Below are 57,671 nucleotides of genomic sequence, written 5' to 3' on the forward strand. Positions count from 1 at the left end.
GGCCAGATACGAAACCGCCTCGTCGGGAGCCTCAGCCGCCGCGGTGGCGAATTATCCTTACGCAGCGAAGAACTTCAGTTGAACCGCCAGTCCAAGCCTCGACCCGGCCGGCTTGTCGTTCGCAAAGTCGATGTCGGCAAAAGAGAGGCTCCACTCCCTGGTCAACGCCTCGAGCGAAACACGCAAACCCATAGATCCACTCCCTATTCCAAGAGTGAATTCTCAGGCGACGACCCCATGCCGGTCAATGTGTTCCGACAACGTTCCACAACTTGGCCAAGATCGCAGCTTCGGGCCGATTAGGCCAACTACGCAGAGCGGCACCGCTATGGAGCGGTGGTTTCGACCGCCTTCGTCGAGTCAACTGTCAATCAGGTGGTCGCCAAGCGTTTCGCCAAGAAACAACAGATGCAATGGACACCGCGCGGCGTTCATCTCCTCATCCAGCGAACGCGCGTACTCGACGGCACTCTCGACAACGACTTCAAGCGCTGGCGCGAGGAACGGCAGAGACCAGAAAATGCACCCAGGATGGCCGCCTGACGACCCCCAACTTTTTCATGCTCCCGTCTCCGACATGCCCTGGGGAAACAAAAGCAACTGACACCCACGTCCGACTTGTCGAGTATACGACGTTGTGGCTCTTACTGGCCTTCCTCTGCTCCTACTCTAAGCCATTGAAGATTATCATCTTGGCCCCTTCCTCAGCTCTATGCCCGTAGTTGGCACGACCTTTGCGATCCCACGGTCATAAACAGCAAATAATCGCGACCAGTAATTTTTGGTCGCGATATTTACCCTGGACCAGAAGCTTGAACGACTCGCTGTTAGGAAGACCGATCATGCGTATTGTGGAAGGACACGGTGAGGCTATCGGACACCATGGCGAGCTCATCCAGGGCATTTTTGAGGATTGGGAAGGAAAGCTGCACCGAGGTCTCATTTCGTTGCCATGCCGCCACCTCAACTCTCAGGCAGATTTCAGGCCGCGGGATGAAGCCGGAGTGTCGGTCACGCCCGTACACCGCACAAAGTCAAAGCGGGCCGCAGAGCTCGCGCTCGAAACGCTTGGCAGAGGCAGGACCGGTGGACATCTGGCCATTGCCAGCAACATTCCCATTGGACGCGGCATGGGTTCATCCACCGCTGATGTACTGGCCAGCATCTTGGCAGTCTTTGATTCCCTGCACAGCCAGCCAGCGTCCGACATTGTGATGCAAATCGCCGTGAGTGCCGAAACGGCATGCGATTCCACATTGTTTTCACAGGTGGCTGTGCTCTTCGCGCAACGCGAGGGCAAGGTGATCGAGGCATTCAGGAACCCGCTTCCTCCCGTAGACCTGATCAGCGTCGATACGACAGCCGGCCAAAACATTGATACGTTGGCATTCAAGCCTGCGCGATATAGCTCCTCCGAACTTGAACTCTTCCGCCCGCTGCGGAGTGCCCTGCGGAAAGCGCTCGAAGCTTCCGATCTTGATCTGCTTGGCCGAGTTGCCACGGTGAGCGCCCGGATTAATGAGAGATTCCTGGGAAAACCGCGGCTGCACGAGATCGAAGCGATTGGCGCTCGTCATGGCGCAGTTGGTATACAGGTCGCACACAGTGGAACAGTTGTTGGCTTGATGTTCGACCCGGCGAAAGAGAAGAGCGCCGAAAACGTAGAGCTTGCAACGCGTGACCTGAGAATCTCGGGTTTTGAGCCCTCAATCATCCCTCACTGAATCCAACCTTTGGAGAACAGATGTGTCCAACCGCGCTTTAATGCGGAATCTTGAGGATTTCGAGAACCCCCGAATCGTGAAGTTAAGCGATGGCCTGTATGGCGCCAGCTTCTTTCTTATGAAGCTGCTCCCTGCGCGGTTCATGCTTGAGCAAGCGGTGGAACGAGGATTACTGAAACCAGGCGCCACAATCTGCGAGTCCTCTTCCGGCACTTTCGGTCTCGCCTTGGCTATGCTTGCGGTACAGCATGGTTACAAATGTATACTAGTTAGCGACTGGGGGCTCGACCGACACCTTCATAGTCGGCTTCTGAGGCTTGGCGCACACGTAGAAATTGTCAAGGAGCCCGCGCTCAGCGGTGGAATTCAACAGGCGCGGTTGGACCGGCTCGCGGAATTCCTAAAAAAGACACCCAACAGCTACTGGCCTTCCCAATACTCCAACCCGAATAACCCGCTCTCATACTCCAAATTCGCCGAACAGCTTATCCACCGACTGGGAAAGATCGACTGCTTGGTTGGTCCCGTAGGTTCAGGGGGCTCCATGTGCGGCACGTCCAGGTTTCTGAGGGTTCCCTTCCCCGATTTGCATGTCATTGGGGTTGATACTCCAAATTCCGTTCTGTTTGGGCAACCAATCGGTACGCAAGAAGATCTTGGCGGGCTAGGGGGTGAGATCATTCCGGCTAATGTTGACCACACGCACTTCAATGAAGTTCATTGGCTAATGCCCGCCGAGGTTTTTCATGCAACTCAAGAGCTTCTTCGGGATGACTCGCTATACATGGGCCCGACCAGCGGTGCGGCGTATAAGGTGGCCGATTGGTGGTCTCGCAAGAATCCAGACAAGAAAGTTGTTGCCATCTTTCCTGATGAGGGGCACAGGTACGTCGAAACTGTATATGATGATGAGTGGCTCTCAACTGTTCCTAACTGGTCTAGGACCCTGCGGCAAGAACCCGTTGAAGTCGCGGCCCCTACGGAAGAAATGACGGGTTGGTCCTCCTATCTCTGGGGTAGACGAACACTCCGCGGTGTACTCTCGCGCAGCATCGAACGTTCATCTAGCCAGTCAATGAGCCCACACCGACAACAGGTAAACCGACTCACTCTCGAATCCGGCAGGCTGCCACTTGCCGCCGAAGCGGGTGACGCCGGTTCGGAAACGACGTTGCAGGAGCTATCTCACTTTGACCATTCGAAAGTTGCCCATTTACAGCTTGAGCCCGAGCAAGAACAATTTCTCGATCCTCTGGAAGCATCCTTTTCAGAGCTTCGAAATGCCTCGATACCTGAGCTGCATCACGCTTTCGCTGTAGTGACCTGCAATGAAACCGTTGGCTTTTTTATCCTCCGCGAGGGAGCGGCCGTTCCGGAATGGGCACCGCCGCAGGTGTTCACTCTGCACAGTCTCCGGGTGGGCCGGGCATACCAAGGCAATGGGTATGGCAGGGCGGCCGTTCAACTTGCCGCACAATGGATTTTGGCGAATCGACCGTCCATCAAACGACTCATGCTGGGCGTCAATGTCCGCAACGTGACGGCCAGGCTCGTATATCTCAATGCGGGCTTTCGAAATACAGGCGCTACTTATGAGGGCCCGGCAGGCACTCAAAACACCTTCGAACTAGAATTGGTTTAGGGAAATGAACGTGGGCTCTTTCTAAACGAGCGCATCGTGTTTCCCCTCCGTGTGTCTTGCTGGCAGTGGTGGGTACTAGCCTTGCGGGAGGCGAGCTTTACGTCGCAGGCGCTTTATCTGTCGCAAACATGGTGCTGCTCAGAAAACCCGACCATGTTCAGATTCACGTAACTTTTGGGAGTTTCCTGGATGCCGCGGAGTGTCGCAAGGCCGCTACACGAGAAGATCCGAGAAGAGATCATGCAGCGCGTCTTCGCAAACTGCTATAAGGCAGGGGAGAAATTGCCATCCACCGCTGAGTTGGCAAAGGATTTCAAAGTAAGTGCCATAACTATCAAGCGAGCGCTCCAAGACCTTCAGCGCGCTGGAATCTTGCGAACGAGCCCAGGGCTCGGAACCTTTGTGCGAGAGAGCTGCAGATTTCTTTGTAACCTCGACCTCTTCCTCAGTGAACTCAGTGACTCTCAGCGCGTGAGGCTAAAACCTAGGGTTCAGTTGATTTCGGTAACAAGAGAGAGAATTGGAATTCCGGCCTTGAGTGTGTTCAAACCGCCAAGTGTAGCAATGCTTTGCTCACGAACAATCATATCGGCCGGCGAAACGCCGATCATGCTTGATACTTCATTTATGCCGCTTTCCTTGACTGACAAGGGTGTTGACGAGTTCGGCCACAAGTTTGTTAGCGAGATATTGCGAGCGCAAGGAACACTGTTTCACGGGCCGAGACTGCTTATAGATGCCGCGCCAGCCTCAATCGAAGCACGGGAGGCATTCGGGATTAGCGTTGGATATCCAACACTCCGACGCTTGTATCACTTGCCAACCAGCAACACTTGCTTCTCAGTCTTTGGAGTTTCGGTATCCCCATTCGACCGGCTGGCGTTGCACCACTGAGCTGGCGATACTCAATGTATCCCTACGGGTAGAGCCGCGTTGAGGAATTGAAGTTGTTTTCGTGAGGCTGGCGTTTCGCCACGTTGCTAACTACGAGGCTAACGACAGTGTCTATTCATGATTTGAGATTTTGGCGGGGAGTGCGCGTCGCCGGAATTTCACCCGCGCCGACAAAGAGGCAATTGTTTCGGACACTTTGAACGGCAGCCTCTGTGGCGGACGTTACTCGTCGCCACAAGATTGATCGGTCATTGGTCTACAGTAAGCGGTCAGCCGATAGCGTCAGATTTGAAGTTCCAGGGCATGAGCGCCTCGATTTCCGATACGTCCGGCCTCGAGCGATGCGGGTCAACGTCTGGGAGAGCCAGAAGACCGGATCAATGTTTTTCATTTTGCAGGTTTATGCCGACCGGCGAACTATGCCGATTAATCAAGCTTTTGCCAATGGTTTCGGTGGCATAGCAGTAGCCTCATCGACATAGCTTAGGGTCTTCTCCGTCCCAATTAATTCATCCACGCGAATGTGGACATCAAGCGCGCCGTAGTTGAGCCCCCCGGCCGGCAGCGATTGACGCTCTTGAGCGGTATCCGAGCATGCTAGGGTCCGAATGCAAGTTCTAGCATCAGGCACGGTGGCTCGCTAAATTTGGGAGGACCGCAACTCCCCAAGGATTTTGGGTGCAGATATTCTACAAGCGCATCTGTGTGCTTGGCACGATTATTGCTGCTCCCCTCTCGAGCCGGAATGGCCGTGTCGAAAGGTCGAGCCTGAGCGAAAACAGCTAGTGTTTCAGTTTGAATGAGGTGTTGTGGGGGCTTTGTAGCTCACACGCCGATCTGGCCGTTCACGATCGCGGTTCACGATGAGAGTGTTACACCTTCTGGGAGTACCGAAATGAACGAAATCAAATCACCCGTTGGCGCATATTCGAAAGTTCCTAGGTGGCATTTCAAAATGATGCGGGACCCCGCACGAAATACAGCAATAGAGGCAGCCATCGCGTCTTGTAATGTCACAGGGAAGACTGTTGTTGAAATCGGAACTGGGGCCGGCCTTCCGGCGATGCTCTTCGCCAGATATGGGGCTCGAAGGGTATTCACATGCGAGATGGATGAGCGAATTGCCGATACGGCGCCACAGATTATCCACGCCAATGATTTGCAGGATTGCATCACGGTGATTGCAAAGTCCTCAAGCCAAGCAATCCTAGACGGCGACCTTCCTTCGGCACCTGACGTCATCTTCACAGAAACATTAGACGCAGGAGTCGTTGGTGAGGGATATGAGGCGATCGCGGAGGACATCCGCCAAATCGCCAGTCCTACTACAGTTATTATGCCAGATCGAGTCCAGCAATTCGGAGTTCTATGCACTGACGTACAGGCTTTTGAGGAGAATTCCGTGTTTAATCAATGCGGGTTTGATCTTTCCGGTTTTAACCTGTTTGCCGAACGTGCATACTTCACGGTCACTCAGATGCAGCACAATTTGGTGTGTCTCTCGCCAGCTATTTATTTCAGGAACTATGACTATCTAAATCCAAACGCCCTGAATCCCGTTGAACACCATGTCATCGCCCACAGCTCCGGCCTCTGCCACGGAATGACCTCATATTTCGACGCATATTTTGGGAGGTTCCTTGTCACCTCTAGAGATCTGAAGAGCCATTGGCCAATGGCTTTCCACCCTTTATGCGAACCTCTGCCGATCGAATCTGGACGGCATTATCGCTTGAAGGGGGACAAGACTGGGTTGATCGATTTGGTTTCGATATGATGGATATCCTGTTCGTTAGCGTTTGGAGTAATACACCAGCGCCGATCCTCGCAGCAAAGCCCGGCTTCCGTTAGCAATTTGCGCCGCGCATTCGCATTTCGACTTGTAGGAGCCTGTGACGAGGCGTCCGGTCTTGCCGGCGCCGGCTGGCATTGGCGCGCTCGGAAAGGCGCTGGACCGCGTCGAGGATGCGCTGGGCTCCGACGACGAACTCTTCGCCGGTGGGCGTCAGCCACGCTCCAGAACTGGCGCGGTCGAAGAGTAAGACGCCCAGGTCGTCCTCGAGTTCGCGGATGCGCTTGCTTATGATCGGCTGCCAACTCTTGGCCAGCGGCGCTGAAACTTCCGTTCCGGGCCGCCGCAACGACATATCGGAGATGACGAAAGTGCATTATTCTCCCTCGCAAAACGACCATAGGAACGACAGCGTCGCCGTTTCGGTGACTGCGTTCGAGGCCGCAGACATCTTTGAAAAGGTGGCTGCCAGTCGGGACCTGTTCGACGGCAGGCAGGTTGCCTCGGGAAGAGGTTGGGAACTTCGGAGCGCCCATTAAGTCCATGGATGCCGCTTCTTTGCATTCGCGGCACCGCATTCAGAGAACCGGAACAAAGATCCGGGTCCACGATAGCCGGCCTATCTGCCGTTGTGGTACCAGCGCAGCGACATGCAGGAGAGGCCTGCATCGATCTTTTCGATTTCAGCCGTCTTCAACGGCACGACCTGGTAGCCAGCCTTGTCGAGCAGCTCGAGCGTACGCGGGTAGTTGGCGCTGGCGAAGACCACATCGTTGACCCGCAAGACGTTGGCCGCCGGCTCTTCGCCTTCCGGCACGACGATCTTGCAGAATCCCTCGAACACGGGAGCATCGGCAAGTGCCGCCGTCGCAATTACCGTCTCGTCGTCAAGCAGCGACGACGCCGTCTTAAAATGCAACACGCCTTTCGGGGTCTCGGCAATCCGGGCATTTCCGCCAAGCCTTTCGATGCAGCCGATAATCGCCTCTGCACCAGCCTTGTCGGTACGGTCGGACAGGCCGATCAGCAACCCCTTCGGCGTATACATTATGTCGCCGCCGTCTGCCTGGCCCGGGACGGGCAGTTCGAGAACCGTCTCGAACATCTCGCGCAGGATCGGCGCAAGTTCGGCAGTCTCCTTGACGCGCGTGGGCGTACCGGGACGAAGCAAGATGGCGCCGCCGGTAAAGACGAGTGCCGGATCCTCGACGAAAATGGAGTCAGGGAACGCCTCCAGCGGCTGGAGGACGGTGACCTCGACTCCGGCATTACGCAACGCCGCGATATAGCCGTCGTGCTCGGCCTTGACGCCTTCATAAGTCGGGCCGCCGCGATCGTCGGCGCGCAGGCCGTTGACAACGGAGGTGGAGGGCTCGCGAACGATGGCTGCATTGAACTCATAGACTGATCTGGTCTGCGACATGTTTCGTTATCCCGTAATTTTAGCGTGACTGCTTGACGCTTATGCGGCCGCGAACAATAGGTGTTCCGTCGGCGCCGTGCGCCGTGACAGATGGATGCCGGCCAGCATGCACCGAACCGAGCCGCCGGCGAGTTCGATCGTCGAAACATCGAACGGCAGGAGCTTCGCGGATTGTTCGATCGCCGCGATTTGCCCTTCATCCAGGGCTGCATGCGCTCGCGCCGAAAGGACGACGACGCGCCCTTCCCTGCCCTCCAGTTCGATGGCGTTGCCCGCGAAGTTCTCGATCTGACCAACTGAAAGCTCTATGACCTTGCGGCCGGTCTCTTCGAGCCTGGCGACGATCTCCTGCCGGCGCTGAACATCCGGGACCATCTGCATTCCGAGCAGCGCAAAATCCGTTCCGATGCACATCAGCACATTGGTGTGGTAGATTGACTTGCCGCTGCGATCGACGGCATCGAAGACCATCGGTTCGAAGTTGAAGTGGGTGCAGAACCGTTCAAGCGCAACTTCATTGGTGCGATTGGAGCGCACGGCATAGGCGACCCGGCCGATGTGATCGAGTACCATCGCCCCGGTGCCTTCGAGATAGACATGGTCCTTCTCAAGGCCCGAGTAATCGATCACGTCCTGTACCCGGTACTCGTTCTTCAGCATCTCGATCACGTCACCGCGACGCTCTTTCTTTCGATTGGGCGAGTACATCGGGTAGATCGCGACATGGCCGCCCGAATGGGTTGAGAACCAGTTGTTGGGAAAGACGGAGTCCGGTGTCGAGATCGTATCGTCTTCGAAGACATGAACAGTAACGCCGGCAGCAGCAAGGCCTTCTGCCATCTGCGTCACCTCGTCGAAGGCCCGGCTGGCAATAGCCGATTGGGAACGCTTCTCGTCGTTCGACTGGAACGCATTGTCGACGGCGGTCATTGGGTTCGGGATAAAGTGATGCGGTCGGATCATGACCACGGACTTCGGCGCTTGTACGGACTGTCTCGTCATCAAAGTGCTCCAGCCTTGAGTGCCACAGGAGCAGCGTTTGCCGCCCGCAAGATCATGCCGAAGAGGTCGCGTGGCTCGTCAGGATCGGCCAGCAGATCGAGTTCCTCGTAAAGCCCGGTCTCCCTTAGCCGGTCGCGGACGTAGCGAAGGGCGGAGAAGTCCTCAATGGCAAAACCGACGGAATCGAACAGCGTGATCTGCCGTTCGCCGGCGCGGCCGGCCACCTTACCCGCGATTACCTGCCAGAGTTCGGTCACCGGGTGATCCGGATCGAGTTGCTGGATCTCGCCTTCGATGCGCGTCTGGGGCGGATACTCGACGAAGATGTCCGAGCGCAGCAGGATGTCGCGGTGGAGCTCCGTCTTGCCGGGGCAGTCGCCGCCCACCGCGTTGATGTGAATGCCGGGACCGACCATGTTGTCGGTCAGGATTGTCGCACACTGCTTGTCGGCGGTGACGGTGGTGACGATCTCGGCGCCTTCGACAGCCTCCTGCGCCGACGCGCAAGGGGTGATCTCGAAGCCCATGCCGACAAGGTTCTTCTGGCAGCGCGCCGTGGCAGACGGATCGATGTCATAAAGGCGAAGCTTGTTGATGCCGAGGATCGCCTTGAAGGCGATGGCCTGGAATTCCGACTGCGCGCCGTTGCCGATCATCGCCATCGTGCGCGCGCCCTTGGGTGCTAGATATTTGGCAGCGACCGCCGACATGGCCGCAGTTCTGAGCGCCGTCAGGATTGTCATCTCGGTCAGCAACATCGGATAACCATTGCCGACGTCAGCGAGCACGCCGAAGGCGGTCACGGTCTGGCGACCCGAGCGTGTGTTATTCGGGTGACCATTGACATATTTGAAGCCGTAGGTTTCACCGTCGCTGGTCGGCATCAGCTCGATGACGCCGTCCGCGCTATGGGAGGCAACGCGCGGCGTCTTGTCGAAGCACCCCCAACGCCGGAAGTCCTCTTCGATGTAGGCGGCAAGCTCGATCAGGAAGCGCTCGACGCCGGTAGCCAGCACAAGCTTCATCATGTGATCGACGCTGACGAACGGGACGACATTCAGTTTCTGTTGCATGGCATGAACCTCCTTGCCGGTGCTCCCGAGGCTCGCGACTGGGTGACCCATCAACGGGCAGAATGAGTGCGCGACCTTGAGGACGCTCGCACTCGATCATCGATCGCATATTCGAGCTGCAGTCACCACAACAATGTGTAGACCTGGTATATCTAGTATGTCAATATGCGGCCCGCTGAGCTCTCGCGTAGCAGAGGGTTCCGGTTCATCGCCGGGACTCAACTTTTTCTGGAAGGAAAACTATGTCGGCAGATGCGTGCACCTCAGTTGAACACATCCTTTTCCCCCGCAGCATCGCTCACGACGATGCTGGTCGCTTGGCACGATTCCTAGCCGAACTCAGGTACGAAAGCATTCCGGCGGACGTGCTGCACATGGCTAAGCTCATCACCCTTGATACGATCGGATGTATCGTCGCTGGAACGGACACGCCTCTCGGTGAGAAGATATTGGCTGCATACCAAACTGGAGAGGACAAGCGTGGCTGCTGCGTTCCGGGCACTGACCTGCTACTTTCCCCGTCCATGGCTTCCAAAGTGAATGCTTGGCTGTCTGATGTGCTCGACTATGAAGACGTCGCCGCCGGGCATCCGAGTGCAACGGTGATACCTGCGGCACTCGCTATGGCGGAACACCTGAAATCGACGCCCAAATGGTTCCTCACCGGGGTTGTAGCCGGGTATGAGGCAGGATTGCGGGTGCACGACGCAACTCAGGCGACACCGGAAGCTTACCGGCGTTTCGCTGTGTATCACGCGTGGCATGGTGTAGCGGCCGGAGCTGCAGCTATGGCGGTGTCGGGTGGGTCGGAAGAACAGTTCCGATCCGCTCTCGGACATGCTGCCGCTAATACGTCCCTCCCGCTTTGGTACGTCCAATATGGTCGGCCTGCCCATGCGCTCAAGGCAAACTACGGTCAGATGGCGCTTGGCGGTATTGACGCAGCACTTTGCGCACGTCGCGACATTGTTGGTCCATTCGCGATGCTGAGTGACCCCGAAAGGGGGTTCGCAAAGATCATCGGGTCGGACCAATTCGATCCCGCTCAGCTTTCGAACGGCTTAGGACAGGTTTGGCGTACGAAAGAATCGTCACTGAAACCATTTCCGAGCTGCGCGTTCCTTCACACGACAATTGATGGGGTTTCGAGCCTTGTGAAAGCTCACAGGATCGACCCCGAAAACGTTGAGAAACTCCACATCAAGTGCTTTTCGAGAATAACCGAATGGTTTTCGGATAAGGCCCCCCGCAGCGACATCGATGCTCAGCTATCTATCGAATATGTATCGGCAATGGCGGTTCTCTCGATCGAAGTCGGGAGACAGTGGTATTCCCCGTCGCTTATGGCGAGCGCCCGCGTATCTGAACTGATGCAAAGGATTGAAATTGAGCTTGACCCGATTGCCGAAGCAGCATTCTGGAAGCATGACCAATATATCTCGAGCATAATCCTCCATACCAAGGACGGACGGAGTTATACAACGACCGTCGACTGGCCGCCGGGCCATTGGCGGAGGCCCTTTAGTATGAATGATGTCGCGGAGAAGTTCGCACGAAATCTCCAGGGCACGCCGATTGAGAAGAATGCTGCGAAAATCATTGAAACAACAATGACCATGGATCAGCTGAATTCCTTGGAGGAGTTGTACGGCCTCTTAAAGGCGGGCTAACGCTACGGGGCTGGGGCGATCGCCCTCCCTTCGTGGTGGCCCTGCGAACTCTCCCTGTTTTGGACGTGATCACTGCGTCCACCAAGGAGCTGCGGAACTGCCGATGCGTCCTCGTGTGCCGCATTGAGGGACCTCACATCATCTGCGACCCCAATGGACGCTATCGCCTTGGTCGCCAAGGCCGTTTTCTGCTATTGCTGCCAACCATACTCCAAGAGCTAGAAATCTTGATACGACTGTTGCGTGGCGGCGATCGTTCTCGCCACCGATGGTTCAGATAGACCTTTTGAAGCAATGAGCTTGACCGACTAAGCTTCAACGTACCTTAGACTGGTATGGCTCAGGCCATGGGAGATCGGATGGTGGCGCCTATATCATTTCGCCGTGGGCGCTATAACCGGCACACGGTCAGGCGAGAGGTCACTAAGAAACTCAATTCCGCCATCGCGAACAAACACAACCTCTTCAAACTGGAAAACCGCGCCGTTCTTCTCGAGTTTCGGTTCGAGGTGGAAAATCATGCCCGATTCTATGATAGTTTGGTCGCCCTCCGAAATCGATGGCGGCTCCGTGACATCGAGCCCGCCGCCGTGGCCTATGCGCGAGACGTGCCCGTATAGCTGGCCAAGTTCGGCCTCCTTCCACAGGCGCTGAAAATAACTGAAAACGTCACAGCACCGCTGCCCGGGCCTCACGCTGTTGGCGAGCTCGATTGTCAGCGAGCGGAGGCTCTCGTACGTCGCAATTTCCCAATCCGATGGCTCGCCACATCGGGCGATTCGATTTCGATCCGCAGGGTAGCCTCCGTACGTGGCGCGAAAATCCGTCCAGATATAGTGACCATCCCTCAACTTCCGATCAGACGGGGGGCGGCCGTAGAAGAAGTCACCATCGCTGAAGAGCATCGCGATCGGATCCGCGCTTTCAGCCCCGTTAAGATAGATCTGGGCTTGCATCAATTGGCAAAGCTCGAACTCCGAGATACCGGCGTAGGCATTTGCGATCACCTGATCGAAGGCGTCATTCACAATAGCGAAGGCGACCTTCTTCATTTCTGCTTCGAACGGCGTCTTCACCAGTCGAATCCGCCACAAGATATCGGTCCCGCCTTGGACCGCCCCGTCGGATGCGATGTGCTTCAACCGATCAATGAGGTGCAGCGATCCGCGACCTAACATATCGGGCCCATAGTCAACTGCTATCCGCCGGCGCGTCGAGGCCGGCATCGCAGCTATCTGATCCGCAATGGCATCGATCGCCTCGGTTAGGTAGCCATCATAGGCGATTGCCGAGAACAGACGTGGCATGCTCTCCATCAGCCGCACCTCGCCGAGACTGCCGAAGACCAGCAACCGATCGAGTGTAAGCACGGCCAATAAGGGCCGGGCATGATATGTCCATGAGAGGGTTCGGTAGTCGGTGAAGTACTGGACGTTCTTTTCGTCTGTCAGGACCAACACATCGGTCTCGCAACGACCCATCTCTGTTCGCGCACGGCTGAGCCGTGCTTCCAGTTCAGCGCTTGGCACAGCTGGAGCGGGCGGCAACGGTCTCGCGTTCAGTGTGACAGGATGGGACGTCGAACGCAGGTTAGGCGGCATTGGATTCTCCTTCAGGCGCAATAGTTGTCCGATGGGCTCAAAAAGAGCACCCGATCGATTATCCATGCAGGTTTTGATCGTGCGCTAAGTTGCATAATATCGCTATGCGAGAGCCCGGTTATCCATTCCGAACTGTTGAGGCTGCGTTGTTCTGGTCACGACTTTCTCGCACCTCATTGCTAGCCTGGCTGAAAAGCTCCCGCCGCTGAGAAGTATCGGGAATGGTGCTCCGGCCGGCGGCGGGCTTCGCAGAGGGAGGCAATTTCTGATATTTACGCCGCCCTGACAATTCGGCGCCCCGGAGTAAGGTTTGAAGCGACTTCGGCGATGTTGGCGGCATCGAGGCCATAATGGCGATAGAGGTCAGTGACCGTGCCAGTCTGGCCAAAATGCTCAACGCCGAGACTATGCGTACGGTGACCGATGACCCCACCCAGCCACGAGAGCGTTGCTGGGTGACCATCGATGGCGGTCACGATTGCAGCGTGGCGCGGTAAGGGCGCAAGCAGCCGCTCAATATGTCCAACCGCATCCAGATGCCCACGAGCGCGCGCACGCATCGCCGCCTGCCAGCCCGCATTGAGCCGATCAGCCGAGGTGACTGCGAGAACGCCTATGTCGCGGCGTATGTCGGCAACCATGCCTGCGGCCGCAATCGCTTCGCTTGCCACCGTTCCCTGGTAGGCAATGACGAGGTCGCAGTTGGGGCCGGGCTCACGCAACCAGTAGGCGCCATCTATGACGCCTTGCGCGAAGGCAGAATCGTGGGCGCGGTTCGGCTGTTCTAGTTGACGCGTCGACAGGCGCAGATAGACCGCCCCGCCGGTTTCATCGCGCAGCCAGGTGCGCTCATCGGGATCGCCCTCGCCGTCCCGCTGCATGTAGTCGAAGGCCCACGCCATAATGATTGACAATTCGTCGGCAAATGCGGGCTCAAAGCTGGCGAGCCCGTCTTGGCTCATGCCTATCAGGGGGGCCGCGATCGACTGGTGCGCGCCGCCTTCCGGCGCCAACGTCACACCCGAGGGCGTGCCGACGATCATAAACCGAGCATCTTGGTAACAAGCATAGTTGAGTGCGTCGAGGCCGCGTGAGACGAACGGATCGTAGACCGTTCCGATCGGGATCAGCCGTTCGCCAAAAAGTGAGTGAGAGAGCCCCATTGCACCGAGCAACAGGAACAGGTTCATCTCGGCAATGCCTAGTTCGACGTGCTGGCCCTGTGGTGTAAATGTCCACTTCTGGGCGCTTGGCACCCGCTCGGCCCGAAACGTATCGCTCATTTCTGTGCGGGCGAACAATTGCCGTCGATTTACCCAAGGGCCGAGATTCGTGGAAACAGTGACGTCCGGCGAAGTCGTTACTATGCGGTTTGCTAAATCGCTGTCGGATTTGGCGATTGCATCTAGTATCTTGCCGAATGCCGCCTGAGTGGAAGCGATCTCTCCCGCTGCTGCAGCTATCGGAATCGCATCGCTTGCGACGGCAACACGCGACCCAGTGTGACGCCGACACCCGGCGGCAAAAAATGGTACCGCGGTGATGAACTGTCCCAGTGCTCTTTCGTCAATCCCGAGGCCCTCGGCCAAATCCCACTCATGGCCATCGCGGATGTTCATCGCTTTCTTGAACACGTCCATCTGGGCCCCGGTCATCAGGCCGGCATGGTTGTCCTTGTGGCCGGCAAGCGGCGTGCCCCAGCCTTTGACCGTATAGGCAATAAAGGCGGTCGGGCGGTCATGGTCGATAGCGTTGAACGTGTCGATCAGAGTGGAAAGGCAGTGCCCGCCGAGATTTTCCATCAGTTCAGCAAGCTCTTGGTCACTGCGCTTCTCCAGCAGCGCAGTTACGCCGCCCTGATCCGCGATCTCGTCCAGCAATCGCTTGCGCCAGGCCGCTCCGCCCTGGAACGTTAGCGCGGAGTAGAGCTGGTTGGGGCACCGGTCGATCCACGTTTTAAGGGCGTCGCCCCCCGGTTCCTGAAACGCGGCGCGTTGCAATGCGCCGTATTTTAGCGTCACGACATCCCAGCCGAAGGCACGGAAAACCGTTTCGATTCGCTCATGGAGACCCTCGCGCACCACGCCATCCAGGCTCTGCCTGTTGTAGTCGATGATCCACCAGGTATTGCGGAGATCGTGCTTCCAACTCTCCTGCAGGCACTCATAGACGTTGCCCTCATCGAGTTCTGCGTCACCGACCAGCGCCACCATCCTACCCTTCGGCCGGCCCGCCGCTTCCCAGCCACGCGCGTGTACATAATCCTGCACGATGGAGGCGAATGCCGTGATTCCGACACCGAGGCCCACCGAGCCGGTGGAGAAGTCTACGTCGTCAACGTCCTTGGTGCGGCTCGGATAGGATTGTGCTCCGCCATATCCTCGAAAATTCTCGAGCTTTTCTCGGGCCTGGTTGCCGGCAAGATACTGCAGCGCGTGAAACACAGGCGAGGCGTGTGGCTTGACCGCCACGCGGTCCTCGGGCCGCAGGATAGCGCAGTAAAGCGCCGTCATGATCGACACCATTGAAGCCGATGAGGCCTGGTGCCCACCGACCTTTATTCCGTCCACCTTCTCACGACGGTTGGCCTGGTCAATGATCCAGCACGAGAGCCACAGGAGCTTACGTTCGATCGCACGATAGAGAGCGAGGCGATCCATTTCATTACCGGCAGCATTTGAGACAGTATCCCGCACCTCAATCTCCTGTATCTGCTATCGCCCGATCAACTCACAGCGGCGCTAGTGAAGTAGTTGCCCGAGGAACCTCTGGGTTCGCTCATGCTCCGGGTGATCAAAGAATCGCGCAGGTGTTCCCTGCTCGATGATTTCGCCGCCGTCCATGAACACAACGCGGTCTGCGACTTCGCGCGCAAATCCCATCTCGTGCGTCACACATATCATCGTCATGCCCTCGGTCGCGAGCCTGGTCATCACCTCGAGCACCTCCTTGACCATCTCGGGGTCAAGCGCCGATGTCGGTTCATCGAACAGCATGATCTTCGGCTTCATGCAGAGCGCGCGCGCGATTGCCACACGCTGTTGCTGACCGCCCGACAGTTGGCTCGGATACTTCCGTGCCTGCTCGGGTATGCGCACTCGTTCGAGATTTTCCATCGCGATTTTTTCGGCTGTATCTCGCGACATTTTCCGCGCCCGCATCAAGGCCAAGGTACAGTTGTCGATCACGGTCAGGTGCGGAAAGAGGTTGAATTGCTGGAAAACCATACCGGCCTCACGGCGCACTTCTGCCAATCCTCTCATCCCAGGACGCAACTCGGTCCCGTTAACGACGATCCTACCCTGCTGGTGTTTTTCAAGCTGGTTGATGCAACGGATCAATGTCGATTTTCCTGAGCCTGACGGGCCACAGACGACAATTCGCTCGCCGACTGCCACCTCCAGGCCAACGTCCTTCAGCACTTGGAAGCTCCCGTACCACTTCGATACCTTCTCCATCAGCACTGCAGGGAGATGCCCGACCGCCAGCGCTTGGCTGTTACTCATGTTTCGTTCTGCCAGCTGGAACGCCATGCTTTTCCTCCAATCGCTTCCTAAGCGATCTTCAATTTAAATGTAGACCCTAGTCCCAGCCGTCGCTCCAATTGCCCGACAAAGACGACCGCGACGAGCGACAAAATGAGAAAAAGGACCCCGGCGACGAACATCGGTTCAGCGTAACGGTACGTTTCCGATGCTACGTCGAGCGCGCTCCCGAGCATTTCCGGAACGGCAATGACTGAGAGCAGTGGTGTGGTCTTCAGTATGGCAATGGAGTAGGCGCCCATGGGGGCTGCGATGTTGCGGAGCATCTGGGGTGCAACGACGAACATCACCGTATCCGCCCAACTAATTCCCAGGCTCAGGGCGGCTTCGCTCTGGCCCGAGGGGACAGCGTCGATACCGGCCTTGAAAACTTCGGACAGATAGCCCGAGAAATAGAAGCTCAGACCGAAAATCCCAACAAACATCGCCGGCAGCACGATGCCGTAATACGGGAGAACGAAAAAGAGAAAGTAGATCTGAACCAGGACCGGCGTAGACCGGATCGCGTCGATAATGAACTGTGCGATCGGCCGTATCAACCAATGAGAGCGCCGCAGCATTTCCCACGAGAACCCCAGCGCGGCAGCACCAATGAAGCTGAGAATCGCAACTAGAATTGTGTTGCCGATACCCTCCAGGACACGGGGGACGATTTCAATCGCGAAGTTGATGTCGAAGCCCATTAGCGCGCCCTCTTTTGCTGTTGTGATTTCTCGAGGTAGCGACCGAAAATAGTCACGGGGTAGCAAATAATTAGATATGCGAGCAAAAGTCCTGTATAAATGCCTGCTGGATCGTAACTTAGCTGAGCTATTTCTTTTGCCCGGTAGGTCATATCTGTTAGCGTGATGAGAGAAACCAGGGATGTTCCTTTGATCAACTGTATTGCATCGTTGATGAATGTCGGGATCATGGCGGAGATCGCCTGAGGAAGCTCAATCAGTCGAAGAACCTTGAAACGACTGAGCCCAAGTGCCAAGCCAGCTTCACACTGACCGCGATTGATCGCCTGCAACGCGGCGCGCACAGCCTGGCTGCTGTACGCGCCCGCGTTCAGCCCGAGCACCATTGAGCCGACGGCGGTCGCAGAAAGATAAACATCGAAGGCCGGAAGCGAGTAATAGAAAGCATAGAGAAGGACGATAGCCGGGGAGCTACGCCAGAACTCGATGACGGCAGTGATGCACCAACGGGTTGTACCCGTCGAAAAGTGCTGTAGAACGCCGGCGAGCAGGGCGAAAGGTATCGCATAAAGAAGGCCAAGAATGGTGACGCTCGCCGTAGCGCCAAATCCCTCATATATGCTCGAAAGAATTTCGACGAGACTCATTCGCCCTGCTTCCTTTTCCTGAGATAACTCCCCAAATTATTTGCAGGTGGGGAAAAGCACCTTGGGAGTGATCCCCGCGGGCGCCACCGCGTTTTCGGCAAATCCGGCCTTCACAAGGATCTCTGCCACCGCGTTCTTGGCCTTCAACTTTTCCAGGCTCTCGTTGTAGAGATCACGCAACTTCGAGTCTTCCGGCCTGAACGCGATGGCCGCGTAGTTTACGGCCTCCTTGCCATTTTCCAGCACCAATCCGGTAAAAGGCTTCGCGAGCTCGATTTTACCCTTCAGTTTCGGATCGTTGACGGTGTTTATCGCCGTCCCCATGGATTCCGTGTCCGCGTGGATGCGCCCAGCCAGCAGCGCCGACACGGACGACTGTGTATCTTGGAGCAATACCATGCGATCCTCTGGAATGCCGGCCTTCATGGCGTTTTCAGTGTTGGAACTGCCTCGACCGCCGCCCATGATCAGCTCCGGATTCTTGGCGACATCCGCGTAGCTGTGAATGTTGTGCGGATTGCCAGCAAGGACCATCACCCCGTCACCGATGGCAAGGTCGGGGTTGCTGAAAATGACCTGCTTGCAGCGCTCCTCGGTGATTGCCATACCCGAAGCCACCACATCGATCCTTTTGGACATCAGACTCGGGATCAAAGCGCCCCAATCCATGGCGACGAAATCGACCTCCTTGACACCAAGCGGCCCCAGCACGGCTCTGATCATGTCCGGGCCGACGCCGGCAACCTTGCCGTCTTTTCCGACATAACCCCACGGTGCTTGGTTGTGGATCCCGATGGTGATTTTGCCCTCGCTAAGGACGCGGTCAGCCAGTTGCTCGGCGCGCGCCGGCGAGAAAGCCGCACTAGCCATCGCAAGCACCGCACCACCAATCAAGACAGTCCGTCTAAAGAGTTTTGTATTCTGCATTTTCGTTCCCCTAACGGTTGACGACGGTTGACGACGAGCAGGTTCTATACTAGGTATACGAGCTATGTCAACTGAGTTCACCAGCGTGCTTCACTCATCATTGAAAACGGAAGAGAATCGAACTTCTTCTATGATCCCCTCTTGAATGGCCCAGAATGGAGTAGGCACGTGATTCAAACACATTTGCGGACTTCCGCGTCGCTGCATGAATCAGTGCGCGAGGAAATCTTAAACCGGATAAGGAATGGCACCTATCAGCCGGTAATTCCGATCCCTTCTACAGCGATGCTTAGTGAGGAGTTCGGCGTAAGTCCGATTACCGTCAAGCGAGCGCTGCGGGATTTGCAAGCGGTCGGTGCGCTGACAGCCGTTGCAGGCAAGGGCACGTTTGTGAAGGAGCAGCAGCGTTTCCTCCTGGAACTCGACGGGTGGATGTCTCCATTCGACAATGCCACCATTCGGCTATTGTCGATTACGCGGGAAAAAATAACAGACGCGACCTTGCAGGTGTTCACGCCCCCAAGCGAGGCGATGCTCTGCGTCCGCAAGATGGTCTACTTCGGCGACGAGGTCCCCATTGTCTACGACGCCACATACCTCTCCTCAGATGTCGACCATGAAATCGTCGACGAATTCGGCGAGCAGTTTGTGACCAACGCGCTGGAGCGACACGATTTCAAGATAGCGGGGACTTCTCACATCATCGATGCGGCACCTGCTGCCGGACAGGCTGCTGAAGTCTTTGGAGTTCCGAGCGGATATCCAATGCTCCGTCGCCTCTACAAGATAACGACGAACAAACCGGACGTCACTGTTTTTGGTGTTCTGCAGGCGCCATTCGATCGACTTGCATGCACACTGAATGTTCCACCCAATCCGAAATCCAAAAACCAGTTAAAGCCGAAAAAATGACCTCTCCGTATCTTCACATCCCCTCGACTTTTAAACACCCTGCTCCGGCGGTGACGGATGCCGAACTTAAACAGCGGCTCGCGAACATCCGTCGCGAGATGGCTGCCTCGGGACTCGATATCATTGTTCTTACTGACAAGAAGAATGTCGACTATTTTACGGACTACCAGGAACTGTCCTGGGATTCCAAACCGCGTCCTTTGTTCGCAATTATCTCCATGCAGGACTTCTTGGTGATCGGAAGCCTTGGCGAGGCGCCGACGATTGACATGAAACCTCGAATCTTCTCGACCCGCTATTACGATGGCTACCTCGCCGAAGCGGTTGAAGCGATCGCAGGCTGGATCAGCGAAAACACCAAGGGCTCTCGCCACATTGCCATCGACTATGGTCAGGATATGTTTGGCCGTGGTTCGTTGGCTCTGATCGATGTTCTCAACACGCTTTCGGTGAAGGGCAGGGTCGGGAGCGCGACCGAGGCGATCTGGAAGGTTCGACTGATCAAATCGCGATTTGAGGCCGAACTCAAACGCACTGCGTTCGAAATCGTGAATTCCGCCTTCGACCAGACAATTGCGCATGCTCGCATCGGTATGACGGAATACGAACTGTATTACCTCATGCAGGCGCAAATCTACCTCAACGGGGCAGAAAGTGCCGACCCGATCGCGATGTTATTCTCGAAGGGGGACTTCGCATACGGTCGAACAGCAAAAGACCGTAAGCTTGAGGAGGGTCACTATGTTTGGACTGACTTTCGCGCGACCTATGGAGGCTATCCGGCCGATCGAAACCGTATCGCGCGCGCCGGCGAACCTCGCGAATGGGAAACTAAGACCTACACTGATGTACGCTCTCTGACGATTGACCTTGCCCGGCAGATCCGCCCAGGAATCACGTGCTCGGCCGTCTATACCATCTTTGAGGAGATGTGGCGCGAAGCGAATCTGGGGAAGCTCTACAGCCACGTCTCGCGGATCGGTCACGGCGGCGGACTAGATGTTACCGAACCGCCGTCTCTCTCGCGGACCGATCCGACGATAATTCAACCAGGAATGATCTTCCATATCGAACCGAAGCTCGAGCGCGACGGCGCTGTTTTTCAGTTTGAAGAAGTCGTTTTCGTCACCGACGACGGCATCGAATTTCTGAGTGCATTGTCGCCGGAGACGCTGCCCGTCATCCGTTAAATCAAGAACGCTGAAGGTTTGAGAATGTCAAACTCCACACGCATTTGGTCACCCATCGACTATAACAGGGAAGGTAAGCAGGTTGACTGCCTACGGCTTCCCATCTCGACGGACAACTCCGCATATGGATGGATCCCCATCCCGGTGGTTTGCATCAAAAATGGTGAGGGGCCGACAGCGGTTCTGATCGGGGGCACTCATGGCGACGAATACGAAGGTCAGCTTGCCCATATGCGGCTCGCGAGGAAGCTCAGCGAATCCGATGTGAGCGGACGCGTCATTATCGTACCGTCTCTCAATTTCCCGGCCGTTGAGGCTGGCCGCCGCGTTTCGCCGATTGACGAAGGCAACCTCAATCGCCTCTATCCAGGACGCGCGCACGGAACGGCAACCGAGATGATTGCCCACTACGTGACAGAAGTGCTTCTTCCGATGGCCGATCTTGTCGTCGACCTACACTCGGGAGGGCGTTCGCTCGACTACCTTCCCTGCGCGCTTATCCGTCCCGGAAAGACGGCGCAGGAGCACGAAAAACTGCTGGAATTGCTCAAAATCTTCGGTGCTCCGATCGCATTTCTGACGGACGGCAGCGGGGGTGGCGGCAACACCACGTTACCGGCGGCCGCCGAGCGCACTGGTGTGCCTGTTATCACCGCGGAACTCGGCGGCGGCGCGACACTCAATCCCTCGGGACTGAACCTTGCGGAGCAAGGGGTGTTGAGGCTGCTCAAGCATGTCGGCATCCTGAACTCTTATGACGTCGAAGTGGCCGCTGCGGTCAGGCTGATGGATTGCTCAAGCACAGAACTGCTTGTCTACGCCGATTCTGACGGCCTGTTCGAGCCGCTTGTTGATCTTGGCGATGAGGTCAGCGAAGGGCAATTGGCGGGCCTGCTTCATTCGATCGACAAACCGTTTAACATGCCGGAGGAGGTCCGATTTACCTGTAGCGGCATGGTCGTCTGCAAGCGCTTCCCGACCTTGGCGAAGCGTGGCGATTGCCTTATCGAGCTGTTGCAGGATGTTGTGGCACCTTCGAGCACCCGAGAACTTTCCCGTGCCGCATAAGATCAACCCCAACATCAGCGGAATGCAATGCATCCGCTGTAAGATCGTTCATCGGCTAGAGGATTACTTCGAAGGATGCCCTGTTTGTCTCAGGGCTGGTAGGCCGTCCAGCATTGCGCCACACGTCACTGACTGGCCCACATCGCTTGAGCATGGTTCGATCAGCGATTGGTTAAGCTACGGACCCTCCGGTTTGGGCGAAGGCAACACGCAACTGTCGAATCTGCCTCGCCTTGCCGCAGCTCTAAACGTGGCCGAACTACATACGAAAAACGAGTTTGCCAATCCGACCGGTTCCCACAAGGACAGAATGGGGGCCATGATCGCCCAACGAGCCCTTGATGTTGGCTTCAAGACGATTGCGGTAGCATCAAGCGGCAATGCCGGTGTATCGATGGCAGCCTATGCAGCTCGCAGCGGACTCGAGTGCGTCGTGGTTACGACCCCAGATATCAGTCCGAACTGGCGCCGCGCGATCGAGATGCATGGAGCTCGCATCATTGCCACGCAAACTTCCGACGACCGATGGAAGCTAATTGCACACAAAGCCCTAAGTGGCGAGTGGTATCCCGCCACCAACTACACAATCCCCCCTGTAGGGAGCAATCCCTTTGGAGTCGACGGCTACCGCGCGATAGCGCTCGAGCTTTTCCTGCAATTTCGAGAGCAGCAGCCAACGGACATCCTCGTGCCCACCGCTCGCGGAGACCTCATCTGGGGCATAGCCAAGGGATACTGGGATCTCAGAGAGTCGGGACTTCTTCAATGGATCCCAAAAGTCCACGCCATAGAGCCGTTCCCACGCATTGCGCATGCAATTTCTGGAGGCGGCATGGTTGGCACATTCCCTGACGATACAAACATGGTATCGATCGGCGGCAACACCGTCACGCAGCAGACCTTGCAAGCCCTGGAACTGACGGGGGGATTGGCGGTCGCGGTCGACGACGACAACGTCGCTGCTGATCAGGCGATCCTTGGCCGAGAGGGGCTCTATCTCGAGCTCTCAAGCGTCGCGACACTCACGGGTTTGCGCAAACTTACGAGGGACGGTGAGATCGGGCATAATGCGCGTGTGATATTGATCGCCACGTCCCATGGTTACAAGGAGGAAGCGCGTTTTCAGAACCCGCTCGAAGCAAGTGAGCTGCCGGAGTTGAACGAAAGAATGGCAAGCTTCTGAACAGGCGGACTCTATGGTTAACCCATGAAACAGCCGCCGACTGCGCATGCTATGACAGCCTGAGTAGGGCAGATTTGAAGCGCTATGTAATGCGCAAAACCTATGACGACGTCATGCGAAACGAGCGCCAAGCGGCAGCACGAGCCGCCGCGCATCCCGGCGATCTCCCACAGTTTGAGATCGCCGAGAAGCGGGCACGGTCGATCCACTACCAGATCGGCTTTGCCAAACTGCCGCTCGCCAAGGACATCCTCGATTTCGAGTTCGCCAACACACCCGTCAATGAGATGCTGTACGGTCCTGCGCCGTGCATGACCGCCTCACGCATCTTGCAATCTTCACTGCCGGACGGACATAGGTCTCAACAGGCGTTGCGGTCGGATACCAAAGCAGGAGAGTCTGCTTGTCATCTTCGTCGGTTCGTAGTCCCGCTCGGCTGGAGCCGGCCTTGGGATACCTCAGCGGCGTCCTGCAGTAGGGGCTTCAACAGAACTTGCATCCAGGCGGGAAGGGTTGGCACGCCGTCGGCCAAGTCGGCACGGAGGCGGTCACCTTGGTCGGGATCGTTCAGCAGTCGGCGCAGGCGCCGTAACAGTTTCTGGTTCCCTTCATCTTGGCCTAGCATATCGCGCATCCAATGCAGGGCCTGGACGACGCGCATTGCCGGACGCCCAGCCCAGTAGAGTTTGCTAGCCGACGTGGGCCGGAAGGTGATGTCGAGGTTGCCGAGGCGAATCGGCCGCAACCGCGCGTCGGCGTGTACGACGATGCCGGCTGGTACAGCGTCAGTCAGGCCGAGGTCATTTGCTGCGGTCATGCCGTCAACGAGAACCCGGATCTGATCACGCCGCGCCACCGCGTCGATGACGCCACGGGGGTCGGGTGGGCTTTTTTGTTGAGTCAAGGTGTTGAACGTTGGTCGATCGTAAAGTCCGCGATCAATCCGCCGCAGTTCGGCGGCCTTGACCATCCGCTGCAGCACTTTGTCCACCGCATCGCGATTGCTGAGGTTAAGAAAATCCGCAGGCGTCCAGACTGTGCGTGGCGGACTTGTCGCCATGTGATCTTGGATGAGAGCCTTCAGGTCAGATCGAGTCTCACGCATGTCCGAAATATGTATACGTATTTCGGACGAATGCCAAGCCTCAGAATGTCCGAAAAATGTCCACATATTTCGGACCAACAACCTGGCCAACTTGCTACTAACAATCCAAGTAGCTGCTGAGCTCGACGTCCTCATCAAATGATTGGGTAGCGCAAGCCGCCGTCATCGACGTAGAGCGGTTACGACACAATCACCCATTACTATCCAAGTTCGTGAATCGCTACTCTCGGCACAACAGCCATGGCGATCTCACATAGGTGCTGGTGATGCGTAAGATAGATCAACTGACCGGCATTTGCCATTTCGCCAAACAACCTGAAGACCTCCTCGGAACGGACATGGTCGAAGGTTTCCATGATGTCGTCTGCGATGAAGGGCACGGAGGGCCTAAACTGCGCAAACTCGTAGTACCCCGCAAGCCTTAGGGCCAGATAGAGCTGAAAGCGCGCGCCCTTTGACAGCGCGTCGGCGACCTTGGATTGCCCATCGCCCTGCAACGCGATGAGCACTTCCCCACCCTTCACAGGTTGAGTTGTCAGGCCGGAATACTGGCCGCGCGTCATGAGCGCGAAAGCGTCGGATGCCCGCGCCATCATGCCGGAGCGATGACGTTCGCGGTAGGTACGCAGGGCATTTCCGGCGGACATGATACCCAGTTTCAGCTCGATGTAGCGGACGGCCTTTTCCTCGATCTCCAGAAGGACGGTGCGCCGTTCGGCATCTATTCGGGCAACAGCGCTGTCGCCGCCAATGGCGTCCAGCTTGTCGGTCGCGCGCGTCTGTCGAATGAGCTGCTGCTGGATCGCCTCGTCAGAAGCGCGAAGCCTTTGTTCGGCCTCAGCCTTCTCGATTGCAAAACTGTCGAGATCGACAGCATCCAATATCGAACGCGCCTGCTCGAACCCTTCCACCGCGAGCTCGGACGACACCTGCTCCTCAAGTTCGGCCACGGTTGTGCGCAGGCGATCCCTGTCACGCAGCAGTTCGTCGCGTTGCACGACTTCGGATAGCGTGGCCACGCCAAAGACGCTCAGGACCTCGTTTTTGCGGCGCTCATGTGCCGAAATCTCGGCATCGAGAATTTCACGCGCTTCCTGCAGGCGCTGTAGATCATTGACGAGATTTGCCTTCGCCTCGCGCGTGCGTTCAGCGCGCTCCAGGCGCTCGGCAAGCTGGATCGCTAGCTGTTCCGGTTCTTCGTTGTCCGCCACCTCGCCCGCTAGGGCTGCAACGGCGGTAACCTCGACCAAGAAACTGTCCCTGTCGGCCTCCATCTTCTCCATTCGGACCTGCATGGCGTCCCGGTCTTGAAGACTTTTTGACAGTTCAGCCAATTGATCGAGGACGCCGCCGACGCCGGGCGCCGAGATGCCGCTCTCGAGCCAGGTCCCCTTGAGCGCTTCGGCAACGCCGGCCAGCCATTCATCCTCGCGCCGCTCTGCCACGTCGACGGCTCGACGCCTGGCGGCCAAATCCTCTTGCCGTGCGCCAACTGTTTTGAGCGCCTCGGTGCGCTCAGCGTCCACCTTGAATTGTCTCTCAAGGAACAGCTCTGCCACGGCCATGACCGTCCCCAGGCTGCTGCCAGGATCTGAACCGACGCCGACGCTTGTTAGCGCCCCGCTCAGCTCAAGGCGTATTTGGTCTCTCTCATCAACCGCCCGCTCGGCTTTCTTGCGGGCAAGCTCGATCTCATCCCAGGCGGCGAGCGCTTCGATCCGGGCAGCAATGCGGTCCTCGATCAGTTCGATCAGCCGTTCGGGAGAAGTTTCCTGGCACTCTCCAAGCAGGTCACTTGCCGCTGCGCGAATTTCCGAGAGCACGGCCTCCTGGTCTGAGCCGTTGCGTGCAAGTTGGTCTTGCGCATGTGTGATGGTGGCTGCGGTTTCAGCGAGGCTGCGGCTTGCCGTGCGAATCTCAACGAGCTCCCGCGCGTTGGCCAGACGGCCTGCTCCAACACTGTCATCTCGAGCCAGTGCTGCCGCGAACTCGTCCGCCGTTTCGCCAGTAAGGTCATCGCGATGCCGCGCCCAGGCCTCGTCCCGGGCGCGCCGAGCGGCGGCGGCCGCTTCGTCGTCGTTCACATCGACCGAGGCACGAAGGGCATCCAGCTGTGCTGACAGCAAATCGTGATTGCCCTGGTGCTCGACAAGACGTTCGGAAAGGACGGCCCTGCTTTTTCTCAGCTCTGCTACCAGCGCCTTCCATGCGCCAAGCCGCGCAGCATTGGGAATGGCGACCCTGGCCAGTGCCTGAGCGTCGCCCGACCAGGGGTGCAAGCGCGCGATCGCGGCCTCCCATAGAATTGCACCGGCATCGGCGGCTTCGCGTGCCGCCTTGATCTCCTTCATGTACCCGCTGCCCTTTGCCGTAGACAAAGCCGAAACCAGCCTTGCCCTGGCAGGTTCGGGCACGGCCCGTTCTTCGCCGACCCGCTCGCGTGCCCCCTGAAGGGCATCAGCAGCTGCCGCAGCCTCGTCGCGCGCGACGCGCACGCTGGTAACGATCCCGGATCGCTGCTCGACCATGGTGCGAACGGCACCAATGGTTGCAGCAGGCAAAAGCAATATGGCAGGGTCTGGCTCGGAGGTCCTTCCAAGGGCGGCAAGGCAACTCGCCACGGCATTGTCGAGGATTTGCAGCTCCGTCCTGCGACTTGGTAAGTCCAGGCCGGCTGAGACGTGGCGCACCTTGCGGTCAGCTAGGCCGCGAACCCGTTCGGAAATCGCAAGAATCACCGCGTCCACATCGACCGATGCGACTTTCGTCGTCACCCGCTTAAGCTCGTCCACGCTCGCGGACAGCCGCGTTCTCAGACTGGCGTCGGCCTCGATCATGTCGGCGACACTGCCGGTCCAGGTCCGTGACGGTGAAGCGATCTCGGGCAACTCGGCCAGTTGGGCTTCCTTACGTCGGATATCAGCAAGGATCGGGATCGCGCGAAGATACTTTGCGATCGTATCGAGCCGAGCCGACAGCACCGACCGTTCGGCGATGGAGCGGTCGTATTTTTCCGTCGCGTCCAGACGCTCTGTCTCGAGAGTTTCGAACGTCGACGCCAAAGTGTCGATCGCCTCCTTCCCGGACTTCAGTTCCGCAAGTCGCTTTTTGAGCAGCGCAAGCTCGGTTCCATGTGCCTGCTTGCGATAGAGCCTGTCCGCTTCGGCCTCCAGCACGCTCAATGTATCGCTTGCGTGCCCGAGGCCGGCGCTGGCCGTGAACAGCAGCTTGCCCAGGTCGCCGCGCGACTCCAGGATCGATTTTCCACCTGCTTCCAACGTTTCGTCGTCCAACGAGAACATGGTCTCGTATGCGTCGCGAGACAGCCCGGCGAGATGCGCTGATATCGCCATCTCGCTGACCGGTTGGCCAGTCGCGTTCAGCAATGAGTTGGTGCGCTGCTTCGTGCGTGTGAACGTGTGCTCAGCGCCGCCGAGTTCGAGCACACCGCCGATGCGCATCGCGCCGTATTCGTGCAGGAAATTGTAGCGGCTGCGTTCCTCGATGCCGAACAGCAGATCGAGATAGCCGGAAAGCGCGGTCGACTTGCCGGCTTCGTTCAGGCCGAACACGATATGCAGGTCGGGACCGGATTCCGGTTTTGGCCCGAAGTCGATCATCCTGTCGGTGAACTTGCCATAACGAACGAGATCAAGTCGCCGGAGCCTCATTCTGACCCACCGGCCTTGAGGCGGGCGGTGACCAGGTCGGCGCCGTTGGCAAGCACCCTGTCGAGGAACAACTCCAGCTCAGCCTCGTCTTTGCCGGCGAAATCACGCCCGTCAGGCGGAAGATCCGCGATCATCTTCTGGACCAACGCCCTCGCCTCAGCGCGGAAAGCTTCCGAGCTGGCATCGGCGCGCATGGATTGAGCGAGTTCGAAAATCGGATCAGCGACGCCCTCGGATGCTTCGGCTGCGTATGGAGAAACGTTAAGTTCGAGCTTCTCCACCCAGGTGTCTCCCATCTGTTCCGCGACCTGCTCAGCTTCTGCGAGCAGTAGGTCGCGGTCACGGATCAGCGCCCAGGATATAGGTGACGCCCCGGTCAGGCCGAGACGGACCACAACATGACGGGACCTGACGAAGGCGCGCACATCTTCAAGCGCAGAGCGGATTCGCCCGACAACTTCGGACCATTCCACCGTTTCGGTCAGGTCGACGTTCACCCGCTCGAATTGCGCGATACTGGTCAGCCTTTCCTCGATCTCTATGGTGCGGTCGTCCCGTATCGTCACCAGGGTGACGGATTTCTCTCCGGCCTCGTTGATGTCCCTGCCCTGTGGAATTCCTGGCATCACCACGGTGCTCACCCCGGGGTGGACTTGGCGGATATGGATGTGCCCAAGGGCCCAGTAGTCGAAGCCATGGCTGTGCAGGTCAGCGACGCTGCAGGGAGCGTAGACGTCGTGGCCGGGCGATCCGGCCAGGCTCGTATGCATGATGCCGACATTGACCGCGCCTTCACGGCCAGCAGGGTACTTTGGCAGCAGACTTTCCGGTGCCTTGGGGCTGGCAAAGCTCAAGCCATTGAACATGACGTCGAGCCCGCCTGCTGTCTGCAGCACTGACTGGGGACGGCCGCCGAAAATCGTGACCGTGTCTGGGAACACGAGCTGTTTCGATATTCGCGACATGGCGTCATGATTGCCACGGATCTTGAAAACCCTGATGCCGGCTTGGTGAAATCGTGTCATCTGTGACGCCAGAAACCGCGCCGTTTTCATCGAGGTCTGATCGCCATCATAGAGATCGCCGGCAATGACCAGGGCATCGACACGTTCCGCAAGGCAGAGATCCACGATCGAGACAAATGCCTGACGGCTTGCGTCTCCGACAAGTTCGGCAAGGTCGGGGTTTCGCATCGCCAGCGAACGCAGTGGCGAGTCGAGATGAATATCGGCCGTGTGTACGAATCGAAATGCCATCGAGCGGTCTCCGCCCACGAACATACCGGTGATCGACCGAGGCTCGATAGAAGAATTTCACGACACGCTACATTGGCTTTCTATCGCGTTGGGGGCGTGATTGTTGAAACTCAGCCGAGCCCGGCAAGGGAGAAACGTGAGGCTTAGGTTCAGGGCGTCACAAAAACCACAGTCAGCATGTACTGGGCGTTCAAGTGTTGGATACAAGAAATAGTATCGCCTGATCCGGTTGGAGATTGACTTTGTACCCGATTACTTATCGGAATGATGGCTGATCGGGGGAGACAAATTGACAGTTCAGGACGTGCAGGCGGCCCCGCCCTCTCAGGTGACGGTTTGGGATGAGCTGGAGATTTGGGCGAAGGATTTCTCGCCCTGGCAAAAGCTGACGCTTGCTTGGGCGGTGCGCTATGGCGTTCTTACCGCTGAGCAGATCGGGCAGGTCTATAGTGTCTTCCTGCATGGATTCGGACTGGCGGACGAACCAAGTCCAAAGCTCGAGATTCCAGCAACAATAACCGGCAAAGCGAGCGGGCTCGCCTCCCAAAAACCCCGGCTCTTGCGAATTCATGACGTCAGCGGCGTAAATGCGCTGACCCCATCTGCCGAGCTGGTTTTTTCGCCCCAACTGACGCTCATCTATGGTGGAAATGGTGCTGGAAAAAGCGGCTTTGCGCGCATCCTGACGAATGTGTGTTTCAGCAGAACTCGGCACGCGATCATTCCCGACATTTATGACGATACCGCTCCAAGAAAAGCCTCGGCTACCATTGTCTTGGTCGATCATGCTGGGAACGAAATCCCACTCGTCTTCGATGGAACGACGGAGCATGCCGAGCTGAAGAGGTCTTTTGCAGTTTTCGACAGCTCGGTGGCGGGAAAGCATTTGACAGACTCGGGACCTCTTGGCTTCAAGCCGGCAGGTTTTGACGTATTTCCCGAGATGGCGAGGGTGTATGGTCTATTGGCTCAGAAGCTGGCCGCCGCCATCGATGCGCGAGCAAAGCAAAATCGCTTCGTAAACGCTTTCATCGGAAACGTAACGGCCGCTTCGGGGGCTGTTGCTGCACTGGGGCCAAAAACCGACCTGGCGGCTCTACGGAAGCTAGCCGAGTACGGCAAGGACGAAGATGCCCGAGTTGAGGAAATCCAGCGTTTGACGCTGGAATTGCAGTCCACCTCGCCGGAGGAAAGCATCCGACGGCTCATGGAAGCCCGTACGCCAGTCGAGGTTCTGCGTGACACCTTAAAGCAGCTACGCGCGGGTCTATCGCAGACGGAGCGCGACGGGGCGAAAAGCCTACTTGCGGAATTCAACGACACTGCCAAGAAAGTAGCGGCAACCGGCACTGCATCGTTCAAGTCGGAAAAGTTGAAAGGTGCCGGTGGGCCGGAATGGGAGAAACTCATTGCAGCCGCTTATAAGTCGGCTGCCATTGAACACGATCATTATCCAAACGACGGCGACAGTTGTGTCCTTTGCCAGCAGCCGTTAAGCGATCAGGCCGTTGAACTTTTCGGGCGATATTGGGATTTTCTCACCAGTACTGACCGGACCGCGCTGGCGGCATTGGACAATCAGATCAAAGCTAAGATCAAAGGTTTCGAGAGCCTAGCTCTCGATATTTTCGGCGGAGACACGGTTGCGCGAACATATCTCAAGGCCGCGCATCCCTCGCTCAATGATCAGATTCTTCAGCTCGTTGCTAGCCTCAAGCTAGACCGGGATGCGGTCGTTGTAGCCTTGCAAAAAGCAGGAGAGACCTTTCCAGGCGACGGCACCATGGATTTGACGCCAGCTTTTGAGGCTGTGATTACAAAAATTGACGCGGATATAGCAGATTTGAAGCTGCTCAGTGTGGCGGATGCCATCGCCAAGCTCGATGCAGAGAGGGTGGAGCTTCGTCACCGCGAAGTGCTAAGCAAGAATCTCAACGACATCGAAAAATACGTAGCGGATCTCAAATGGTGTGAGGTCGCTGACTCTAAGGCCAAGCCGGCCTTGAGCCCCCGCCGCCTCACCGAGAAAGAGGGGGAACTGTTTTCAAGGGTCATCGCGGAAACCTACCGATCACGGCTCGGACATGAATGCTCCGGACTCGAATGTGCCATCCCGGTTTATTTTCGCACCAAAGGCCAAAAGGGGCAGACGATCCGCTCGCTTGCCATCAAAGAATTCGCTTTGGATCAAATCCTGAGTGAGGGGGAGCAAAGGGCCGTTGCCTTGGCGGACTTTCTGACCGAGGCCGCTCTCAATGAGCTCAATGCCGGGCTAATTTTTGATGATCCGGTAAATTCCCAGGACCATCAGCGCAAGGAACGTATCGCTGGCCGGCTGGTTGAGGAGGCAAAGAGCCGGCAGGTCATTATATTCACACACGATCTCTTGTTCTTCACCAAGATCTGTGGCGCAGCGGAGAAAGCCCAGATTGAACCAATGATGCACTGGCTTCAAAGAGGCGCCAACGATAAACCTGGATTCGTCAGCCTCAACGACGCCCCTATTTCCACGCCCCAGTACCTCAAAACTAAGCTGGCGGAAGAAACTTTGGCCCAAGCGCAACAGTTACTCGGCTCGGCCCGGGTAGATTTAGTACGCAAGGGCGCCGGGCAGCTACGACGCACAATCGAGGAGGTGGTGCCGCACCTGTTGCTCAAGCAAGTTGTGAAACGTTGGGACGACCGCATCATGGTGACAGCACTTCGTCGTGTCATGTGGGATCAGATCCTGATTGAAGAAATCATCGATGTATTCGAGATGTGTTCGGCCATCATGGAAGCCCATAGCCATACGGAGGCAGGCACTGAAGCTCCCCCGACCATCGAAAAGCTGGGGCAGCTTGTCGAGCGTGCCAAGGCAATCATCACCAGGGCAAAACCGGATAAGCCTAAGAACTAGAAATTTCGATGCCACGCGCTCAGCAATCAAGGTCGCCTTCGCGAAGCCCTCATACGCTCTTCACGACGTGAATGGCAGCTTTGCGCCGCAACTGTGCCGTAGAAGCCACGGCACTGCGCTCCCGGAAGCCGCCATTCCCATATTGTAATCGTCCGTGTTCATCTGATCGGCTTTGGCGCTGCAACGAAAACGGAAGTAGTGAATTTGCGACCGTAAGCTTTCTCGGAAGATTACACTCGAAACACTAACAAACCACATTATCGGGTTGGCTTCCGCCATCCGCCTTTGCTACAGAATAAAACAAGCACCGTGACAGGGAATCCCCAAGTGGCCGATACCGTACTCCTACGCTTTCTGAACAACGGGCTCATCAATGTTGGAGGCGAAGATACCAAGCTTGAGAAACTCTCACAGGCTGCCAAGGACTTAGCCATCGCTCTGAATAAGGCGCCATCGAAAGCGCTGAGCTTCTCTCTAATCGCATTCGATCCCGAGGCTCCGGAGAGCGATCCAGTTGTCGTTGAGGCGCTCGCCGCGCTTCAAGCACGCTGGACCACCTACCGCAACACCTTCTCCTCCACGCCCATCGCCGTCATCCGCGCGATGCTGCTTGACGCCCTTATTACAGCGGCTGGCGAGGATGATCGCGTTGGGGTCTGTTTCGTCGCTTCCGCCCGCAACGCCCTGCCTCTGCTGCGGGTCGACAACGAGCGCGAGATCTGGGCGGACGTCGTCGCGCGCATCGAGACGCAGGTCGATTTCCGCGCCGAGGCCGAGTGGACTACTCCGGCATCCATAATGGTTGCACCGATGTCCTTCGATCTACCGAAGATCGAGGTGCCGAGCGTGGCCGCGGCGACAACGGAGCGAACCAAGCTCCAGAAGGAAATGTCGGCGGCCATAGGTCCACAGTATCACGATCCTCAGAAGGGAAATGTCGCAACCGGCGGAAATCCGCATTGGCCCCAAAACTCCCCAACGCAATGGGTCTATGATTTCGGACGACTGTCGGCGGCTGCGGTCGCCGACGCAGTGGATACTGCGATCGCCGAGATCGAGATCACGCAACCCGACTTGGCCGGTCCCTTTAATCAGTTGGCGAAAAGCGTCTCGACCTACGTCGACGACACCCTCAAGGCGATGAGTGTGGCAACCGCAGGTCTGCAACGCCGCACCAGCCTGCTATGGTGGAAGGAGGCCTTGTTCTCCCCTACTGCGCGGAAGAGCTATCGCGAGCTTCCCGTCACCGTCGCAGCTGCCCACATGGCGCTCGATCTCTTCAACGAAGTTCCATTGTTCTCCCCCGCCAGCGTCGTCGCCTTCCTGGGTGAGGCGGTGCTTGGACTATCTGGGACCGAGGGCGGCAAGGACCGGGCGATCCGTGAACTCGTCGCTGAGGCGCAGAACGAGGTTAGCCTCGCACCACTAAGATCGGCGGCGGCTGAGCTGGTCGGCGCTCCCGACGGACGTGGCCCACTGCTCGCCTTGATCGGTCATCCCGATCACGCGAGGGCACGCTCTGAGGAAGCTTTCCAGACACTGACCGGCGTTCCGGCGGACGCTCGCCTCGATGCCGTCGCATGGGCTGGCTGGATTTTCCGCGAACTGCAAGCGTCGAAGGCCGCCTCGGACGCCTCGCCGCCGAAGCGTCGAGCCAAGAAGGGTTGACGCATGGACAAGTGCACACGGGAGACTTGCTTCGTCCCGGATACGGGCTGCGACCTCGGCCACACGGATCTCTCCAAGTGTCCCGTCTGGCACGGAATAGCTCGAACTGACGCACCTGCGGACGATCTATCTGACGAGGTCCTGCTTCCTTGGTCCGGAAGCGCCCTCGGACTCGCCGACCTAGGTTTCGTCTCGGGCCGCGCGCGTCCGGTTGTCATTGGGGTTGTCGGCGCGCAGAACGCCGGCAAGACGACGCTGCTCGGCGCATGGTACCTGCTCCTTGGGCGAGGCCTCGCCGATCTCGGCGGCCGCCGGTTCGCAGGCTCGTACTCCCTGTCCGGCTGGGAGGCGGTCGCCGGCGCGATGCGCTGGGCTCCGGGACACCCGCCTCGCTTCCCGCCACACACCACGAGCCGTGGCGGCCGCGCGCCTGGAATGCTGCACCTCGCGCTCCGCGACGAGAACCGTGGCCACCCCGTCGACTATCTGTTCACGGACGCGCCGGGCGAATGGTTCCAGAAATGGGCTGTCAACACTAACTCCCCAGAGGGGGTCGGGGCGCGTTGGGTATCCGACCATGCCGACGCGTTCCTCGTGGTGGCGGATCGCGAAGCCTTATCGGGCGAAGCCATGGGATCGGCAAGAGGTTCACTCCAGCTTCTCGCGCGACGCCTCGGTTCCGAACTCCGGGGACGTCCTGTGGCCCTTGTCTGGACGAAGGCCGACGTCGAGATTGCGCAGGCGATGGAAATCGCCGTACGCAAGGCCGTCTTTGACGTCATGCCCGACGCCGCCGAGTTCTCGGTCAGCGTGGTTGACGAGAGGGTTGGCGATCCGGCCCTCAACAAGGGAACCGGCCTCGTGGATCTGCTTCGGTGGGCCGTGGATGTGCGGCGCTCGACCGTGGAGTTGCCGCCGCCGCCGGCCACCTCTGAAGACCCCCTCTTTGTCTACGGCGCGAGGCCGAAATGACCGCTCTAAGCTCACCCATCCTTCTCGTCGGAGAGAGCGGCGTGGGAAAGACCCACTATGGAGCCCAGCTCCTCCGACGCCTAATGAAGGGCGATGACCTCCTGCGCATGGACGGCGCCGCCACCAACATCGAACCGTTCGAGGCGGCGCTCGACAGCCTGAATGAGGGGCGCGCGGCTGGGCACACCGCCACTGCGACCTACGTTGACAGTGTGTGGCCGGTCGCCGACGCCCAAGGCCGTCGAGCCGACCTCGTTTGGCCAGACTACGGCGGCGAGCAGATCAAGACCATTATTGAGTCGCGCCGCGTGCCCGCCGCATGGCAGAAGCGCATCGACAACGCAGGCGCATGGCTCTTGCTGATCCGTCTCCAGCAGACACGGATCGGGGACGACATCTTCTCCAAGCCGCTGCGCGACCTTCGCGGAATCTTCGTCGAGAACCAGGAGGTGCATCCGTCCGATCAGGCCAGGCTAGTCGAACTCATCCAGATGTTGCTTTTCGCCGGCGGCCTCAGCGGCCTGACCGACCGGATGCCCCGCCTCGGCGTCTTGCTCACCTGTTGGGACGAGGCTGCATTCGATGGCACGCCCGAGGAAGCTCTCAACGCTAGGCTTCCGCTCTTTTCGTCCTTCGTCCGCTCAGTATGGCAGAGCCCCCTCATTATGGGCTTGTCAGCGCTGGAGAGGCCTCTCAGCCCGACGTCGCGCGACATGGACTACGTGGCCCAAGGTCCGGAGCAGTTCGGTTATGTGATCGCGTCCGACGGCACGCAATCCAACGACCTGACTGCGCCGATCCACGCCATGCTCGGCACGTTCGCCTAGAAGGACGTCATCGGTGTGATTGTCCAACAAGCAATATACGGCGTCGTCCGCAACGGACACGGCCTACGGACCGCAAGCGGAGATCGGAGGCAGGCGGCCGAGCTCGCCAACCGGCTCGATCTTCCCGACACCGCGCCACCCGGCGCGGAATGGTCGCCCTACGTCTCTGGCTTCCCCCACCAGAACCTCTACATCCTCGCGAAGACCTTCCACGATACCTCGGCTAGCCGGGCCGGGATGGTGCTCACCCACGCACTCATCGCACCACTGGACAAGATCGTCGCGACGAACGATCTGCGCCCCCTCTTGGAACGCTTGATTGCCTCGCCCGATCTCACTCCCGCCGAAGCGGTGCCGCTCGAGATAGAGACAGGGGGCGACGTGCCGCCTGCCAGCCGGGACCTCGCCGACACCGCGGCCGCGCTGGTCATCCGCGCGGCGGGGCCGGTCGTGCGTATTGGAGCCTCCGGATTCGAGGAGCTAGCTACAGCCCTCTGGGGACGGATGTGGCCCGCGCTGCGGCGTAGCTTCTCCTTCCGGCTCAGCTTCGGTCCCGGCGACGTCGTCGAGAGCCCGGGCCCGACGATCGTCTGCACCCCCATCTCGCTAATCGGCCGCTGGCAACAGCACCGCATCGTCGGCCGAACGGGCGATGCGAAGCCGCTCGCCGCTGCGGTGATTGACGGCTCGGAGTCCGGGGCAGGAATCCGGGCCTTCGCGAACAGTATCGGAGCCGAACTCGCCACGTTCGACGAACTGCCCCTACTTGAACAGGCTCACCGGATGGCGTCAGCCGACGACGCCGGTATCTCGCGGGCACTCGCCGCCGTCAGGCTCGTCGAGCGCCTCTCGCCTGACTCAAGCCGCGGGGAAGCAGACAAGCGCGCGCTAGTCGACCGGGTAGTCGAAGCGCTCCCACAGGCCAAGCCATCCGACATCCTCCCGCTTCGCAACCTGAAGCTGACCGGCTTCTCCACGGCCCGAAGGCTCTGGAAGGCTGTTGATGCATGGTCCGAGAAATACGCGTACCCGTCCGACGAGGACGCCGACGTGCTGCTCGTCCTTCGCGACGCGCTTCTCGACAGTGACGCTTGCGCCGAGTGGCGCCATGCCGTCGCTGACGGGCTGAGCCGGTCCTCCCGCAATACCTCCGGCGTGTTCGCGACCGGTTTCTGGCGGTGGGCGACGGCGGACCATACTATCTCGACTCGGCTCCTCGCGCTCGCGGAACCCGACGGCGCCGTCGAGGCGCTGTTGGTCGAAGCGGCACCAGCGCAGCTCGACCGGAAGGCAGCCGACCCAATCATCCGCTACGCGTCGAAGCACGATCTCCTCTCGCTCCACGCGGTCGCGGCAAGTGCGGGTCTGCCGCCGCTCGAAGCCGCCCGCCTACAGTGCAAGATTCAACCTGGCACAGACCTGACAACCATGCGGCTCGCTCTGCGCCGAGCAACCCAAAACGAGATTCTCGACTGCGCGGCGGAGATCGGGGACCCGCGGATAGTGCGCATTGCGGGGGAGCAGGTCGCTGCGACACCTCCGCTGCTGACAGACCGAGATCTCGCTGTCGCCGCCAACCGCTCGATTTGGGCGATTGCTGTCGAAATCAATCCCACAGCATGGCGCGGACCGACGGACCCGCGTGGTGCCTTTGACCGTATCCTCCTCGACCTGATTGGCGGTCGCCCCGTGCCACCCGGCATCCCGGAGCGACTGTCAGAGACGCCGCTCGCCGACCTGTCCTCTTTCGCCCGAAGGCCGGAGCTTTGGCGGCACGTCGAGGGATCGCTCCGCAACCTTCTACTTGCAGCCACCGCCGACGCATGGTTCGAGCATGCCGGCGAAGACGGTCACGATCCCGACGTCGAACGGGAACTGGAGCAGCGTATTCTGAGCGATCCGAAGCTAGATCGGCTGCTCGCGCGCCTCGCTGACGGTCCGCTCTTGGCCGGGCTCCGCGTGGTAGCCGCGCTCCCCGGCCTCGACGACGCGCGCTTCCGCCATTGGATTGGCGCCACCGTGCGGAAGCACAATCCGTTGGCTCAGCAGAGTGCGGAACTGCTCGGCCACCGCGTCGTCGCGCGGAGGCGTCGCGAGATTGTCGACGACCTCATCTCCCTCCAGCGATCAGGCCGCAAGGACCTCAATCCGGCTCTGCGCGTTTGCCTCGACCTCATCGGCATTTGGGACCGATGGCTATTGAACCTCTCGCCCATCAACGACGCTGACAAGTGGGAATCGTTCGCTCAGCTCGCCGCCGATCTCTACCCGACCGGTCCCGACCATCACAGCCTCTGGGAACGCTCCGGAGGGCGCGACTCCGATCTGACTCACAGCGGCACCGGCATGTGGCGGTGGCACGACGCGATCCGCGCCATGCAGCGGGGAAAGCCACCTAACGTCGCCCGGCTGATCGGGGAGATGCGGCGTGACTACGAGGGTCATCCGGGACTACGTCTCCTCGCCGACGACCCACTCTTCCGAAACCGCAGTCACAGCTAGAACTATTTCATCGGAGTGCACAACATGAAGTTCGAACAGGGACGCGCGCTGATCATAGGTGTGGCGAATTACGAGGAAGTGCCCCCTCTTCCGCAGGCGGTACTGAACGACGCCGGAGACATTGCCGACGTCCTGCGGTCGCCTGATCTCTGCGGCTACCCCAACGGCAACGTTACCGTTCTCCTCGACGAGGAGGCTACGCTCAATGGCATTCGCAAAGCCCTTGCCGACCTCGCCGCCACTGCGAAGCGGGACGATACCGTCGCCGTGTTCTTCTCCGGGCACGGCGCCCGCTTCGGCACGGGCGACGCGGCGACGAGCGCGCTCATCCCATACGACTGCAGGACGTCAGACGCGCTCGCCACGACGCTCGGCGAAACCGAACTTTCGACCGCTCTCGCCGCGATCAAGGCCTCCCGCCTGCTGGTCGTGATGGATGCATGTCATGCCGGAGGCGCGGTCACGCTGAAGGCTGGTCCCGACGGGGACCTAGTCGAGGGCTTCGACGAGAAGTCGCTCCAGCGTCTATCGCAGGGGACAGGGCGCGTTGTGCTCGCATCCTCTCGCGCCAGCGAGACCTCCCTCGTCCTTCGCGGACAACGGAACAGCGTCTTCACAACCGCCTTGCTTGACGGTCTCCGGGGCAGCGCGCCGGCTGATACCGACGGCGCGATCAGGGTCTTTGGTCTTTTCAACCATCTTTCGGAGAAGGTCCGCCAAGCCGTGCCAGGCAGGCAGCATCCAATCTTCAAGGCGTCCGATCTTGAGGACGACTTCCCGGTCGCCCTTGCGCTGGGTGGCCGTAAGTCTCCGGGTGGTGGTGCGCCCACCCGCGAGGACGCGCGGGATATCGAGCAGATTATGGCCGATCTCTATCCAGCCGGGCCGACGGACCAGGACATCTGGCTCCGGGCCGGTGGCGAGCTCTCGCGATTAAAACTCGGTGGCACGGGACGCGCTGCTTGGTTCGCCGCTCTTCGCACCCTTTCCCAGGGCGGCGGTGGGCCGGGGATCTCCCATCATAGCCTCCTACAGGCTGCATTAGAGGAATTTCCGAACCATCAGGAGCTTCTAAGTCTTACCAGCTAGCTACCGAGATTCGAGAGCTTTTGTCCCTCAGGACTCGCCGAGCAAAGGGAGTCATCCGAATCGGCCGCATCGCCGACCAGCCGCTTTCATTGTGTTGCAGTGTTGCAAGGCGCTTTCTGCGAGAGCGGACGCTCTTGTACTCACTACCGAATGGCGCGGATTGGTCGCGATCGGTCGATGGATTTCTAGCTGTAGGAACGGCAGGTATCCTACCGAAGCCGCTCGGAACCTGCCAGTCAGCAATCGGCCCAAACGAGACGCTCTTGTGTGCCGCTGAGTGGCGGCAATTGGCGCACGCAGAACCCGGTCAATTGCCGATGCGTCCTCTCTGGCAGCCTTCGACATATGCGAAAGGCTGCCGGCGCCGAGTGCGAGCAACCGATCCCGGCGGTTATGCGACTTCATGCGTCGTATCGATTCCCAGTGCGTTGGCGGCGATCAGTGGCAAGTCCTTGGCGCTGATTCTCTCCACCATTGTGACCAATGTCATCAGGTGATCGCTCAGGAACGTGTCGAACTTTGCCAATGCCGGTTGCGCCAGTCGTGCAGCAAGTTCTTTACCGTCTGGCGCCGGCAAATCAGCTATGTCCTGCAGAGTTTCGATGGTTTTCTCGGCCTCGCATTCCTGAAGTTCAATCCCATGCCCGAGATGCGATGCTTTGAACTCGCGCGACAGCAATGCCAGGGTTAGCGTCTGTAATTTCCTGGTTCCGACCCAGGGGAAGATCAGGACGCCCTCCCCATGCGCTATGATTGAACGGCTATCCAGCTGCAGGTCGAGGAAAGAACTCCGCGCCTCATCCAGCAGCCGGTTGGCGGCAGGATCGAGATAGGGGTACGCCTCATCGGATGCGAGAACCGCGCGCATTGTTGCCACCACGTGATCGTGGACGGCCGCCCCCTTGCCATTGAAATGCGGTGGCTTTCCAGCTCGTGTCGGCTTGACCATGATGACCCGGGCGCGATCGTCGATTTCGATGACTTGCCAGCGGCGCCCGGCAAAGATGATTGTTTCGCCCCGTGCAAGCGGAGAGCTTAGCGGATAGGTGCCGAGCGTGCGTGCATCGTGAATGATCCGATATTCTCGTTCCGTGGCGAAAACAGCATAGAATTCGTACGATTCCGTGATCTTTTCCCCGGTCTCTCCGATCATGAGCAAGCCTTCCGGAGATTGCTCTAGCAACCGGTTTTCAGGTGTGGCCATGCACCGGAGCAATTCGGCAAACAGCGTCCTGTCCACGGCTCGGAAGGGGCCGCGCTCGCATAACAGTTTCCAGGCCACCGTCGGGCTTACGCCCCCGGTCTGCACTATCAGTGCCATCACTTGATGGAGGAGCGTTGAAAGATGTAGCCCAGCTGGCAATGGCGGCTCACACCATCCAGCCCGCAGGCACTCGACCATCGCAATCGACTGAACCAGATCGAGGCGAAGCCGGTCGATTGGATGTCGTCCCTTACCGATGGAAGGCTCGATGACGAACATGCGCAGCGTTGCGGGCTTTCCGGCCCTACGGCCGGATCGGCCGAGACGCTGGCGAAGTGACGCGACCGAAAAACCCGGCCCGATCTGGGCTATTGTCTCCACCTCGCCAATGTCGATTCCGAGTTCCAGGGTGGTGGTCGCGACCGCCGTGGTCGGGCGCGGATCGTCTCGAAGCCGCGCTTCGACCTCCTCGCGCATGGCCCTTGCGAGATTGCCATGATGCGGGAAGAACTCATTTGGAAAGCTCGCTTCGTGGCACATCGAACGCAGCATGTCGGCATAGACCTCGACATTGGCGCGAGATCCGGCAAACAGAAGATTGCTCTGGCCGCGCAGCACACGAAACAAGTCGGACGCAAGCGCCGCTGGGACCGTCGATTGTTCAAAAGGTTCGGCCGGCTTTACCGGCGGATCGCTATCGTCTGCGGTAGCCGTGAGATCGCCTGGAGCGGTGCCGTCCAGCAGGTAACCGCGGATCTGCAAACGGACCCCGTTTCCCTCGTCCTTGCCTTCCACGATCGTGACGCTAGCGCCCTTGCCGGGCCGCAGCGCCTCGGCAGCCAGGCTCATGTCGCCAAGTGTTGCCGACAGCCCAATTCGATCGATGCGGTCTCGCGCGGTCGCCACTTCGATCCTGTTCAGGATCGACTGCAGCTGCATGCCTCGCTCGGTGCCAATGAATGCATGTAACTCATCGATGACCACCGCATCGAGGCGCGAGAACATCTGCGCAATCTCCCCGCCCCTGCGGACGAGCAACGCCTCAAGCGATTCCGGGGTGATCAGCACGACACCCGACGGTCGCTTTCGTGCACGTGTTTTGGCGTCCGCCGACACGTCGCCATGCCATTTGTGCAGGAGGACGCCGCTCCCTTCGCACAGGCTTTCCAGCCGCCGGTGCTGATCGTTGATCAGCGCCTTCAACGGGCTGACATAGAGGATGGCGAACCCATCGGCACTGACTGCGTGCTCGGCATGCCGGGTCAACAACGGCAGGAAGGCGGCTTCAGTCTTGCCGGCGGCAGTGCGTGCGGAGATCACGACATCGCCGCCCGCGAGTATGGCCGGAATAGCTTTTTCCTGGACATCCCGTAGCGACGGCCATTTCCGCTGCCAAATCCAGCGCCTGACGGGCTCGGAAAGCGTGTCAAATGCGGAGGGTTGCAAGCTCGTCGTCCGCTCCGCCTTCGGCGTCATCGATTGGCTGGTCACCTGCACCGCCTCGATCTTCCGCGACGTCCATTGTGCCGAGCATGTCTTTCCAATCTGTGCCGGGGTTTTGCTGGAGGACCGCGAGCAGATCGACGAAGGCTTTCACCGTGTTGCGCGGAGTCCGAAAATAAGCCTCGCCGATCCGGTTGGCGCAATGGTCCATAAAGGCATGGAGTGCCTCGTCCGGCACCAGCCATTTTTCCTGATCGCCGGCCGCGAAGACGTCGCGTAGCCGCTCCAGGAGATGGTAGAGTTCCTCCGGCGTCAGGTTCGGCAGATTGACCACCGGACCGGAATAGTCGGCCAGGCCATTGCCGGCAAAACTGTTCCCCGCAAGGCGGGATTGCAAGGCCTCGTACGAGTAAAGGCCGCGCCGCGTGTCGAGCAGAAATTCCGGTGTGCCGCCCAGAATGAAACCGATGCCCTGCGTCGTGCCCTGCAGGACATCGTTGAAGATGCGCAGGATCTGCTCGTAATTCTGTTTGCGGGCCTGGGCGCTCTGCAGCTTGTAGAGATTGACGAGTTCGTCGAGGCAGACCAACAGGCCGCCAAAACCAGCGAGCCTTGTGAAACGGGCGAGCAGCCTCAGGCCATCGTAGAAGGACGCGTCGTCGATGATGGTACGCACGCCCAGATCGCCTCGCGCCTCTGTCTTGGTCGTGTATTCGCCGCGCAACCAACGCAGCGCGGCGTCCTGCAAATTGCTGTTTCCTTCCTCGTAGCCCCGCGCATAGGCAACGATGACGGTTGCGAAATCATAGCCACCGACCATCTCGCGAAGATCGCCAAGGCCTTCCTTGATGGCGATTTCAATAGTCGTCCCGCTTGAGGAAGCGCGTTCGGATGCTTTTTGTATGTAGCTTTCCAGAATGTTTCTGAGCGCCCCTCCGTCTGGTGCCGTGCGGGCCGCGAGACTGGTGGCGAGCTCGGCATAGAGCGTACGCGCCTGCCCGCCGGTGGCGTGAATGCGGCGATCCGGAGAAAGGTCGGCCTGGCAGACGGCAAGCTTGCGCTGAAGTGCGATCTGCCTGATGAGAAAGAGGAAGAAAGTCTTGCCGGCACCATAGGCGCCGATGACGAGACGGATGCTCGACCCGCCGTTGCCGATCCGCTCTATGTCCTGGATCAGCGCTTCGATCTCACGCTGGCGCCCCACCTGAATATGCTGAAGACCGATGCGCGGTACGACACCGGCACGCAAGGCGCTGATAATGGTGTCTCGATCTCTTGGTTTGATAGGTGGAGGTTTTGTCGTCATGCTGACATTCCTTCGACGGATACGGTAAGCGACGGAGATTGGGGAGTAGCCTCGGAAAACAGGCTGGCGTTGACGATGACAGGGTCCTCGCCATCCAGGACGAGTTCGTCGAAGCGGTCGAGCGACCAATCGTTCAGTATTTGCTTCGCCGCGCCCGGCATCAGGTCGGCATTGCGCACCAAACGCTCAAAATCCGAAGCCGTCCAGGTTTCCTGCTCGATCAGTTGCGACAGAAGCCACGCATAGCGTCGCTCCAGTCCGTCGAAGCGCGCATCCCCATTGGACGTCTCGATTTCCTCGATCGCGGGCTGAAGCTCGATTGGCGGCTCTGCTTCGTCCACGAAGATATCGGCAAGGACGCTGGACGTGCTGCGGGTTTCGCGTCGGATCGCTTCGAGACGCGAGATGTCGACGCGCGTCGCAGGCGCGCCAGCAGACGCCGGCGACACCGGAATGCCGGGCGGCTGAATCCCGGCGGGGATAACCAGGGGAAGATCATCATTTCCGTCGCGCGGCCTTTTCTGCGGCGCGACACTGCCATGCAGTCGCGAATACAGCGAGTTTTCGTCCAGACCCATCTGCCGGAACAGCTTCTCGAGCTGCGACACTTCTCGCGCGTGAAGGGTTCCGTCTGCGGCTGCTACAGCCACCAATTCATCGGCGAGATCTTCGCGGCGGCCCGCTGGCACGTCCCCTATGCGTTTGGTCCAGTCCACTACGCGGCCGGCATCGGCTGCGCAGACCTTGAGCTCGGCTTTGAGGCGGACACGTTCGTCCCTCGAAAGACCGGGCGCCTCGTCTATCCTCTCGAAAAGCCTGCGTTCCTCCAGGGGGTGGAGGAGACCGTCGGCGAACGCAATCACCATGCCGAGCATGATTGACAGTTGCATGGGGCGGTAGTGCTGGCCCGGTTCGGGATCGGCTTCAGCTTCGCGCTCCAGGGCAAAGACCATTGCCAGTGCGTCTGGCTTTGAGGACTTCAGAGAAAAGCAAGGGTCGGCGGTGTTGCCATAGCCGAGGGCGGCCAGAATTCCCGACAGTTCCTTCTGCTTGGCCCGCGTGGCAATTTTGTCAGGCTCGATCCCGGCCAGTTGGGCGAGTTGCTGAATGGATACCAGAGCACCATCGCTCACCAGTTCCTGGAGCCGGCTCAAAGGCTGACCAGGAAGCTCTTCAGCATACTTCAAGCGCAAACCCAACGGTAGCTGGGCCACAGCCGCAAGGCTAGGCCTCAGTCCCTCCGAACGGCCGAGCATGCGGCTGTAGTTGTCGAGCCGATCCGTGCAGTCGTCGAAGATGCGACGTGCACCGCCTATCGGTTCGCTGCGGTTTGTGATGTCCGGGAGGTCACCGCCAAAGGGGCGGATTGCAAGATCGAACGTCCCGCTGCAGGCACGGTAGTTGACCTTCAGTTTTCGCACTCCGGCGGCCGAAACGCGCACGCCATTTGGATATTGCTTCTCCACCGCTTCCGCGAACAGCTCTCGCAAGAGAGTCTGTGCCCGTCGCGCCGGCGTTCGCACCCTCGTTTCGGGGTCGGCAAGAACGTAAGCCAACAAAAGGTCCGGCTCGATCGCCTCTCCGCTGCGCACCCGCATCCCCAGGGCGACCTTCAGCATTATCGGGATCTCGTAGCTATTTTCCTCGACCTCCAGATCAAGCTTTTCCGGCAACTGAGCCGATTTCAGCTGGTAAGCCGAAAGCAACTCACCAGCATAACGTTTGAACGAACCATTCCCTCCATACACCTGCAATAGTCGGCGAACCTCGACAACGACACCATCGGCGTCGGGCGGGCTTTCCTCCAGCATGAGGCGGCGTTCGAGACCATAGAAATAGAGGAACACGTATCCGATATAGGCGTCGGAATCGGATCGCGATCCGGCGAGCCAGTCCAGATAGGATTTTCGCGCCGCGGGCGAAATGCGCGAGTAGGACGGCCAGTAGCCCATCGTCTGACCCAGTGGATCGCCGTGAGCGCCCACGGTCAATCTCGGGTCGATCAGGCAGTTCTCCGGGTCGGTTGAACTGCCCTGCCTCGGCAGGTGCTCGCCTACATAGATCATGCCGCCGGGAATGTCATGGCTTCCCACCGTTGCTGCTGTATTCGCAGGAATCCAATATGCCGACTGGCGCGCGGCGGGGCTCGCTCGCACTGCGGGTAGCCGGTCGAACCACCGCGGGTGGTCCGTCCGGGCCGTGTTGGGAACAAGAATAGGGCCGCGCTGCCGAATGGGATCCGAAACCTGAGCATTATCCGATGCGGGCGATCCTTCGGTTGTTGGCGCTGCGGGGGCGACCTTGGTGTTCTGAATGCGTTGCCAATCCGCTTCTGCGGGAGCGGCTGAAGGATCGGGCACTGGTTTGGATGATCTAATGGCTCCGCGTTGTCTGATGAAGTCGTCGACAGCTCTATTATGTGCCGCGACAGAAGTCGCAATATCTGATGGCAATGCATGTTTCTGTTCGACCGGTTGTCTTCCAACTACAATATCGGCTGGAACGCTTGGATCGTTCCGAACCAAGCGGTGCCTGTTGCTTCTGGCCGATTGGTCGAGACCGCTATCAAGTTGGCTGTCCTTGCTTTCGGAACCCAACGGCTGCGTCTGATCCGTTGGGGCCGTAGGGGGAATGAGAACAGGACCGCGTTGTCGAATGGATTCCGTTATCTGAGCATTGTGCGATGCGAGCGATCCCTCGTTTGTAGTCGTTGCCGGAATGACCTTGGTGGTTTCAATGCTTTGCCAACCCGTTTTTGCGGGAACGGACGGCTGCCCGGCTGAAGGATTGGCCCTTGATTTGGGCAGTCGGATCGCTCGTCTCTGACGGATGAAATCGTGGACGGCGGCGTTGTGTGCCGCGAGAGAAGCCGCAATTTCCGCAGGCATGACCGGCTTTTGCTCGACTGGCTGTCTTCCAGCAGCATTGTTGGCTGGAACCATGCGAACGGTCGGGACATGGAGGCGATGCCTATCGGTTCTGGCCGACCGGTTGGGAATGCGTTCAGGTTCGCTGCGCTTGCTTTCGGATGCCGTTGGAACCGACCCCGCGGCTGAATTTCTTCGGCGTCTCCGCAGGAAGAAGAACGCGGCTGCGATCCCTAGCAGGCCCAAATAGGTCAAACGCGGCGTTGGGGTGGTTGGCCCCTCTCTGACCTTGTTGGGCTCCGGCGCCAAACGATCGGATTTGGCTGAAGCCCCCTCGGTGTGCGCCGGCAAAGGCGGCGCCGGGTGGACATCGCTACGAGCTTGCCCGGCTTCCCCGTTACTTGTCTGTGGAGTTGTCTTCGTCGGAACACCAGGCTGCTCCCAAGGCGACGGGTGCACATCCGCGGCTATGGGTGCCAACGGGTCACGCGTCGCCTGCGGCTGCGGAAAAAGCGCCGCTGACGTCGCTTGGTCCAAAGTACCAGTCTGAGGACGATTGCTCGCCTTCTGGAAAGCCTTGAGTGCACTAATGGACCGACGTCCCCAAATTCCGTCCGCGGTCCCGAGATTGTACCCATGTTCAGCAAGGGCCTGTTGAACCTGTCGCGCAGAATATCGGGAATCCTGGGCAGCTGCGGTGCCTGCAACACTCAGCACTGTCGCCAAGGCGACTGCCATCGTCCAATGAAACGGCAACCTCATCCCGTTTGCCCCGCCCTCCGGTTCTGAGCATAGCTGGGATGAGTTCTTTTGAGAACTCGCCCAGAAGTATTTCCAGTTCGAGCGGGAGCGGACGTTTAGTGGCGTATTTGACTGCCGTCTTTTACTGACCGTCAAAGCGAACCTTGCTCAAGCAATCACTTGCGATGACGGCCGCCTTAGGGCCGGAAGCTGAAGGTCGGCTTCCAGCTCAGGCCTCAGGGACAGCGGACATGATGTTGGGGTCCGATAAGGTTGGACGACCTACGCGCCAGTGTGACCTTCTTCCCCACATGATCCCGCCAGAGACCAGGCGTTTTAGGCGGTAGTCAACGAGATCAGACGAAGTCCCAAACCTTCTCGCAATATCATCAGAGCTCACCCGCTTTGCAACTGCTTCAATCATCTGAGAACGGGGAAGTACCTTGACACGGTAGCTGCTCACTCCGAGCATATTCTGATGACAGAGAATCGCGCAGGAGGGCAGGCAAAGCAATGCCCCCTGAGATGCGGCCCTGCGATCGGGGATGTTCACATACCGCCCCTGAATGCGTTGGCTCAGCGAGCTGCGGATTGGTGAAGGAGAAGAAAAGACATGGCTAGATGCACTGCACCAGTAAGGGGCCATCGCTCATCGGCCGCCGCAGCCGACTGTCCTGCATGCGGGAGCCGCTATGGCCGCTATAGCGGTTACCGCGGGTACGGCAGCGGCTATAGCAGCTCCGGATCATACTCGTCCCCTTCATACTCCTCCTCAAGGAGCAGCGGCGGGTCGGGGCGCCGCACCTCAAAGCCGCGCTGGTCGGGAGCCGGTTCGGCTGTGTGGTACACGCCTGAACAAGTGCAGGCGCTCACGCCGGTTCGCGAGAACGTTGAGAACCTAGCGGCGTCGCAGCCTGACCTTCGAGACGTGTTTCTCTGTCACGCGTGGGATGACAGGCAGGGATCCGCTAAGGAACTGCATGATCTGCTCGAAGCGCGCGGTGTTCGCGTGTGGTTCAGCGAGAAAGACCTTGGCCTCGGGGTGCCGATGATGCGGGCGATCGACAAGGGCTTGGTGAATTCGCGCGTCGGTATCGTTTTGGTGACCCCAGCTATGTTGCGACGCCTCCCGGCAGAAGGCATCGCAGACAAAGAGCTTTCGGCGCTACTCCGGCGAGAGCGGCTCGTCCCGGTTGTACACGGAACGACCTATGAAGAGCTTGAGCAGGTCAGCCTCCTGTTAGCCTCCCGAGCCGGGCTGAATACTGCCGAAGAGTCGATGGCGGAAGTCGCCGCCAAAATCGCCGAACTGGTCGCTACTTAGTCACGCCGGAGGTCAATCGAGGGCGAAGCGATGTTTTTCGGCGGATACCGCAGGTTTTCTGCGGCGACTTGGCTTCCTCCTGCACTTCGACAAATTCGAAAGTGAGTGTCTGCTTTCGCGGGCTCCATCTCGGAGCCTCAATGCCCGATTGTGGCGCGCATTGCTGCCGTCAGCCGGCAACCGCTACCAGGATGAGGAAGGACAAACAGGTCGCCGGAAGGCGCCAAGCCATTGTTCACTTGCTATGCGTTGGAATGTGCATATATTGTGCCTATGAGGAGGTCGGAGATTTGTCATGACCCACGCACAGCTCGCACAATCGAAAGTGGTCTCAGGCTTTGTCGACAGCCTTCAGGAGCCGCGTACGCCTTATATCTCGCCGAAGCGCCTGTCGCAGGCGCTTGGCGTGAAGGTGGCCAATCTGGCACAGTTGACCGGGGTTCATCGCAACACGCTCCGCAATCCCTCATCGGAACGCCTGCAGGGCCGGATGCGCGAGATGGTGAAAGTGATCTCGGCGGCGACGGAACTCACCGGCAATGTTGACAAGGCGATCTACTGGTATCGCAACGAGCCCATCGCGGACTATGGCCACCGCACGGCGGCCGAACTCGTCGCGGACGGCCAAGTCGAAGCAGTCCTGGCCTTCATCCGGGATCTCGATAACGGGGCGCGCGGGTGAAGGTCACCCGCGTCGGGCCGGACGAGATCTTCCATCGCTATCTGACACCCAAATGGGCTTTCCTGCCCACCAGTGGCGCGGGAGCAGCGATCGACGGCGGACGTTTCAACCGGCCAGGCGTCGAAGCGCTCTATCTGTCCCGTTCGACGCAGACGGCTCTTGACGAATACAAGCAGGGCGCCAGCATCGTCCCGCCGGCAACGCTTGCCGCCTACAAGATCACGCTCGGCGAGGTGGCCGACCTTTCGCAAGGGTTCGACCCAAATGTCTGGGACGGCGCCTGGCAGGAATGGGATTGTGCCTGGCGCCAGGCCGCTCGCATTGACAAGAAGATCCCGCCATCGTGGAAGCTCGCGAATCTGATCATCACTGCCGGGCTTCGCGGCATCCTGTTCCCGTCGCTGCGTCACGCCGGCGGCACCAATCTGGTGATCTTTCCGGCCAATCTTGTCGACGGCGATCATGTCGCGGTTCACGATCCCGATCACCGGCTGCCGCACGACCAGTCGTCCTGGTCGTGAGTCATCAACTGTCTCTGTGGTCGCAACGCGACAACGCCCGCTCACGACACCTGGTCCTCAACGACATCGTCGTCGCCCTCCCTGTTAGCCAAACCGGCTGGAATATCGCCGGCCAGGAGCTTTTCCTTCGACAGGAGCCCGGCATCTTCAAGCGCCTCGAAATCCGGCAGATCACGCAGCGTGTCGAAACCAAAATGGGATAAAAACGCCTTCGTCGTGACGTAGGTATAGGGCGCACCGGGCTGCGGCGAGCGTGGCCCCGAGGCAATCAGTTCCTGCGATCGAAGGATGCCGATCAGGTCGCGCGACACCTCCTTGCCGAAGAATGAAGACAGCTCGCCGCGGGTGATGGGCTGGAAGTAGGCGATGCACATCAGCACAAGCGCCTCCGACTGTGATAGCGGACGCGAAACATCGCCCTGACCCGTGGCGGTGCGAATGACATCGCCGAAGGCCTTCTTGGTGCGGTGCTGCCAGCCGCCGGCGACCGAGACCAGCTCATAGGGCCGGCCAGCGAGCTCGGCGCGGACGTCGTCGATGATCAGTTCGATATTGCAGTGTCTGCCGACGACGCGCGCCAGCGTCTCACGGGTCACCGGCTCAGCTGAGGCAAAGATCACCGCTTCGACCCGCCCCATCCATTCGCGCCAGCGCAGTTCCGGCGGCAGGTGCTCGAGTTCCGTATCGAGCAGCGTCGGCTGCTGATTGTTTTGCCCTTTGCGTGCCGCGGATCCGACCATCGTCACAATCCAAACAGCCGGAAGGAGTCGCGACCGGACAGCTCCCGTGCCGCCTCGAATGTCTGCAGCCGCTCGAACAGCCGCCGCGCCCCGAACCGCGACAGGGTCTTGGTGGTCAGCGAGCCTGACACGGCATCGTCGTCGAGCAGTTTTTTGATCACGTCCCCTGCCCCCTTGGCCCGCAGCTTTGGCGCGACCGCCACAAGCCGCTCGCAGCGCCGGGAGAGGTCCGCGGCCAATCCGCAAGCGTCGGCCGCGCCCTGCGCCAGCGCCAGGCACACGGCGCGCTCAAATTCCTTTTGCTGTCCTGGCCGAATTCGTTTAGCGCGGCTGTCACCGATTCGGAACGAAGGCGCAAACGCTTGGGCCATCAGCAGCGGCACCGGTTTAGCCCAGCGCAGTTTGTGCGCCAGCACAAGATCGGCGCACCACCAGGCCAGCAGTTCCGCTGTCGGCGACAGGGCAGCAATCTGGGTGGCGATCGCCGCGGCGGCAAACGGCGCCGGGCGGCCGGATCGGCCCAGCTCGTCGATCGCTTCCGGAAGATCAGCAAAACCGTCGTCCCAGCGCAGGCCGAGCAGCGCGACCACGTCGCTCAATCTTTCGGCGTCGATCGCCGGCGGCCGCGAGGCCAGCTGCCGCCACGCGGCCAAAAGGTTGCCGGCGGGACCGGGATCGCCGTCGGCAGGACGCAGATACCAGGCGTCGCGCAGCGCCGCCTCGTCCTCGGAGCGGCCTGCAAGACGCACGGCCGCGGCGGCGCATTTCAGTGCCAGCCGCTGGCGCCAGGCGCCGGCAAAGGCCGGTTCGGAGCGAACCAGATTATCGAGCGAATTCAGGGCGGCGCCGGCACAGAATGCGGCATCGGTGTCACGATCGGCGGGTCCGCCCGGCAACGCCCAGGCCGGCACGCGCGATGGGGGCGGTGAGACAACAGGCAAAGGATCGGCACGAATCATGCCACGGATGATAAATCGGTGGTGCGCTTTATACCACTATATCTGTATAAAAACGCACAGCCTGTCGTACGATAAAAACGAACGATAATGTTGCATTATCAGTCTTTTAGATGCTGCGGCATCTATGCCGCCACCAACGACTGGCGTACTCCTTCCGGCAGGGCACCCATTCTGGCGCACAGGCAATGAATCCGTGCCGCCATGTCACGAAACGCTCGGCCCGCTCCTCTGCCGGCCGATGGTCCAGGAAATCCCCTCCCCGCGCACGATACCGGAAACCTCCTTGCCGAAGTATCGTTCGAGCACCGGCCGCCACGGTACGAGGGTGAATTCGCGCGATTTCTCCACGACGGCATATTTGCCGCTGGCTAACTCAACTGATCGGCGCAATGTGCCCTCTATCCGATCTCCTGCCCGGGCTTCGACATAGGGCAGACCGAGCTCGCCCGACAGTTGACCGGCAACACGGTTCAACTCTCGCTGACGCAAGACCGAAATCATGTTGGCGCGGTAGACGATACGCCCTTGCTCTTCGTCCGCGAGCGCTTGAGCGATCAGCCACTGCCGCCGGCGGGCCTGCGCCTCCCCGACCTCGTGGCCGAAGCCGGTATTGCGCAAGGGCTCCGGCGCATCCGAAACCAGCTCGCGGTCGAGCCAGGTGGCGCCGTCGAAGCTAACCTGTCGCGCCAACGGGATCGATGACAGCTTTTCAACGATCACAGGCTCGGCTCTGGCCCGCTGGCGCTCGTAATCCGCGACACGGTCCAGATGGTCCGGCGCGATGATCCAAGTGCCATCCGGCTCACGCTCCACGCCGCCGGTAGCACGCCGGATCGCCTCCAGTCGACGGACATGCGTTTCGGCGAAACGCTCGGTGGCCGATCGATCATGCTTGAGATGGATATCAATACTGTAGCGCCCGCCACTGGTCGCGGCGATATCGGCAACGGTGCGGTCGACCTGCCTAGGTTCGGTGTTCCTCGGCGTGACACGCACGATGTACCCGTCGGGCGTCGGTTCCGTCGCCTCGCCTTTGCCGATATCGATGTAATGGCTTTTGCCCTCCATCCCATCGAGGATCAAGTAGTGCCGGTCGTTGATTTCGTCGGCCAGGCCGCGAGCGACAACACGGCCGACCACAGGCTCGGTCTTCAGTTCCGCATCGTGGACGACATAGTCTGCGGCACTGCGGGCGAGCCCCTTTCCGGTCAGCTCGCGATGCATGGTCTTGATGATATCGCCGCGCTCGCCGATGCGGCGCAGCGTCACTTCAAGCTCATCGTCCAGGCGCCAACGGCCCGGAGGGGTCTCCTGGGCAAGTCCCATGCGCTCCAGTTTGCGCAGGCGGCCCTGGTGCAACGTTTGGCGAAACGCGTCGCGGCCGGCCGCCGAGACGAAACCGTCATCGTCGCGCATGCGCAGCAGCTGCCGGTCGATGCTGGTGAAGCGTTCCTGGTCCATTTCCTGGCGCAAGCGCTGCTCGATCTCGCGGTCGGTGCGGGGACCAAGATCGAGGCTGACCAGCTCGGCCGCCCGCTCGCGGATTCCGCTCGAAACATATTCCCGCGCGATGACGAGGTTTTCGTCGCGGTCATCCTTCCCGCGAACTGTGATGTGGGTGTGCGGATGGCCGGTGTTGAAATGATCGACGGCGACCCAATCGAGCCTAGTGCCGAGGTCCTTTTCCATCTGCGCCATGAGCCGCCGCGTGAGCGGCTTCAGGTCGTCGTACTCAATGCCGTCTTCGGGCGCCACGATAAAGCGAAACTGATGGCGGTCTCCATCCGCGCGATCGAGGAACTCTTTTCCGTCAACGCGATCCTTGTCTGCGCCGTAGAGCTCGCCCGGCTCACCCTCGCGGGTGACACCGTCGCGCTGGATGTAACGCAGATGAGCACGCGCCCCGTCCTGCCCCTTGCCGGCTAGCCTGACGATGCGCGCCTTGACCATCACCCGGCGCTGGCGGAAGGCAGCGTATCGATCGCGCGATCTGAGTAATGCAGCAGCCGCCCCGCCTCGCCCTGCCCGGCTTCCGGTAAAGCGGCCGCCGCGCATGGGCTTGCCGCCTGCTCTGTTGATCGCCGCCCTGACCTGTCCAGCGTAGCCTTTGCCTGCCTTCGAGCCGTTAGACCGGATTTTGCCTAGCTTCGGCGTGAACTCATCGTCCTGCATGCCGGCCTCCAGCTAATCAAGAGTGAGATCAAGCGCTTATGCGCCCCAGCCTCCTGCGGTCGGTAGCAGCCTCTTGGAAAAACGATGTGCAGACAAAGACTTGACTGCCGCCTGGAGGCGGTACCTTTATCTTGCCTTCCGCCGACCCTGCTTCTGCCCCCGCCCAGCCGCCCTCACCGACCCGCAGCCGCCAGCCCTCACCGGCTGTCCGGCTTGCTTGTCCCAAGGTGATCCTTCCCGAGCGGCACCAGAATTTTGCCGTTCGATTTGCGCGCCAGCTCGCCGTTCCGCAGAAAAAACAGCGATCCTCCGGAGGGAGCTTCTGGTGCCTTTGCACGCGGTGATTTGCCCTTGAACTGATCCATGTCGGCGGCCGAAACCCCGGCCGCCGTTAGCCCTTTCAGATAAGCAACCGTCTCATTTGGAAGCGGTGTTCCGCGTTTCAAATGCGCCGCATAGCGTACCGGTCCAGCGTTGTAGGCGGCGAACAGGCCGGGGAAGCCGAAGCGGTCATACATGGCGCGCAGATAGGCGGTGCCGGCCAGGATATTGTCGTGCGGATCGTGCGGATCGGTGCCCAGACCGTGCGCGGCCCGCATGTCCTGATAGGTGCCAGGCATGACCTGCATGAGGCCCATGGCGCCGGCGCGCGAAGTGATGGGACGGCCATCGAGCCTGGTCTTGCCGTCGCTCTCGGCATCGACGACGGCGTAGATCCAGGTTTCAGGAATACGGAAGCGCCTGCTTGCTTCCGATACGAACTTCTGCCACTTTTGAAGCTGCGGACTATGGGAGATGGCGACCGGCTCAGCGCCGGTCGAGGCGGAACAGGCGCATGGCGCAAGGGCGATCATGCCCAGCATCAGGAGGGTCAGTCGGTCCATAGCGGCACCAGCCTCCCGATGACATTCGAGGCCGGGACCGGCCCGAAATAGCGGCTGTCGAAGGAGCGGGGCGTCTCGCCATTGAGCAGGAAGACCTCGTCATCGACGAGCTTTCGACACGCGTTCCACCATGGCAGCGCGCGGCCTTGAATGTCGGTTGCGAGGCGGCGCGCGACGATCGCGCCGCCGATGATTATGGCTTCGTTGAAGGTACAGACATGCTCGTGCGGCAGTGCAGCGATGCGCTTGACCAGCGGCACGTTGCGGGGCAGATAGCCGCGTTTTTCGGCGAGATCGGCGACCGCTTGCGCGGTCCGTACAAGCACCAGATCGCCGCGCGCCGGTGCTGCCGAAGCGACCAAATAAAGGCCTAGCGGCGCGCTGGCCGAGGCGTTCCAGACCAGCCAGGGCGATGGTTTTTCGAAGGCGGTGAAGCCGATGAGGCCGACGCCAATCGCAGCTATGGCGATTGCCTTACGGACCCGAATTCGCCGCAAACGGCTGCCGATCAGACGGATGGGGGGACGACTCATGACCGGCCTCCATGCTGAGCGTCGGAGTCCTGCTGGCGTCCTTTTGACCACTCATCGAGTTCGTCGATGTGGTAGCGGACATAGCGGCCGTGCTTGCGGAATTTCGGGCCACCGCCGGTGAGCCGCATCTTTTCCAGGGTGCGCTGGGACAGTCCGATATAGAAAGCAGCCTGCGCTGTATTGAGGAACGGGCTGCCCTTCTTGGCGCGGGCCGCGCGCTCGTTTTCGTCGTCCATGATCATCCTCGTTCGCGTGGGAGAAGCGAGGAGGATGATCGCGTGAGGGCGCTTCAGGGACGGGCGAAGAGTCGGACCATGGGTTTTCGCCGCCCCTTGAGAGGAGCCCCCGCGCCGGCTGGGGCGCGAGGGCCTGGGGCTTGCCGATCAGTCGACCGGGTTCCAGATGATGGCGTAGGTTTCGTCGTCATCCTGCCCGGCGGCGCGGCCGAGATTGGCGTAGAGCTTGCGCGGGCCGAACTCAGGGGCGGCGATTGACAGGCTCACATAGTCCTTGCCGGAGGTCTCGCCGGTGCGGATCCAGCCCGCGCCGACCTCGACGCCCTGCGTCAGCACCCGGAAGTCGGGATGGTTTTCGGCACCCTTGGCCTGGTTGGGCACGATGTCGATGTCGGCGCGGACGCTGAGCGTCTTGAGCTGGCCCTTGTAGCCGCCGTTGTCCTGCTTGGTGACGTAGCCGATCGCGGTCATGTTAGTCTCCTTTTGCTGTTCGCCGGGGACCATTCCCCTGCGATGGCGGACCGTGATGGGCGCGTCAGGAACGCCTGAACCCTTCAGGGCCGCAGCGACAGCGAAGGACCCGAGCGGACGGCTTTTTTTGAAGCGAAGCGGCGCGAGGAAGCCGCCGCAGGCGGCGGGGAAAAAAGCTGGCGGCGAGGGTTTCGGGCGGGCCGGATCGCCCATAGGTCGACAAGCCAGCCGCAGGGAAATGGTCCCTGAAGACACATGGAGACAGGTCGCGCTGACCGCGCTGCATGCAACAAGCAGACGACGGCAAGGTGGGGCCGTGGACGCTCGGAGGCCGTGCCGACGACAGCTGGGGCCGATCAGCGCTGGCGCTCTGCCAGCCATGCGGGTGTGGTGATCATTGGCCGATGGCGAGGAGTTTGGCGGTCGGATCTTACTGCGGTTGCGAACCGCCAGGGACGGCTGAATGCCGAAATCCACCCGACCGGAACGTCGCGTGGGCGGCGGTAAAGGGAGGTGCCGCCGCCCGAGCGAGAGGGGTCATTCGGAGCCGAACAACGCGCGGACTTTCGCCCACTGATCGGCGGTGCGGAAGCCGCCGCGACCGGTATAGGTTTCGGCAGGGACTTTCATCCGGCGCGGCAGCCATTGGTCGACCTTGTGGCGGCCGTTCTCGCCGCAAAGGAAGTCGCGGATGATCTTCTTTTGCGTCTTGACCTTCTCCGAAACATTGCCGTCCGCGACGTGCTTGCCGGCTATATCGGCCAGCATGGCGTTGGCGATTTCCCTGTCGCGAATGAGGTCGAAGAAGGCCTCGTCCGGCTGCCAGCAGGCGCCGATATAGACATTCAGATGGTTGCCGAGCGCCTCGACCACAACACTTCCTGCCTGCAAAGTCTCGCCCATGACGATGGTGAGCGCGCGCATCACGTCTTCGTCGGGAAGCGCCAGGAGGCGGGCAAAGACGCTCGCCGTGGCATGATCGTCGCTTTTTCCCCCGGCGACGGTTCTGTTCTCATCGGCCATGTTCAGCAGGGCCAGGACCGCGCGGCGTTTTTCGGCGAAGGCGGCTTCGGCCTTGCCGTTCGCGAGGCTCGCGGCCACCGCCTCGTTGGCGGCGCGTTGCGGTCCGGGCCGCACGTGCCAGAGACCCGAACCGGTGATGGCATGGGCCACCATCAGGCGCAGTGCTGTGCCCGCATGATCGAGCATGGCGGCGCGCACGGCGGCGTGGCGATGCAGATCGACATAGTTCTGCATTGGGCCAGAAAGCTCGGGGCGTGACGGCTTGGCGGGCGTGTCTGCTTCCTCACCGGCATCGGCTTTCCCGCGAGCGCGGCGGGCTTCTTTGTGCGACAGCCAGCCTTCGTGACACTCGACTTCGCCGCGATGCGAGACGGTGATGACGACCTTGCCGCCTTTTTTCTTCGGCGTCTTTTCGTGGTCCCATGAGTGGAAATACTGGCCGGGTTCCAGCACCACCACTTCGGCCCAGCCGGCTTCCAGATAGGCGTCGCGTCTGGCGGCAATTATCGCGTTCTGCTTTTCCCAGAACAGATCGGCATCGGCGAAATAGCTATCCTCGCCGAACAGGTCGCACACCATCAGACCGGGGTAATCCTCGATTGGAAAGAGCGCCACCTTGGTGGAAATCGACTGGCCGCCGAACAGCCACTGCTTCAGCTGGAAGCCGCGCGGCGGGTATTGCTCGGGATCGGCAAGAAGCGCCAGCCGGTCCTGTTGCTGCGCCTTCGAGGCCATGGTGAGATGGCGCGCGGTCTCGGCGTCGATTTCGTCGCGCCTATAGGCCTCGCGGAGTTTCGGCAGCAGGTCGCCAAGCGCCAGGATGCGTTTCACGGCAAGCTCGGTGATGCCGAAGGTGGCGGCGATGTCTGGAACGGTGCGGCCCTGCTTGATCAGCCGCGAAAACGTCTCCCACTGCGATACTTCATCCGGGTCGAGGCGGGCGATGTTTTCGATCAGCGAGGCTTCGAGCGCATCGGCGGCGTCGCCGTCTTCCATGATGGCGCAGGGCAACGGTTCGGCTTCGCCACGCTCGTTGGCAATGGATTTCGCGGCGAAGTAACGCCGGCGTCCGGCGACGATTTCGAACATGTCGGGCGCGCCGTTGGGCCGCATCAGAAGCGGCACGAGAACGCCGCGCGCGCGAACCGAGGGCAGAATGCCGGACACGTCCGGGGCGCGTCTGGCATGGCGCATGTTGACGGCGGAAATGTTGAGCCGGTCGATTGCAATGTGGGCAAGCTGCATGGTTTTTCTCCTTTTCTTCGGTTGGGATTGTCCTGACGCGAGGCGCGACAAGCGGCGCGGCAGGGACGGTTTTGCGCCTAGCGGCGCTCTCTCGCCACGTCGGGCGAAAGCTCAAAATGGCGCTTCGAGAGTACGCTTGCTGCCTGTCGAAGAAGCTGTTCGGCCTCGGTGATATGGCCGGCGAGGCGCGCGGCCTGCGCATGGACCGAGAGCGGGAAGCGGCCCTCGAAATGGAGGTCGCGCTCGATGCCGAGGCCAAGCGGACCTTTGACGGTTTGAAGCTCGGCAAGGCTGACGCTGCCGAGTTCGGGGTACCCGAACCCGAGGTCGCAAAGGCCGAACAGCGTGTCGCCGT

Annotated in this window: 43 protein-coding genes and 5 pseudogenes (1 of these 48 running past the window's edge); 20 read left to right on the forward strand and 28 right to left on the reverse strand. The window is 59.7% G+C overall.

What is annotated here, in order from left to right:
- Positions 1 to 57 precede the first annotated feature (57 nt).
- Positions 58 to 192: a hypothetical protein gene (locus AC07FD_RS33875; protein ID WP_478353388.1), complete on the reverse strand. Its 135-nt coding sequence runs from the start codon at positions 190 to 192 to the stop codon at positions 58 to 60.
- Between the two features lie 114 nt (positions 193 to 306).
- On the opposite strand from AC07FD_RS33875, the pseudogene AC07FD_RS33880 reads away from it, so the two are divergent.
- The 4 genes and pseudogenes from AC07FD_RS33880 to AC07FD_RS33895 form a co-directional block, all read left to right on the forward strand.
- Positions 307 to 543: pseudogene (locus tag AC07FD_RS33880) on the forward strand (ISKra4 family transposase); the annotation flags it as partial.
- 299 nt (positions 544 to 842) lie between these two features.
- The gene (locus AC07FD_RS33885; protein ID WP_478353351.1) at positions 843 to 1,724 is read left to right on the forward strand and encodes a GHMP family kinase ATP-binding protein; all 882 of its coding nucleotides are present in this window, start codon (positions 843 to 845) and stop codon (positions 1,722 to 1,724) included.
- A gap of 22 nt (positions 1,725 to 1,746) precedes the next feature.
- Entirely contained in the window at positions 1,747 to 3,366 is a 1,620-nt protein-coding gene (locus AC07FD_RS33890; protein ID WP_478353352.1) for a GNAT family N-acetyltransferase, read from the forward strand.
- 189 nt (positions 3,367 to 3,555) lie between these two features.
- Positions 3,556 to 3,759: pseudogene (locus AC07FD_RS33895) on the forward strand (winged helix-turn-helix domain-containing protein); the annotation flags it as partial.
- A gap of 770 nt (positions 3,760 to 4,529) precedes the next feature.
- Here the strand turns inward: AC07FD_RS33895 and AC07FD_RS33900 are convergent.
- Positions 4,530 to 4,660: pseudogene (locus AC07FD_RS33900) on the reverse strand (transposase domain-containing protein); the annotation flags it as partial.
- Positions 4,661 to 5,155: 495 nt separating this feature from the next.
- Here AC07FD_RS33900 and AC07FD_RS33905 point away from each other — a divergent pair.
- A complete protein-coding gene (locus AC07FD_RS33905) occupies positions 5,156 to 6,037 on the forward strand; it encodes an SAM-dependent methyltransferase (protein ID WP_478353353.1) in 882 nt (293 codons plus the stop codon).
- A gap of 70 nt (positions 6,038 to 6,107) precedes the next feature.
- Here AC07FD_RS33905 and AC07FD_RS33910 read toward each other — a convergent pair whose 3' ends face one another.
- The 4 genes from AC07FD_RS33910 to AC07FD_RS33925 form a co-directional block, all read right to left on the reverse strand.
- Positions 6,108 to 6,407 carry a LysR family transcriptional regulator gene (locus tag AC07FD_RS33910; RefSeq protein WP_478353354.1) on the reverse strand — a complete coding sequence of 100 codons (300 nt, stop codon included), beginning with the start codon at positions 6,405 to 6,407 and terminating at the stop codon, positions 6,108 to 6,110.
- A gap of 264 nt (positions 6,408 to 6,671) precedes the next feature.
- Entirely contained in the window at positions 6,672 to 7,475 is an 804-nt protein-coding gene (locus tag AC07FD_RS33915) for a dimethylarginine dimethylaminohydrolase family protein (RefSeq protein WP_478353355.1), read from the reverse strand.
- Positions 7,476 to 7,514: 39 nt separating this feature from the next.
- On the reverse strand, positions 7,515 to 8,477 hold the full coding sequence (gene ctlX / locus AC07FD_RS33920) for a citrulline utilization hydrolase CtlX (RefSeq protein WP_478353356.1): 963 nt from the start codon (positions 8,475 to 8,477) through the stop codon (positions 7,515 to 7,517).
- A complete protein-coding gene (locus AC07FD_RS33925; RefSeq protein ID WP_478353357.1) occupies positions 8,477 to 9,550 on the reverse strand; it encodes an ornithine cyclodeaminase in 1,074 nt (357 codons plus the stop codon). The genes ctlX and AC07FD_RS33925 overlap by 1 nt, the downstream gene beginning before the upstream one ends.
- A 242-nt stretch (positions 9,551 to 9,792) precedes the next feature.
- Between AC07FD_RS33925 and AC07FD_RS33930 the strand changes: the two genes are divergently transcribed.
- Positions 9,793 to 11,220 carry an MmgE/PrpD family protein gene (locus AC07FD_RS33930; RefSeq protein ID WP_478353358.1) on the forward strand — a complete coding sequence of 476 codons (1,428 nt, stop codon included), beginning with the start codon at positions 9,793 to 9,795 and terminating at the stop codon, positions 11,218 to 11,220.
- Between the two features lie 374 nt (positions 11,221 to 11,594).
- On the opposite strand, the gene AC07FD_RS33935 is transcribed toward AC07FD_RS33930, so the two are convergent.
- The 6 genes from AC07FD_RS33935 to ehuB form a co-directional block, all read right to left on the reverse strand.
- Positions 11,595 to 12,887, reverse strand: coding sequence for a M24 family metallopeptidase (locus AC07FD_RS33935; RefSeq protein WP_478353359.1), 1,293 nt, complete (start codon positions 12,885 to 12,887; stop codon positions 11,595 to 11,597).
- A 206-nt stretch (positions 12,888 to 13,093) separates the two neighbouring features.
- Entirely contained in the window at positions 13,094 to 15,481 is a 2,388-nt protein-coding gene (locus AC07FD_RS33940; protein WP_478353385.1) for a 1-deoxy-D-xylulose-5-phosphate synthase N-terminal domain-containing protein, read from the reverse strand.
- An 81-nt stretch (positions 15,482 to 15,562) separates the two neighbouring features.
- Positions 15,563 to 16,327 (reverse strand): amino acid ABC transporter ATP-binding protein, encoded by a 765-nt coding sequence (locus AC07FD_RS33945; protein ID WP_478353386.1) that lies wholly within the window; start codon positions 16,325 to 16,327, stop codon positions 15,563 to 15,565.
- Between the two features lie 47 nt (positions 16,328 to 16,374).
- Positions 16,375 to 17,049, reverse strand: a complete 675-nt coding sequence (locus tag AC07FD_RS33950) for an amino acid ABC transporter permease (RefSeq protein WP_478353360.1) — start codon at positions 17,047 to 17,049, stop codon at positions 16,375 to 16,377.
- Positions 17,049 to 17,696: an amino acid ABC transporter permease gene (locus AC07FD_RS33955; protein ID WP_478353361.1), complete on the reverse strand. Its 648-nt coding sequence runs from the start codon at positions 17,694 to 17,696 to the stop codon at positions 17,049 to 17,051. The genes AC07FD_RS33950 and AC07FD_RS33955 overlap by 1 nt, the downstream gene beginning before the upstream one ends.
- Positions 17,697 to 17,732: 36 nt before the next feature.
- Positions 17,733 to 18,623 carry an ectoine/hydroxyectoine ABC transporter substrate-binding protein EhuB gene (ehuB, locus tag AC07FD_RS33960; protein ID WP_478353362.1) on the reverse strand — a complete coding sequence of 297 codons (891 nt, stop codon included), beginning with the start codon at positions 18,621 to 18,623 and terminating at the stop codon, positions 17,733 to 17,735.
- 168 nt (positions 18,624 to 18,791) lie between these two features.
- On the opposite strand from ehuB, the gene AC07FD_RS33965 reads away from it, so the two are divergent.
- The 5 genes and pseudogenes from AC07FD_RS33965 to AC07FD_RS33985 all read left to right on the forward strand — a co-directional run.
- On the forward strand, positions 18,792 to 19,535 hold the full coding sequence (locus tag AC07FD_RS33965; protein ID WP_478353363.1) for a GntR family transcriptional regulator: 744 nt from the start codon (positions 18,792 to 18,794) through the stop codon (positions 19,533 to 19,535).
- Positions 19,475 to 20,725: a M24 family metallopeptidase gene (locus AC07FD_RS33970; RefSeq protein ID WP_478353364.1), complete on the forward strand. Its 1,251-nt coding sequence runs from the start codon at positions 19,475 to 19,477 to the stop codon at positions 20,723 to 20,725. Before AC07FD_RS33965 ends, AC07FD_RS33970 begins: the two co-directional genes overlap by 61 nt.
- A 24-nt stretch (positions 20,726 to 20,749) precedes the next feature.
- Positions 20,750 to 21,793 carry a succinylglutamate desuccinylase/aspartoacylase family protein gene (locus tag AC07FD_RS33975; RefSeq protein ID WP_478353365.1) on the forward strand — a complete coding sequence of 348 codons (1,044 nt, stop codon included), beginning with the start codon at positions 20,750 to 20,752 and terminating at the stop codon, positions 21,791 to 21,793.
- Between the two features lie 193 nt (positions 21,794 to 21,986).
- A complete protein-coding gene (locus AC07FD_RS33980) occupies positions 21,987 to 22,976 on the forward strand; it encodes a pyridoxal-phosphate dependent enzyme (protein WP_478353366.1) in 990 nt (329 codons plus the stop codon).
- A gap of 89 nt (positions 22,977 to 23,065) precedes the next feature.
- Positions 23,066 to 23,269 (forward strand): annotated as a pseudogene (locus AC07FD_RS33985) (IS21-like element helper ATPase IstB); the annotation flags it as partial.
- 113 nt (positions 23,270 to 23,382) lie between these two features.
- Here AC07FD_RS33985 and AC07FD_RS33990 read toward each other — a convergent pair.
- The 3 genes from AC07FD_RS33990 to AC07FD_RS34000 form a co-directional block, all read right to left on the reverse strand.
- Positions 23,383 to 24,036, reverse strand: coding sequence for a DUF6088 family protein (locus tag AC07FD_RS33990; RefSeq protein WP_478353367.1), 654 nt, complete (start codon positions 24,034 to 24,036; stop codon positions 23,383 to 23,385).
- A 245-nt stretch (positions 24,037 to 24,281) separates the two neighbouring features.
- On the reverse strand, positions 24,282 to 27,752 hold the full coding sequence (locus tag AC07FD_RS33995) for an ATP-binding protein (protein ID WP_478353368.1): 3,471 nt from the start codon (positions 27,750 to 27,752) through the stop codon (positions 24,282 to 24,284).
- Entirely contained in the window at positions 27,749 to 29,008 is a 1,260-nt protein-coding gene (locus AC07FD_RS34000) for a metallophosphoesterase family protein (RefSeq protein ID WP_478353369.1), read from the reverse strand. The genes AC07FD_RS33995 and AC07FD_RS34000 overlap by 4 nt, the downstream gene beginning before the upstream one ends.
- A 289-nt stretch (positions 29,009 to 29,297) precedes the next feature.
- Here AC07FD_RS34000 and AC07FD_RS34005 point away from each other — a divergent pair, with 289 nt between their 5' ends.
- From AC07FD_RS34005 to AC07FD_RS34030, 6 genes are all read left to right on the forward strand, one after another.
- Entirely contained in the window at positions 29,298 to 31,907 is a 2,610-nt protein-coding gene (locus AC07FD_RS34005; RefSeq protein WP_478353370.1) for an AAA family ATPase, read from the forward strand.
- A 327-nt stretch (positions 31,908 to 32,234) separates the two neighbouring features.
- On the forward strand, positions 32,235 to 33,575 hold the full coding sequence (locus tag AC07FD_RS34010; RefSeq protein WP_478353371.1) for a GTPase-associated system all-helical protein GASH: 1,341 nt from the start codon (positions 32,235 to 32,237) through the stop codon (positions 33,573 to 33,575).
- Between the two features lie 3 nt (positions 33,576 to 33,578).
- The gene (locus AC07FD_RS34015; RefSeq protein ID WP_478353372.1) at positions 33,579 to 34,547 is read left to right on the forward strand and encodes a TRAFAC clade GTPase domain-containing protein; all 969 of its coding nucleotides are present in this window, start codon (positions 33,579 to 33,581) and stop codon (positions 34,545 to 34,547) included.
- Positions 34,544 to 35,374 (forward strand): TRAFAC clade GTPase domain-containing protein, encoded by an 831-nt coding sequence (locus tag AC07FD_RS34020; protein ID WP_478353373.1) that lies wholly within the window; start codon positions 34,544 to 34,546, stop codon positions 35,372 to 35,374. Before AC07FD_RS34015 ends, AC07FD_RS34020 begins: the two co-directional genes overlap by 4 nt.
- Before the next feature lie 15 nt (positions 35,375 to 35,389).
- Positions 35,390 to 37,876: a GAP1-N1 domain-containing protein gene (locus AC07FD_RS34025; RefSeq protein ID WP_478353374.1), complete on the forward strand. Its 2,487-nt coding sequence runs from the start codon at positions 35,390 to 35,392 to the stop codon at positions 37,874 to 37,876.
- 24 nt (positions 37,877 to 37,900) lie between these two features.
- Positions 37,901 to 38,965, forward strand: coding sequence for a caspase family protein (locus tag AC07FD_RS34030; protein WP_478353375.1), 1,065 nt, complete (start codon positions 37,901 to 37,903; stop codon positions 38,963 to 38,965).
- Between the two features lie 391 nt (positions 38,966 to 39,356).
- On the opposite strand, the gene AC07FD_RS34035 is transcribed toward AC07FD_RS34030, so the two are convergent.
- The 4 genes and pseudogenes from AC07FD_RS34035 to AC07FD_RS34050 form a co-directional block, all read right to left on the reverse strand.
- Positions 39,357 to 41,660, reverse strand: coding sequence for a DEAD/DEAH box helicase (locus tag AC07FD_RS34035; protein ID WP_478353376.1), 2,304 nt, complete (start codon positions 41,658 to 41,660; stop codon positions 39,357 to 39,359).
- Positions 41,596 to 42,918: an ATP-binding protein gene (locus AC07FD_RS34040; RefSeq protein ID WP_478353377.1), complete on the reverse strand. Its 1,323-nt coding sequence runs from the start codon at positions 42,916 to 42,918 to the stop codon at positions 41,596 to 41,598. Before AC07FD_RS34040 ends, AC07FD_RS34035 begins: the two co-directional genes overlap by 65 nt.
- Positions 42,915 to 45,860: a TerB N-terminal domain-containing protein gene (locus AC07FD_RS34045; protein WP_478353387.1), complete on the reverse strand. Its 2,946-nt coding sequence runs from the start codon at positions 45,858 to 45,860 to the stop codon at positions 42,915 to 42,917. Before AC07FD_RS34045 ends, AC07FD_RS34040 begins: the two co-directional genes overlap by 4 nt.
- Before the next feature lie 447 nt (positions 45,861 to 46,307).
- Positions 46,308 to 46,547 (reverse strand): annotated as a pseudogene (locus tag AC07FD_RS34050) (peptidoglycan-binding domain-containing protein); the annotation flags it as partial.
- Between the two features lie 817 nt (positions 46,548 to 47,364).
- Here AC07FD_RS34050 and AC07FD_RS34055 point away from each other — a divergent pair.
- The 3 genes from AC07FD_RS34055 to AC07FD_RS34065 all read left to right on the forward strand — a co-directional run bounded on the left by AC07FD_RS34055 (position 47,365) and on the right by AC07FD_RS34065 (position 49,053).
- On the forward strand, positions 47,365 to 47,850 hold the full coding sequence (locus tag AC07FD_RS34055) for a toll/interleukin-1 receptor domain-containing protein (RefSeq protein WP_309486639.1): 486 nt from the start codon (positions 47,365 to 47,367) through the stop codon (positions 47,848 to 47,850).
- 295 nt (positions 47,851 to 48,145) lie between these two features.
- Entirely contained in the window at positions 48,146 to 48,532 is a 387-nt protein-coding gene (locus tag AC07FD_RS34060; protein ID WP_478353378.1) for a hypothetical protein, read from the forward strand.
- Positions 48,529 to 49,053: an RES family NAD+ phosphorylase gene (locus AC07FD_RS34065; RefSeq protein ID WP_478353379.1), complete on the forward strand. Its 525-nt coding sequence runs from the start codon at positions 48,529 to 48,531 to the stop codon at positions 49,051 to 49,053. The genes AC07FD_RS34060 and AC07FD_RS34065 overlap by 4 nt, the downstream gene beginning before the upstream one ends.
- A 41-nt stretch (positions 49,054 to 49,094) precedes the next feature.
- On the opposite strand, the gene scpB is transcribed toward AC07FD_RS34065, so the two are convergent.
- From scpB to AC07FD_RS34110, 9 genes are all read right to left on the reverse strand, one after another.
- Positions 49,095 to 49,793 carry an SMC-Scp complex subunit ScpB gene (scpB, locus tag AC07FD_RS34070; protein ID WP_478353380.1) on the reverse strand — a complete coding sequence of 233 codons (699 nt, stop codon included), beginning with the start codon at positions 49,791 to 49,793 and terminating at the stop codon, positions 49,095 to 49,097.
- Between the two features lie 2 nt (positions 49,794 to 49,795).
- On the reverse strand, positions 49,796 to 50,752 hold the full coding sequence (locus tag AC07FD_RS34075) for a DUF1403 family protein (RefSeq protein ID WP_478353381.1): 957 nt from the start codon (positions 50,750 to 50,752) through the stop codon (positions 49,796 to 49,798).
- A 204-nt stretch (positions 50,753 to 50,956) separates the two neighbouring features.
- Positions 50,957 to 52,924 (reverse strand): relaxase/mobilization nuclease RlxS, encoded by a 1,968-nt coding sequence (gene rlxS / locus AC07FD_RS34080; protein ID WP_478353382.1) that lies wholly within the window; start codon positions 52,922 to 52,924, stop codon positions 50,957 to 50,959.
- Between the two features lie 197 nt (positions 52,925 to 53,121).
- Positions 53,122 to 53,808 carry a lytic transglycosylase domain-containing protein gene (locus tag AC07FD_RS34085; RefSeq protein WP_378924805.1) on the reverse strand — a complete coding sequence of 229 codons (687 nt, stop codon included), beginning with the start codon at positions 53,806 to 53,808 and terminating at the stop codon, positions 53,122 to 53,124.
- On the reverse strand, positions 53,796 to 54,341 hold the full coding sequence (locus AC07FD_RS34090) for a S26 family signal peptidase (protein WP_095090253.1): 546 nt from the start codon (positions 54,339 to 54,341) through the stop codon (positions 53,796 to 53,798). Before AC07FD_RS34090 ends, AC07FD_RS34085 begins: the two co-directional genes overlap by 13 nt.
- The gene (locus AC07FD_RS34095; RefSeq protein WP_095090519.1) at positions 54,338 to 54,577 is read right to left on the reverse strand and encodes a helix-turn-helix transcriptional regulator; all 240 of its coding nucleotides are present in this window, start codon (positions 54,575 to 54,577) and stop codon (positions 54,338 to 54,340) included. The genes AC07FD_RS34090 and AC07FD_RS34095 overlap by 4 nt, the downstream gene beginning before the upstream one ends.
- Positions 54,578 to 54,724: 147 nt before the next feature.
- Positions 54,725 to 55,048: a DUF736 domain-containing protein gene (locus tag AC07FD_RS34100; RefSeq protein WP_095090520.1), complete on the reverse strand. Its 324-nt coding sequence runs from the start codon at positions 55,046 to 55,048 to the stop codon at positions 54,725 to 54,727.
- A gap of 537 nt (positions 55,049 to 55,585) precedes the next feature.
- A complete protein-coding gene (locus AC07FD_RS34105) occupies positions 55,586 to 57,316 on the reverse strand; it encodes a ParB/RepB/Spo0J family partition protein (RefSeq protein ID WP_478353383.1) in 1,731 nt (576 codons plus the stop codon).
- 77 nt (positions 57,317 to 57,393) lie between these two features.
- On the reverse strand, positions 57,394 to 57,671 hold the 3' portion of the coding sequence (locus AC07FD_RS34110) for a DUF2958 domain-containing protein (protein WP_095090254.1). The gene runs 139 nt beyond the window's last position; only the last 278 of its 417 coding nucleotides appear in the window; the start codon falls outside the window, past its right edge; it ends in the stop codon at positions 57,394 to 57,396.

The sequence above is a fragment of the Mesorhizobium waitakense genome, assembly GCF_056431085.1.

Coding starts and splice junctions, on each gene's coding strand:
- AC07FD_RS33875 (WP_478353388.1), bottom strand. CDS start 192: ATGGGTTTGCGTGTTTCGCTCGAGGCGTTGACCAGGGAGTGGAGCCTC.
- AC07FD_RS33885 (WP_478353351.1), top strand. CDS start 843: ATGCGTATTGTGGAAGGACACGGTGAGGCTATCGGACACCATGGCGAG.
- AC07FD_RS33905 (WP_478353353.1), top strand. CDS start 5,156: ATGAACGAAATCAAATCACCCGTTGGCGCATATTCGAAAGTTCCTAGG.
- AC07FD_RS33910 (WP_478353354.1), bottom strand. CDS start 6,407: ATGTCGTTGCGGCGGCCCGGAACGGAAGTTTCAGCGCCGCTGGCCAAG.
- AC07FD_RS33915 (WP_478353355.1), bottom strand. CDS start 7,475: ATGTCGCAGACCAGATCAGTCTATGAGTTCAATGCAGCCATCGTTCGC.
- ctlX (WP_478353356.1), bottom strand. CDS start 8,477: ATGACGAGACAGTCCGTACAAGCGCCGAAGTCCGTGGTCATGATCCGA.
- AC07FD_RS33925 (WP_478353357.1), bottom strand. CDS start 9,550: ATGCAACAGAAACTGAATGTCGTCCCGTTCGTCAGCGTCGATCACATG.
- AC07FD_RS33930 (WP_478353358.1), top strand. CDS start 9,793: ATGTCGGCAGATGCGTGCACCTCAGTTGAACACATCCTTTTCCCCCGC.
- AC07FD_RS33935 (WP_478353359.1), bottom strand. CDS start 12,887: ATGGATAATCGATCGGGTGCTCTTTTTGAGCCCATCGGACAACTATTG.
- AC07FD_RS33940 (WP_478353385.1), bottom strand. CDS start 15,481: ATGGATCGCCTCGCTCTCTATCGTGCGATCGAACGTAAGCTCCTGTGG.
- AC07FD_RS33945 (WP_478353386.1), bottom strand. CDS start 16,327: ATGAGTAACAGCCAAGCGCTGGCGGTCGGGCATCTCCCTGCAGTGCTG.
- AC07FD_RS33950 (WP_478353360.1), bottom strand. CDS start 17,049: ATGGGCTTCGACATCAACTTCGCGATTGAAATCGTCCCCCGTGTCCTG.
- AC07FD_RS33955 (WP_478353361.1), bottom strand. CDS start 17,696: ATGAGTCTCGTCGAAATTCTTTCGAGCATATATGAGGGATTTGGCGCT.
- ehuB (WP_478353362.1), bottom strand. CDS start 18,623: ATGCAGAATACAAAACTCTTTAGACGGACTGTCTTGATTGGTGGTGCG.
- AC07FD_RS33970 (WP_478353364.1), top strand. CDS start 19,475: ATGCACACTGAATGTTCCACCCAATCCGAAATCCAAAAACCAGTTAAA.
- AC07FD_RS33975 (WP_478353365.1), top strand. CDS start 20,750: ATGTCAAACTCCACACGCATTTGGTCACCCATCGACTATAACAGGGAA.
- AC07FD_RS33990 (WP_478353367.1), bottom strand. CDS start 24,036: ATGGCGACAAGTCCGCCACGCACAGTCTGGACGCCTGCGGATTTTCTT.
- AC07FD_RS33995 (WP_478353368.1), bottom strand. CDS start 27,752: ATGAGGCTCCGGCGACTTGATCTCGTTCGTTATGGCAAGTTCACCGAC.
- AC07FD_RS34000 (WP_478353369.1), bottom strand. CDS start 29,008: ATGGCATTTCGATTCGTACACACGGCCGATATTCATCTCGACTCGCCA.
- AC07FD_RS34015 (WP_478353372.1), top strand. CDS start 33,579: ATGGACAAGTGCACACGGGAGACTTGCTTCGTCCCGGATACGGGCTGC.
- AC07FD_RS34020 (WP_478353373.1), top strand. CDS start 34,544: ATGACCGCTCTAAGCTCACCCATCCTTCTCGTCGGAGAGAGCGGCGTG.
- AC07FD_RS34030 (WP_478353375.1), top strand. CDS start 37,901: ATGAAGTTCGAACAGGGACGCGCGCTGATCATAGGTGTGGCGAATTAC.
- AC07FD_RS34040 (WP_478353377.1), bottom strand. CDS start 42,918: ATGACGACAAAACCTCCACCTATCAAACCAAGAGATCGAGACACCATT.
- AC07FD_RS34045 (WP_478353387.1), bottom strand. CDS start 45,860: ATGGTTCCAGCCAACAATGCTGCTGGAAGACAGCCAGTCGAGCAAAAG.
- AC07FD_RS34060 (WP_478353378.1), top strand. CDS start 48,146: ATGACCCACGCACAGCTCGCACAATCGAAAGTGGTCTCAGGCTTTGTC.
- scpB (WP_478353380.1), bottom strand. CDS start 49,793: ATGGTCGGATCCGCGGCACGCAAAGGGCAAAACAATCAGCAGCCGACG.
- AC07FD_RS34075 (WP_478353381.1), bottom strand. CDS start 50,752: ATGATTCGTGCCGATCCTTTGCCTGTTGTCTCACCGCCCCCATCGCGC.
- rlxS (WP_478353382.1), bottom strand. CDS start 52,924: ATGCAGGACGATGAGTTCACGCCGAAGCTAGGCAAAATCCGGTCTAAC.
- AC07FD_RS34085 (WP_378924805.1), bottom strand. CDS start 53,808: ATGGACCGACTGACCCTCCTGATGCTGGGCATGATCGCCCTTGCGCCA.
- AC07FD_RS34090 (WP_095090253.1), bottom strand. CDS start 54,341: ATGAGTCGTCCCCCCATCCGTCTGATCGGCAGCCGTTTGCGGCGAATT.
- AC07FD_RS34095 (WP_095090519.1), bottom strand. CDS start 54,577: ATGGACGACGAAAACGAGCGCGCGGCCCGCGCCAAGAAGGGCAGCCCG.
- AC07FD_RS34100 (WP_095090520.1), bottom strand. CDS start 55,048: ATGACCGCGATCGGCTACGTCACCAAGCAGGACAACGGCGGCTACAAG.
- AC07FD_RS34105 (WP_478353383.1), bottom strand. CDS start 57,316: ATGCAGCTTGCCCACATTGCAATCGACCGGCTCAACATTTCCGCCGTC.